The sequence below is a fragment of the Bacillus sp. ISL-35 genome (assembly GCF_018613355.1).
GTDB lineage: Bacteria > Bacillota > Bacilli > Bacillales > Cytobacillaceae > Mesobacillus.
Genome location: NZ_JAGGQK010000027.1, coordinates 1 through 47,311, shown reverse-complemented (window position 1 = coordinate 47,311; position 47,311 = coordinate 1). Strand labels below are relative to the sequence as shown.

The following is a 47,311-nucleotide window of genomic DNA, read 5'->3' as shown; positions in this document are numbered from 1 at the left end:
CACAATTATATGGGCTTAATCAGGAATTCCTGAAAAAGTGTCCATAAGAAGGGCCCTATCGGACAAAAACCTGAGGAATTCTCTGAAAAGTGTCCGTAAGAAGGGCTCTACCAGACAAAAATATCATTAGTAACAGTAATAGGGATAGAAAAAAGGATGGCGGCTTGCCATCCTTTTATTATGGTTAAAATGAGGAAATATAAATTTCACTTCGAGAATGGTCCAGCTCCAGCCCCTAGCCCCTCGAGACGTTTCGGTCCTGCCAATGATGTCAAAGAACGACTTCACTGTCAGGCCCTCCAACGCTTGTCGGGGCTGACCAAGGCGCTTACGCTTTTCGGTTATTCCCCACGATTGCCGCCTGCATATTTGTTGTATGCAAGGTGCGCTGTTGGTCCTACATATTCGTTCAGTCTGAAGCCATGCTTGATTGCTTCTGTGATGAATTTTTTAGCGACTTCCAGTGCTTCTGGGACTGTATGGTCTTTTGCCAGCTGAGCTGTGATCGCAGATGCGAATGTGCAGCCAGCGCCATGTGTGTAGCCTGTTTCTACTTTTTCTGATTCAAACAGGGTGAAGTCTTTTCCATCATATAGAAGGTCGACTGCTTTTTCATGGTTCAGCTTGTTTCCACCCTTGATCATGACGTTCTTCGCGCCAAGGTCATGGATTTTCGCCGCTGCTTCTTTCATATCATCAATCGTGCGGATTGGTCCTGTCTGTGCAAGCTGCCATGCTTCGAAAAGGTTAGGAGTGACTACAGTCGCTCTTGGAAGAAGCAATTCCCTCATAGCGTCTGTGTTCTCAGGCATCAAAACCTCATCTTCTCCCTTGCAGACCATAACAGGGTCAATGACAACCCTGTCCAGATTATACTCATCGATTTTACGGGCAGAAAGCTCGATGATCTCAACGGTTCCCAGCATTCCTGTCTTCATTGCATCGATTCCGACGGAAAGGACAGTTTCAAGCTGTTTTTCGACCAGGTCCACTGGCTGAGTGAATACTTCATGATGCCAGTGATTCTTTGGGTCCATTGTCACAACAGATGTAAGAGCGGTCATTCCATAAACGCCAAGTTCCTGGAACGTTTTTAGGTCAGCCTGGATGCCTGCGCCGCCGCTTGTATCGGATCCTGCGATTGTTAACACCTTTTTCAAACTCATGTAAACTACCTCCATTTATAGAATGGCGGCTGCCTGAATGGACAGGTACGTCGCCTTCAACACTTTCTTATGATTATACCAATTCTGTCAGAATAGACAAAGAATTGGTTTTTGTTAAAGGCTCTGTTAAACAAGGCTGTTGATTATCGTTCCAGGCGCTTCGCTTTCCGCTGGAAGAATTAAGAAAAAGCCCAACTGCCGGCTTTTTCAAAAGGCAATTATTCCTGGCTGGCGCTGAGTCAATATTCGGCGTTAACAGAGCTTAATGAAAAAGAACAAGGTAAAAATTAACTTTTGACAATTCTGTGGCATTAGTGCGTTGACGTGATGAAAGTTACTGAGAGGAAAAATAATTTGATATAGCATGGATAATGTGTAATTTGACCCAGTCCGATCTTTTCGTAAAGCGAAAATATCAATTTAAGCGTTTGTTAAAGAAATAGACAATTTTCATCTATATTTTTGTAACAATTGCAACGGTTACAACCATTCATTTTCCAGTACATTTAAGGCATAGGGGGTATTATTCCCTTTTGCATAGTGAAATGTTTTTTAATGTATGGCAAGGCATCCCTGATTTTCATCCAGGGACAAAGATACTCCTGTCCCAAAGATTTTAAAGCATCTAATGTTACTGAGTGAATTATAGAGATTGCCAGTTTGCAAGATTGGTCACAGTCTTTCATTTCCATTGGACTGGAAGGATGTCGTTTGCTGCACCGGACCCATGGATGACCGAACAGATAAGGGGTGAAGAACATGACAAAGAAAGGCTGTCCTGAAGAATATCCAATCAGCCTGAAACTGAATGGATATGAAATTGCTGTTTTCCAGCTGACAAATCAGGATCTGGAAGATTGGGTTTATGGGTACCTTTTTTCGGAAGGGTTGATCGATGGCCCGGAGGATATTGTCAGCGTTGATTTTAATGAGAAGACTGGCACTTTGAATGTGTCGTTATGCAATTCCTTCGATCCTGAACAGATGTTTTCGAAAAAGAAACACTATACAGCAGGCTGCGGTAGGGGAGTGACCTTCTTTTCGATGACGGATGTCAAAAAGTTCAATAAAGTGAATTCCGATGAAACCTATTCGTTGACCTATTTATTGAAAAAACGGGCGGAATTCGCGCAAAATTCGCCATTGTACCTGGAAACAGGCGGCATGCATGGCGCCTGTATCATCCTTGAGGATGGCAGTATCGAGGTCCGGGAAGATATCGGCAGGCATAATGCCGTCGACAAGATTATCGGACACGTAATCCGTAAGCGCTTGCAGCCCGATCGGCTCGTCCTGTTGACGACCGGCAGGGTTTCATATGAAATGCTCTCAAAAGCAGCAAAATTTGGCTTTGCCGTCATCGGTTCCCGTACTGCCGCCACCAAGCAGGCAGTACAACTGGCAAGATTCCTTAATATTGAGGTCGTCGGCTATCTTCGCGGAAAAATGGCGACGATTTATACATCGGCCGGGAGGATCAATAATGATTTAACCCCGCCCGCTGCTGCGGATGACCTGCTTGAAAGGGGGGAAGCCCAGCAAGTATTGAATTAACACCAACTTTGGGATTAGGGATGTTCAAGCAACTATTGGGAAGGAGAGAGAGAGATGGTTGAAATCAACCTGAATCGCAGGCAGTTCCTGAAGCTGTCAGGTGCCACTGCGGCAACCTTGGCGATTGTCGAGCTCGGCTTCAACGAAAAAGAAGTCCATGCGAAAACAAAAGAATTCAAGATTGCCAAAGCTACTGTTACACCAACCATTTGTCCATACTGCGCTGTGGGCTGCGGGATTTTAGTCCATACAAAAAACAATGATGTGGTATATACGGAAGGGGATCCGGATCATCCCATCAATGAAGGAAGCCTGTGCAGCAAAGGGACAACGATCAGACAATTATTCACCTCAGAGAAGCGCGTCCTGAAGCCTCGTTACCGTGCTCCTGGAAGCGATAAGTGGGAAGAAAAAGATTGGGGATGGATGCTTGATACCATTGCCAAGCGCGTGAAGGAAACACGAGACAAAACATTCGTGGAAAAAACAAACGGAATTTTTGTCAATAAAACAGAAGCGATCGCCAGCCTTGGCGGCGCAGCACTTGATAACGAAGAAACTTATTTGCTCGCGAAAATGATGAGAGGGCTTGGTGTCACCTATTTAGAGCACCAGGCACGAATATGACACAGTTCAACGGTTGCCGGTCTGGCACCTTCATTTGGTCGTGGAGCAATGACAAATCACTGGAATGATCTGCAGCATACCGATTGTGCGCTGATCATTGGCGCGAACCCTGCTGAAAACCATCCGGTCAGCTTTAGATGGCTTTTAAAGGCAAGGGAAAACGGAGGGAAAATACTATCAGTCGACCCGCGTTTCACAAGAACGTCATCACAGGCTGATACGTATGCTCCGCTCCGTTCTGGAACCGATATTCCTTTTATCGGCGGATTGATCAATTATGCGATTGAAAAGAATCTGTTCCACAAAGAGTATGTTGCTAAATATACAAATGCCTCCTTTATCGTCAAGGAAGGCTTCGAATTCAAGGACGGCTTGTTCAGCGGATATGATTCAAAAACCCGTTCCTATGACAAGGCGAGCTGGTCTTTCGAAACACAGGAAGATGGAACTCCGGTCAAGGATGAAACACTGCAGCATCCTCGCAGCGTGTTCCAGCTGATGAAAAAGCATTATTCCCGTTATGATGTTGACACAGTGTCAACAGTGACAGGAACACCTAAGGAAGACTACCTCAAGGTGGCTGACGCATTCTGTTCAACAGGAAAGCCTGGAAAAGCCGGTACCATTCTTTACGCGATGGGTACAACCCAGCATACGGTCGGTACCCAGAATGTCCGCTCATATGCGATGCTGCAGCTGCTTCTTGGCAATATCGGTATGCCTGGCGGCGGAGTAAACGCACTTCGCGGCGAATCAAACGTACAGGGCTCAACAGACTTCGGTCTTTTGTTCGGAGACCTTCCAGGATATCTGGGAGCGCCGAAAGAGCTTCCTGAACACGCGACTCTTAAGGCCTATCTTGAAAAAGAAACGCCTGCTGCGGGTTATTGGAGCAATAAGCCAAAATTCGTCGTCAGCCTTCTCAAGGCATGGTATGGCCCTAACGCGACAAAGGACAATGAGTTCTGCTATCAATACCTTCCAAAAGGAAACAAGAACTACTCCCATATCGCCCTTTTCAACGCGATGTATAAAGGCGAGCTGGATGGCGCATTCCTGTTTGGAACCAACCCTGTAGTCGGCGGTCCGAATGCAGGCAAGGAAAAGGAAGCACTCAGCAAGCTTGACTGGCTGGTTGCGATTGACCTTTGGGAGACAGAAACATCATCTTTCTGGCAAAAAGAAGCTGGCAGCGATCCATCAAAGATCAACACAGAGGTATTCCTGCTTCCTGCTGCGTCCTCCTACGAGAAAGAAGGAACGGTTTCGAACAGCGGACGCTGGATGCAGTACCGCTGGAAGGCAATTGAGCCCAAAGGCGAATCAAAGGCAGACATGGAAATCATCCATATGCTAATGCAAAGAATCAAAGGCATGTACAAAAATGAAAGCTCACCAGCTGCAAAAGCAATCAATGCACTGTACTGGAATTACGGTGAACATGATCATCCTGAATTCGATCTTGTTGCCCGTGAAATCAACGGTTATTACACTAAGACAGGCAAACAGGTGGAGAACTTCGGAATGCTCGCAGATGACGGTTCCACCTGCTCTGGAAACTGGATTTATTCAGGTTTCTATCCGGAAGAAGGCAATCTGTCGAAGCGCCGTGACAACAAGGATAATGGCATGGGCAACTTCCTGAATTGGTCTTATGCTTGGCCAATGAACCGCCGGATTCTTTACAACCGTGCATCCGCAGATCCAGCAGGCAAGCCATGGAACAAGGATAAGGCAGTCATCTGGTGGGATGCTGGTGTGAAAAAATGGACTGGACATGATATTCCTGACTTCAAGCCAGTGGTCGCTCCATCTGACAAGGGAGGCACGAACCCATTCATCATGCTGAAGGATGGCGTCGGCGGCATGTATGCTCCAACGCTTAATGACGGACCATTCCCAGAGCACTATGAGCCGTTTGAAAGTCCGGTGCCGAATGCATTCTCCAGTCAGGAATTCAACCCGACCATCAAGGTCTGGGACGGTGACTTCAACCTTAAAGGCACGAAGAAGCAGTACCCGATCGTGGCAACAACGTATCGGGTAAGTGAACACTGGCAATCCGGATCGATGACAAGGAACCAGCAATGGCTGTCAGAATTGATGGGCCATATGTACATCGAAATGAGTGAAGAGCTAGCGAAGGAAAAAGGCATCAAGAACAAGGACCAGGTTATCGTGACATCAGCACGCGGCGAGGTTAAAGCCTATGCGATGGTGACAAAACGCTTCAAGCCGCACACTGTAAACGGCAAGAAAGTCCACCAGATCGGCATGCCTTGGCACTTCGGATATAAAGGATATGCAACAGGGGATACAGCAAACCGCTTAACACCTCATATCGGGGACGCCAACACGATGATTCCTGAATATAAGGCATTCCTCTGCGACGTAAGGAGGGCTGACTAATGGCGAAGGCTGAATATGTAAAATTTGTTGACGTGACTAAGTGTGACGGCTGCCGCGCATGTATGGTCGCCTGCAAAAACTGGAACGACCTTCCGGCTGAGCCGGAAGAGTTCCAGGGCAGCGTCCAGTCCCATGCAAAAGTAACAGCGAATACCTGGAACGTGCTGTCATTCATTGAACACGAGAACGGAAAAGGCAATCTTGAATACCTTTTCCGCCACTCATCCTGTTTCCATTGTACGGAAGCTGCCTGCGTTAAGGTGTGCCCGGAGGATGCCATGCACTACACAGAATTCGGCACGGTCGATGTGAACACAGATAAATGTGTCGGCTGCGGCTACTGTGTGCAAAACTGCCCATTCGATGTGGTCCAGCTGGCAACATACAAAGACAAGAATGGCAAGGAGTATAAGAAGGCGCAGAAATGCACGATGTGCGTTGACCGCCTTGAGGAAGGCATGCAGCCTGCATGTGTCACTACCTGCCATACAGACGCAATGGAGTTTGGCACAAAGGATGAAATGCTCAAGAAAGCTGAAAAGCGCCTGAGCGAAATCAAGGACCGTTTCCCTAATGCGATGATTTACAACCCGGAAGGAGTCGGCGGAACCCATACGATTTATGTCCTTGCCGAAAAGCCATCCGTTTACGGACTGCCTGAAAAGCCTAAGGTTCCGACATCAGCGGTCGTCTGGAAGGATTACGCACAGCCAATCGGCAAGATGATGCTTGGAGCGACAAGCATGGCACTTGTTGGCGCATTCGTCAGCAACAAGCTTTTCAATAAAGAGGGCAAAGGCCAGGAAGAAGATGGAGGTGGCAGCCATGAGTAAAACGCAATACTCAGGTGTGAAGGTCAAACGGTTTTCCAAAGGCTTTGTCATTGCGCATGCTGTGAACGCCATTTCATTCTTCGCCCTGTATATCACGGCCTTGCCTATGTATACAGAATGGTTTGACTGGCTATACCCTGTGCTTGGCGGACCAGAAGGCGCAAGATTGCTTCACAGGATTTTCGCGGTCGCGTTCGTCACGCCGACTTTCATCTGGATGATCATGGACCCAAAAGGCCTGCTTCGCTGGGGCAAGGAACTTGTTACCTGGAAAAAGAGGGATATCCAGTTTTTCACCGAGTTCGTGAGGGAGCTGTTCGGCTTTAAGTTCAAGCATGTCAAACAGACATTCTTCAACGCGGGTGAAAAAATCAACTCGCTCATCCAGATTTTCACAGCAATCCTGATCATCGGCTCTGGATTCCCGATGTGGTTCCCAGCCTTGTTCCCTAAGGCTATGGTCCAGTGGGCGTATGTCGCCCATAACGTCGGCTTCGGTCTGGCGATCGCAGTCGTGGTCGGCCACATCTACCTGAGTGTCATCCACAAAAATTCACGTCCAGGATATACAGGCGTCATTACAGGTGAGGTTCCGGCAGAGTGGGCAAAAGACCACTATACAGAATGGTATGAAGAAGAAGTCAAGAAAGGCAACTTCCCTGATCTTGACAAAGGCAAGAACAAGAAAAAAGGCGCTTAAAACCTTTGACAGAGGGAATGGGTCCACCAAATGGGCCCATTCCCTCAAAATTTAAATCGCCGCCGCTTAATAAAAACTTATGAAAAGAGGCTACAGCAATGAAAAAGTCCGTTGTCTCAAAAGAGTACCAGAAACTGCAGAAGGATATTATTACGTTGCAGGAACAATGGAAAACATTACTCGACCCTGACCGTATCCAGCCTAAGCTTGATAAAGCGGCCATGGAAACAGGGGTGCCTGTCGCTGCATTGACAGCCATTGACTTTGATATTCCCCTATTCTTACAGTGGATAGAGGATATTGGCGAGCTTTTAGCGAAGTATCAACCAGAGCTTGAAAAATCAATGGAATCAATCAAGAGACTATTAGATGAAGAGACAGCAAAACGCTGGATTGATGAGGCTTTTGCTTTTAACCATATTTATTTTGCCAGCTTTGCAGAAGAGCAGGGTGTCGATGAGTGGATCCCGCAATTCATCGCCGAAACCGTGCTGCGTCCCTATTTGCAGCTGATCGCGGAAAAAGTCCAGGATGAAATCCAGTATGCCGTTCATGGCGCCGGATGTCCTGTCTGCGGTGAACCAGTCCGCCTTGCACAGCTGGAGGACGGTGGCAAAAAGGTATTGCACTGCCCTCGCTGCCTGGCCCACTGGCACGATAAACGCATTACATGCTCACATTGTGGCAACGAAGACCATGAAACAGTCCAGTTCCTGGCCATCGAGGGTGAGTCCGCTGCCCAGATTCAGATTTGCGAGGAATGCAAGGGCTATACGAAAGTGATCGATACAAGACAATATATTGTGAAGCCGACACCGGCAATGCTAGACTTGAATACAATCCACCTCGACTTTGTGGCACAGGAAAATGGCTACAAAGCCGCTGGGGAAACCAAACAGACAAATTAAAAGAAGGTGCTGTGGGATGAAAGCCGGAGCGATTATTTTAGCAGGCGGCAAATCTAGCAGGATGGGAACGAATAAGGCTCTCCTGAAATTTCACGAAAAAACGAATATTGAGAGAATTAAGGATGAGTTACAGCACGTATTTGATGATATAATTCTAGTAACGAATGATCCTGAAACCTATCAGTTTTTAAATATTAAAAGTGTGACCGACCAATATCCGGGTTCTGGTCCGCTCGCGGGAATCCATGCGGGGCTCGAAGCATCAGATTACGAAGAGAATTTCATCGTGGCCTGTGATATGCCATTTGTATCCGCAGAGCTTGCTGAGAGCCTTGTGAAAGCGCTCAAGCACCACGATGCTGTCGTGCCGGTCAGTGATGGCAGGAAGCATCCGCTTTTTGCGGCGTACCAAAAACGCGTTGCCCGCGAAGCGGTGAAATGCATTGAGGACGGAACGTTAAGAATCAGGCATATGTTTGAAAAATTGGATGTCCGCTACCTCGATGAGTCAGATTTGCAGCTGTATTGCGGGAATAATCTTGATCGCGTCTTTTTCAATATGAACCATCCAGAAGAATATGAAAATGCGAAAAAATGGACGGAATCCGGGGAATAGTTTTCAGGTGCTAGAAAGGAAGTTAGGCAGCATGCAATTTTTCAAAGTGAAAACGGTTGAAGAGACCTTTGCATTAATTGATGAAAAAATCAGCAAGATCAACGAAACCGAAGTTCGTGCGCTTGATGAGGCACTGCATTACATCCTGGCTGAGGACATCAGGGCGGAGGAAAATGTGCCGGGCTTTGACCGATCCACCGTTGATGGTTATGCCGTCATCGCCAGGGACACCTATGGCTCCTCTGAATCGATGCCGGGATTCCTGAATGTCTCCGGTGAGGTCCATATGGGCGAAGAAGCTGTAAAACCGGTGGGCAGGGGAGAAGCAATCTATGTCCCGACGGGGGGGATGCTTCCTCCGGGCAGCGACAGCGTCCTGATGATCGAGCATTGCGAGGAAATCGGCGGGCTTTTGAATACGTACAAGCAGATCGCCCCTGGCGAAAACGTCATCCGCTCAGGAGAAGATATCCGCTCAGGCGAGGTGCTGTTGACACAAGGGACAAAATTGCGGCCGCAGGAGCTAGGAGCCCTGGCGGCACTTGGCGTTTCCGAGGTCAAAGTCTACTGCAAGCTGAAAGCTGCTTACCTTTCTTCAGGGGATGAAATCGTTCCTTATGAAACGAAAACACTTGAAACCGGACAAATCCGTGATATCAATTACCTGACTGTCAAGGGCCTGGCCAATGAATGGGACATCGAGGTCATTTATGGCGGCATCACTCCCGATGACTATCAGGAATTCGCCAGCAAGGCCCGTGAATTATATGAACAGGCAGACTGCCTTATTTTATCAGGAGGAAGTTCTGTCGGCACGAAGGACTACACGACCGAGGTCATCCAGTCACTTGGGGATCCAGGCGTGTTTGTCCACGGAATCTCGATCAAGCCAGGCAAACCGACGATTCTCGCGGTGGCGGATGGAAAACCGGTCATTGGACTGCCGGGGCATCCAGCATCGGCGATGATCATCTTCAAGCTGTTTGGCGAACAGGTCTTCAGGAAGCTGAAGGGTGAAAAATACGAACAGAAGCCCGAGCGAATTTTTGCCCGGATTGTTAAAAATATTGCTTCCTCACCTGGGCGCTCCGATTATATCAGAGTGAGGCTTGAGGAAAGAGATGGAGAATGGTGGGCCGAGCCGATCATCGGCAAATCAGGCCTGATCACAACTTTGGTAAAAAGCGATGGAATCGTCGAGATTGTTTCCGAAAAAGAGGGGATTTCTCAAGGCGAATACGTTCCAGTCATTTTGACGAGATAGGGGGAGCCGCATCATGGATAAAATACGTTACAACCGAAAAATTTATCTTGAAGACAAGCCGCGCGTGCAAGCCAGGAATGAAGTGCTGGCCGCTTTCGACCTGCCTCAGGAAAAAGAATGGATTCCGGCTGCCGCTGCCCTTGGCCGAATTACTGCTGAACCTGTTTTCGCCAATGTGTCGATGCCTTTTTACCATGCATCCGCAATGGATGGAGTTGCCGTCAACGCCGAGGATACTTATGAAGCCCATGAGCAGCGCCCGCTCCATTTAAAAAAGGACGTGCAGTTCAAATACGTTGATACCGGGAATGCGATTCCTCAGGAGTTCAATGCAGTCATTATGGTGGAAAATATCCACGTCATTGATGATGAGACTATTGAAATCATCGAGCCGGCAACGCCATGGCAGCATATCCGCCCGATCGGCGAGGATATCGTCCAGGAGGAAATGCTGTTCACACAGGGGCACCAGCTGCGTCCAGCCGACCTTGGCGCACTCCTTGCGGCCCAGGTGACCGAAGTTTGTGTCGTGAAAAAGCCGCTGGTAACGATCATTCCAACAGGAAATGAACTAGTCAGTGCTGATGCTTCGCTGACTTCAGGCAGGATCATTGAGTTCAATGGCACTGTGTTTAGCTCATATGTAGAGGATTGGGGCGGCAAGCCTTATTTGCATCCAATCGTGAAGGATGAGCCGGAAAAAATCAGGGAAGCATTGCTGAACGCGGTTGAAACATCTGATATCGTCGTGATCAACGCGGGTTCTTCCGCAGGTTCAAAAGATTATACCGTTCACATTCTTGAGGAGCTCGGCACTGTTTTTACCCATGGTGTCGCGACAAGGCCGGGTAAGCCAGTCATCCTTGGGAAAATTAAAGATAAAGTGGTCGTAGGCGTGCCGGGATATCCAGTTTCGGCCTACATGGCACTTGAGTGGTTCGTCAGGCCGCTCGTTTGCAAGTATCTCGGGATACCAGAACCCGAAAGGCCAAAGCTTGAAGTGAAGCTTGGCCGCAGGATCGTCTCCACGATGGGGGCGGAGGACTTCGTCCGAATGAATATCGGCTATGTGGATGGACAATTTGTCGCCAATCCGCTGACACGTGCGGCTGGCGTCACGATGTCGCTTGTGCGCGCCGACGGCTTGCTCGTCGTGCCGCCGGAGGAGCTAGGATATGAACAGGGAGATACCGTCATGGTCGAACTATACAGACCAGTCGAAGAGATAAAGAACGCGATCGTTTTCAGCGGCAGCCATGACCTGACGATTGACCTGCTGTCCTCCCAGCTCAAAAATCAGCGCACAGACATGAAAATTGTTTCTTCCCATGTTGGCAGCATGGCCGGTTTGATGGCAATCAGAAAAGGGGAAGCCCATGTAGCGGGCATTCATTTGCTTGACCCGGAGACAAAAGAATATAATGTTACCTACGTAAGGAAATTTCTTGCCGGGCAAGACGCAGTCCTTTATCCTTTCTTGAAAAGAACCCAGGGCTGGATGCTGCCAAAAGGCAATCCGCTCGAAATCGAAAGTGTCAGCGACATCGCCGTGAAGGGTGCGGATTATGCCAACAGGCAAAAAGGCGCCGGCACGCGGATCCTGTTTGATTTATTGTTGAAGGAAGCCGGTCTTAACGCAGACCAGGTCAACGGCTATGACCGTGAAATGTTCTCCCATTTGAGCGTCGCTGCTGAAGTGAAGGGGAACGACAACGCAGCCGGACTCGGCATCTACCCGGCAGCCCGGGCAATGGGGCTCGACTTCATCCCAGTCGCAGACGAAAGCTACGATTTGCTGATGACAAAAGCGTTCTTCGAAAGCGAAAAGGGTATATGGTTAAGGTCAGTGATCCAGTCACAAGCCTTCAAAGCCGAAGTCAACAAAATCGGCGGATACGCAGTTGTTGAGAATCCTGAGCCTGTTTATTTTTAAAAGGGCTCTCTAACGGACAAAACGGAGGCAGAATCCGGGGAAAGTGTCCAATAGAAGGGCTCTAACGGACAAACCGGAGTCAGAATTCCCGAAAATTGTCCGATAGAAGGGCGCTAACGGACAAAACCGAGGCAGTAACCAAGAAAAATGTCCATAAACATATTAAATCCTGAACCGGATCAGTTTATTGAGGTGATTTTGATGAATTATGAAATAGCGAAAGATCCAATTAACGTTCAATCTGTCATTGATAAAGTGGTCCAGCGTGAAGCGGGGGCCATCACGACATTCATTGGCACTGTCCGTGAATTGACGAAGGGAAAGAAAACCCTTTATCTAATATATGAAGCATATGAACCGATGGCGGTCAAAAAGCTTGAGCAGATTGGTACGGAAATCCAGGAACGCTGGAACGGCGCGCAGGTCGCGATCACCCATCGGGTCGGCAAACTCGACATCACGGATATTGCTGTCGTGATCGCCGTTTCTACACCTCACCGCAACGATGCCTATGAAGCCAATCGTTATGCGATCGAACGCATCAAGGAAATCGTCCCAATCTGGAAGAAAGAGCATTGGGAAGATGGAGAAGAATGGATTGGCAACCAACTAGAAACTGTTCCATATCCGACAGGGAAACCGGAGGAGAAGGATCTCAATGAATAAAATATTATTTTTTGCCCACCTGCGGGACGAAGCAGGCTATGAATCAGTCGAAATCGAAGCAGCAGGCAAGACAGTTGCCGAACTGAAGCAAATAGTCGCAGAAAAATACGGTGTCCAAAAGCTTGATACTTCAATGACAGCGATCAACGAAGAATTTTCATCAAATGATGAAGTCATTAAAGAAGGAGACACAATTGCCTTCATCCCGCCTGTTTCCGGCGGTTGATCCATAGCAAATTACGGCGCCCCGTTCCGTTGACAGGATAGTCGATGGAATCAGGGCGTTTGTTTTACAGGAGGGATACTCTTATGTCAGAAAGATATTCACGCCAGACGCTGTTTCCTCCAATAGGCAAGGGCGGTCAGGAGAAAATCCGCAGCAAGCATGTCCTGATGATTGGTGCAGGTGCACTTGGTTCAGGAAATGCCGAGCTGCTGGTGAGAGCAGGTATCGGCCGTCTGACGATTGTCGACCGTGATTATGTCGAAGCAAGCAATCTGCAAAGGCAGCAATTATATACGGAAGAGGATGTTGCTGAGAAGCTTCCAAAGGCTGCAGCGGCTGAAAAAAGATTGAAGGCCATCAACTCTGACGTTGAAATCACCGCATTGATTGCGGATGCCACCCCCGAAAAACTGACTGAGCTTGTCGATGGCGTCGATTTGATCATCGATGCTACGGATAATTTCGAAACAAGGATGGCTATTAATGATATTTCGCAAAAGTACCAGATTCCGTGGATCTATGGTGCCTGCGTTGGCAGCTTTGGCATGAGTTTCTCCATCATTCCCGGAAAAACGCCATGTCTGAACTGTTTGCTGAAGACAGTGCCGCTGCAGGGGATGACCTGCGACACGGGTGGCATCATTGGGCCGGCCGTACAAATGGTCATAGCCCATCAGGGTGCCGAAGCACTGAAAATACTTGTGGAAGACTGGGATGCGGTCAGGACTTCTTTTGTCAGCTTTGATCTGTGGCGGAATCAGTATACAAGCATGAAAATGTCAAAAGCGAAGGACCCTGGATGCCTCTCCTGCGGCGAGAATCCTCAATATCCATATTTGAATGTTGAAAATATGACCAAAACGACTGTCCTGTGCGGACGAGATACAGTACAGATCAGGCCGCCGAAACAGCAGCAGCTCAATCTTCAGGAAACGGCTGAAAAAATGAGAGATTTGGGTTATCAGGTAAAAGGAAACCCTTATCTTGTATCTGTTGAAATGGAAGATAACAGGATGGTTATTTTTCAGGACGGCCGTGCATTGATCCATGGAACGAAGGATCTCACGCAGGCCCGCAGCATCTACCAGCGGTTCTTTGGCTAGATATCATATAACGCGCAAACCCCCTGCCGGCTCCGGCAGGGGGTTTCTATGATAAACGATCACAGCGGATCGGATATTCAATTGCTGATTAATGTTTTTATTTTACTTCATCGGTTGCGACAAGGACTAAACGGCCTTTGTCCAATTCTCTTTCATACTGTTCAGCTTCTTGCTTTGAAAGTCCGAGGGATTCGAATTTGTTGCGCAGTTCGTCTCCGCGGGACTTGAACATATTGCCAATGGAATCAAAGAAGCCCTGTTCCTTGAAGCCTAAACCACCTGTTTCGGTCGCATCTGTCAAGTGCTCACTGCGGTCTTCATCGTGAGCGAATATATAAACGTTTTCTTTTCCAAAACCAGCAGCTTCCAAAGAGCTGATTTTTTCAGTTGCCTGTACGCCATTTTCCACAACTTCTACTTTTAACATAATATCTTCCTCCTTAAGAAATTTTATCCTATACTAGTTTGGGAAGCTTTGATAGCCTTCCGCGTCTACAATACTTATATAACCGATATAGGCTCTTTTAAACATGCTGGCAAATGTTCACATATAGTTCAGGGAATCGGGTAGGTAGATAGAAAAGAAGGGAGCGATCAGGATGCGTTTGATGCAAAACGGCTGGGCACCACTGCTGGCAGAGGAGTTTGAAAAAGCCTATTTTCTTGATTTAAGAGAGTTCTTGATGGAAGAATACCAGACCAAAACAGTTTATCCTGAAAAGGAAGATATCTTTAATGCCTTACGGTATACTGACTATGATAAGGTAAAAGTGGTCATCCTTGGCCAGGATCCATACCATGGACCGGGTCAGGCACACGGCTTGAGTTTTTCGGTTAAACCTGGGGTCGCGATTCCGCCATCACTCCGGAACATGTTCAAGGAGCTGAATGATGACATTGGCTGCGAGATTCCCAATCATGGCTATTTGAAAAAGTGGGCAGACCAAGGTGTCCTGCTGTTGAATACGGTGCTTACAGTCAGGAAGGGTGAAGCGCACTCCCACAAGGGGAAAGGATGGGAAACCTTCACCGATAAAGTCATCACGCTTTTGAATGGCCGTCAGGAACCAGTTATTTTCATCCTTTGGGGCAAACCGGCCCAAAGTAAAATAAAGTTGATTGATGAAAGCAAACATAAGATCATCATGTCTGCACATCCAAGCCCTTTGTCCGCCAGAAGAGGCTTCTTTGGAAGCAAGCCATTCTCAAGAGTAAACGAGATTTTGCGAGAGTGGGGCAAACAGGAAATCGATTGGCAAATCGAAGAGATGAAAGATTCCTAGCTCTGGGAAACCAGAGTTTTTTTCTGGTCAACTTAGTGCTTTTTGTAAAAATCGACATGTTCCACGTGGAACTGACAGTAAATTCTTCTACAGTCGAAAATATATCAGATTTATTGTAGAATGGAACCGTACAACATGAGAGTCAGGAGATCCTACATATCAGGTACCGCCCGTGGAGGTGAGTTAATGAATATTTCACTGCAAAAATTGCTTTTGAAAATGGAAGAAGAATTAAACCGGGCCAAATCGACACAATCCGAAGCTGCTCAACGGGAACGGATCCAGTCGATAAAAACGCTTTGTGAACTTGTTCTTGATGAACCAGAGAAGGGGTCAGGTAAGTCAGCGCAAAGCCATGTCGTCCAGCAGCCAGCACAGCAATATATTCCTGCTCAGCCAGTCTTTCCTCAGCAGCAAATGCCTGTGAGCCAGCCATCAACAATGGTCCCGCAGCCGAAAAAGCTGGAAATGGATGATGATTCAAACGGAGACTCGCTATTCGATTTCTAATTTAAAGATAGAGGTGGAAATGATGAAGGTATTTATCATAATAGGGGCAATCAATGCCTTTCTTGCAGTCGCGCTAGGAGCCTTTGGTGCGCATGGACTCGAAGGCAAAGTTGAGCCAAAATATCTAGAAACCTGGAAAACCGGTGTTACATATCAGATGTTCCACGCAACAGGAATCTTGATCATTGGAGTTCTGCTTGGAAAACTCCCTGCAACTTCACTACTGAACTGGTCAGGCTGGCTGATGCTGATCGGAATCATCCTGTTTTCCGGTAGCCTGTATGCTTTGACCCTTACAAAAATCAGCATCCTCGGGGCCATCACCCCACTAGGCGGAGTATCATTCCTCGCCGCCTGGGTATTGTTGATCATTGCCGCAGTCAAATACTTATAACCACAAAAGAGCATGCCAGCTGGCATGCTCTCAGACTGTAGACAAACTCGATGGAAATCGAGCTTGTCTACAGTTTTTTTGGTTTGTGCAGAAATGGGGCTATTGATTTCCGTACCAGGCGCTTCGCTTTCCTCGGGGCCGGAGCTGAGCCTTCTCGTCGCTTTGCTCCTGCGGAGTCTCACCTGGCCTGCTGCCCCCGCAGGACATTGATTAGCTTCCACGAACCTACCCACGCACGATGGAAATGCGTTAGCATTTTCGGAGGAGTCGACGAGCCTTCTACTACAATCAACAGGTGTAAAAATATTATTGAGCTTTAACAGAGCCATAAACTTAATATTTTCATGGAAAAAGAGAGCACGCCTGAATCGGCGTGCTCGTTTGGCGGTTAAACCCCAATATTTAGATTCTGTTCTTTCCTGCTGGCCATATAGTTCAGGCTTAGTATCGCAGCTACGATGACCACACCTGCGATATCGGTAAAGGTTTCAGGGATGATCATCATCAGTGCCCCGATGCCGAGCAGCAATCTGAATACTACATTCATATTTGTTTTGAAGTACCCTTCGATCGCCGCGCTCAATGCGATGATTCCAATTACGGCTGTCGCGGTGATCATCAGGATTTCCGGAAGTGGAGCCATAGGGAATTCCTTCGCATTCACGGCTGCGTTGGCAGTATCGATCATCAGCATTGCCGGGTTATAGACGAATAAATACGGAATCAGGAATCCTGCTGCCGCAAGCTTCAATGCGGTAAAACCTGTCCTCATAGGGTCTCCTCCTGAAATGCCGGCTCCAGCAAAGGCGGCCAGGGCAACTGGAGGAGTAATGTTCGCGAATATGCCGAAATAGAAGACGAACATATGTGCAATCAGAATAGGGATATCAAATTCAGCCAGTGCCGGTGCTGCCATCGTTGCTGTAATAATATAGGCCGGAATCGACGGCAGTCCCATACCCAGGATCATCGACGCAATCATGGTGAAGAACAATGTAAGGAATAAGGAACCAGCGCCAAGGCTTGCGATAGATGATGTCATCACATTTCCGAAGCTTGTCAAGCTCACAACACCAATGATGATTCCGACTACCGCACAGGCCACCATTACGGATAACGATTGTCTAGCGCCGTTGTCCAGCGCGGATAATATATCTTTTACAGACATCCGGGTGTTTTTCCGGAAGGCCGCTACCACCACTGTGGAAATTATCGTATAAAAGGCTGCATGCCCGATCGGAACGTTCTGATAGAGCATGAAGATAAGGAATACGATAGGCAGAAGCAAATGCCCGCGTTCTTTCATGATTTCTTTTACACGCGGAAGATCTGATTTAGGGATGCCTTTTAGATTCTCCCTGCCAGCGCGGAAGTGCACCTGCATGATGACGGCCAGGAAATATAGGACCGCTGGGATTAAAGCGGCAAGAGCGATGGTCCCGTAGGCTACTCCTGTCGTCTCGGCCATGATAAAAGCACTTGCACCCATAATCGGCGGCAGGATTTGGCCGCCAATCGATGCACTTGCTTCCACGGCACCTGCAAAGTTCTTGGAATATCCGATTTTTTTCATCAAAGGAATGGTAAAAGCCCCGGTGCCAACAACATTCGCAACAGCGGCACCATTAATACTTCCCATGAATCCGCTGGAGATTACCGCTACCTTTGCCGGACCTCCTTGTTTATGTCCGGCGAGCGCCAATGCAATATCGTTAAAGAATTGGCCCATTCCCGATTTTGCCAAAAAGGCCCCAAACAAGATGAACAAGAAGATAAAGTTTACTGATGCTCCGATGGCTGAAGAATAAATCCCTTCAGTTTTTAAATATAACTGGCCAAAAATATCACCAAGGTCATATGGGCGAGTCATCATCTTGATTGGCATGAAGTCCATATGGCTGATGAATGGATATGTCAGAAAAATCAATGCCAGGATTGGCAAAATCCATCCTGTCACACGGCGGGCTGCCTCGAGGACAAGTATGACAGTCAGGATCGCTATGGCGATATCGGTTGAATTCGGGATCCCTCCGCGGGTGGTGACGATAGCTGTGTATTCAGCTATCAGATAACCAGCAGTCAGGAGGGCGAGAATAAATAAAATCCAATCATACCAGGCGATCTTGCTTCGGTCCTGCCTGGATGTCAAAGGATACAACAAGAAAATGAGTGCTATTCCCACAGCTACGTGGATGGCCCTTTGCTGAAGCGTGGGCATGGGGTTGAACGTAATATATAAATGGAAAAGAGAGTAGAGGATGGCAATTGCAGAAACAACAACGACTGTCTTTTTGCTGGCAAACTTCCTGACTTTCGATTCAGAGTCGAATTTTTCAAGGATTTCTGCTTGCTTTTCCTCATTGAAAATTTCTGTATCGGATACTACATTCTTTTTAACTCCGTCATCGTTCATTTATAATCACCTCTAATAATCTGCCATACAGGGAGTTCCTTGTTTTTAATAACAACCGTCTCATGGTCTGGTGCGATTTTATATAATGGAATGGAACGGTTTTTCGTGTAAAGTGTTGTCTTTACATTTTTTGAAACGACCAGATTGATTTCATCCATTTTATTATTCAGTTCCATATGGACAAATCCATCGGAGGAAGGGAGGACCTTTCCTGTGGAGGGAGTGCCTGCACCAAAAGTTTTGAATCTCGTCTCAATTAAGTATAGACTGTGACCTTTTAAGGTGTATGTTTCGAACCAGGGTTCTTTCTCGACTGAATGGATCCAGCCGATTTCGAATTGATCATCCTTCAGGAAGAACCGGCTGTCATTATATGAAACTTCTATAACAGGAATCTTGATAAAAAGGATAATAAGGAGCACCGCGAAAAAAGTGCTCCCCAAAATCTTCAACCTTTTATTTTTCATCGTAATATTTTTGTGCTCCTGGGTGGACCGGAGCCACCATGCCTTCCTGGGCCGCCTCTAAAGATACCTCAGTTGCTGCCTGATGGGCATTGCCGAGTTTATCCAGGCTGTCAAAAAATGTCTTCGTCAATTTGTAAACATCATCGTCGCTCAGGTCACTTCTGACTGCAAGGGCATTCATGATGGCTGCTGTTGGTACTGGCTCTGAATTTCCATACGTATCGGCAGGGATTTCCAAAGCAACAAAGTATGGCTGGTCCTTTGCGATTTCCTTGATTTTGTCCGGATTGACAGAGACTAATTTAATGTCCAGTGTTTTGGCAAGTTCTAATACAGAAGCGTTCGGAAGGCCGCTTGTTAAAAATGCAGCATCGATCGAGCCGGATTTTAAGCCGTCGGCTGCTTCAGCATAGCCTAAGTAGTCTACTTCAATATCATCATATGTAATACCATGTCCATTAAGCAGGTTACGGGCATTTACCTCTACACCTGAGTTTTGGTCACCGACGGCAACGCGCTTTCCAACCAGGTCTTCAATTGTTTCAATGCCAGACTTTTTAGTCGTAACAATTTGCACATAGTTAGGGTACAAAGTCGCCATTTGTTTTACTTCCTTCACCGGCTCCTTGAAGTTGCCTGTCCCTTCAACAGCTTCAGTTAAAACATCACTCATGACAAAAGCCATATCGACTTTGCCTTCTTTTATCAGATTGATATTTTCTACCGATGCTCCTGTGGATTGTGATTTGGAGTTTACTCCATAAACTTCAGAATACTCGTTTGCCAGTGCCGTCCCTATGATGTTATAAGGCCCTGAAGATCCACCAGTCGCGATGGTCACTATTTTTGTTTCCAGCCCGTCGCTGCTTTCGCCTTTGCCGGAAGATTTTTCATCACTGCCGCAGCCTGAAAGCAGCAACCCCGTCATAAAAGCGCTTACAGCAATGGTTCCAATCTTTTTAAATTTCATTTTATGACCCTCCCCTTTAACGGTTTAATGTTCAAAATTAGTTTAGCAAAATAGTAGTGCGAATACAAACAATGTTAAGTAAATTACGAAAATTATAATAAACAAAAAAACGGCCGAAGCCGCTTTGAATAATTTTTTAAAAATTAACGTGGTGGGTAGGCAGTCAGTCCTGCTCCGCCGCCGAATGGATAATCGTATTCGATTTCTTCATCGAAAGTGACATAATCAAGGTAAATCATTGGCAATAGAATCCGTTTTCCTGTTTGCGGATCACTTAGGATGAGGTGGTCACGTCCAGCTGCTTCAATGATTCCCTGGAAAATTTTCGCGTTCCATTCGGTGTTGTTTTCAAAAGTCGCATACACAGTTGCGAGTTTTCCCTTGTTCAGGCGAAGGATATTCTCGATATAGGATGCTTCAATCGGAAGCATTCCTGGTACCTGGACGCCTCCAACTGCACCCCCGCCTCCACCTACACCTGGCATGGCACCGCCGGACTGGGTAGGGAAGGGAGTAGCCTGTGGGAATCCTGCCTGGCCCATCTGCCCCATCTGCCCCATCTGTCCCATTTGTCCCATCTGTCCCATTAGTCCCATCTGCGGCACCTGCCCTTGTGCAGCCGATTTTTCTTCTGTGCCGCTATAAGGCTGATACATCTGTGGATAGGTTCTGTAGTTATAGTATGGATTATTGTATTGAGTCATTGTGTAGCCTCCTTAAAGATTATTTTCTTTTTCATTCATTTCACCTTATTTATGTAAATGGTGAAATTAAACTTTACTAGGATAGGGTACAAGTAAAATGAATCCTCACTATTTCATTCATATGAGGGAAGCTTCATTTTATGACTCAAATATTTTGGATGGGGGACGTAAGAAAGGGGCATGAAAATCTGCTTCATATTCATGGGAAAGGACAAAAAAATCCCCGGACATCAGCCCGGGGATTGATTAATTAAACATTCAGGAATGAAACAACGCGGTCTTCTTCCAGCAGGTTTCCTACGAAGAATGAACCGAATTCACCATAGCGTGCGCTGACTTCGTCAAAACGCATTTCATATACAAGCTTCTTGAATTGAAGGACATCGTCCGCGAATAATGTAACGCCCCACTCATAGTCGTCGAAACCTACTGAACCTGTGATGATCTGCTTTACTTTTCCTGCATACTGGCGGCCGATCATGCCGTGGCTGCGCATCATATTGCGACGGTCTTCCATCGGCAGCATGTACCAGTTGTCTTCGCCCTGGCGGCGCTTGTCCATTGGATAGAAACAAACATATTTCGCCTTTGGAAGTTCAGGGTAAAGGCGGGCAAGGATTTGCGGATTCTTGTATGGATCTTCGCCAGCTGGCAGATAGTTGCTGAGCTCGACAACAGAAACATAAGAATGAGCAGGAATCGTGTATTCAGCAAGTCTGGACTTGTTGAATTCTGTCTCGATTTCGTTCAATTCTTCCATTGTAGGGCGCAGGATCATCATCATGAAATCTGCTTTTTGACCAACGATTGTATACAGGGCATGGCTTCCCTGTTTTTCAGCCTGCGTTTTATTCCATTTTTCCACAAGGCCAAGGAATTCCTGGACAATTTCCTGGCGCTCTTCAGCCGGGAGCATCTTCCAGGTTGTCCAATCAACCGTGCGGAAATCATGAAGGGAATACCAGCCATCTAAAGTCTGTGCTGCTTCAGTCATTTTATATCACTCCTATAAATCAACAATATACCAATATCATATCATAGTTTCTCCATTCGTCATGTTAATAAAACCCCGTTTGTTTATACTGAAGGGAAAAAGGATATTTTGTTAAAGATTGCAAATAGTAAAAGGGGCAGGAAAACATGCTTGAAAATTTTCAATAAAAAGACTTCAAGGCTGTAAACGGTAACATTCTTGAATTTTAAGGTTGGTAAAGTATGCTATAAGTATAGATTAAAGGAGGAGTCAGCATGAGTGATTTATTTGAAGGCTTGAAAGCCAAATTAAGCGGACAAAATTTACGGATCGTGTTTCCGGAAGGCCTCGACGAACGGATTCTTGCAGCAGCTGGAAGACTGGCAGCAGACGGAGTACTAACTCCCATTTTAGTAGGGAATATTGAACAGATCCAGGCGAAGGCAGCTGACATGGATGTATCGCTGGATGCGGCAGAAATTTATGATCCTGCCAACTTCGCGATGATGGATGAGCTTGTCGCTGCATTCGTTGAGAGACGAAAGGGTAAAGCAACGGAAGAGCAGGCGCGCAAAGTCCTTCTCGATGAAAACTACTTTGGTACGATGCTCGTGTATTCCAACAAAGCAGATGGTCTTGTAAGCGGTGCTGCACACTCGACTGCGGACACAGTTAGACCGGCATTGCAGATCATCAAGACGAAGGAAGGCGTACGCAAGACATCCGGTGTCTTCATTATGGTACGTGAAGATGAGAAGTATGTATTTGCAGACTGTGCGATCAATATCGCTCCCGACAGCCAGGACCTTGCTGAAATCGCGGTTGAAAGTGCAAAGACAGCAAGAATGTTCGATGTCGAGCCGCGCGTGGCAATGCTAAGCTTCTCTACAAAAGGCTCAGCTGTTTCCCCAGAGACGGAAAGAGTATCGAAAGCAGTTGAAGAAGCTAAGCTTCGCGATCCGTTGTTGATTGTTGACGGAGAGTTCCAATTCGACGCAGCCTTCGTTCCATCTGTTGCTGAAAAGAAAGCTCCGGATTCAGTCATCATGGGCAATGCGAATGTTTTCGTTTTCCCAAGCCTTGAAGCAGGCAATATCGGCTATAAAATTGCTCAGCGCTTAGGCGGATTTGAAGCAGTTGGCCCGATTTTGCAGGGCTTGAACCGTCCGGTAAATGACCTGTCACGCGGCTGCAGCGAAGAAGACGTGTACAAGCTTGCGCTGATTACGGCAGCACAGGCGTTAACTAAGTAAGAATAATGAATTTCTCAGCCGGTCGGAATTTTCGATCGGCTTTTTTCAATCGGCTCTCGTATTGGCTGCAGGGCTACATATGCTATAATATCAACGAAAAAGCTAGAGAAAGAAAAGAGGAAACCACGATGGATGAGGCGCTTAATTTACTGCGTCAGGATAAATGGAGATTGATCGACCAGTCGGCGCTAGGGACGCAATTTCATGCCCTGCAGTCATTCGGGACGGACGATACATTATGCGAATCGGTCGGTAAAGGACAGTCACCGGCAACCGCGAGGGCATGGGTCCATCATGACACAGTTGTCCTCGGAATCCAGGATACCAGGCTTCCTTATCTCCAGGACGGCCTCGATTATCTCGAGGAGCAGGGCTATCAGTATATTGTCCGCAATTCAGGCGGACTTGCCGTCGTGCTGGACGAAGGTGTCCTGAACCTTTCGCTCATTTTGCCTGAAAAGGAAAAAGGGATCGACATCAATCGCGGCTATGATGCCATGTGGTTATTGATCAAGGAAATGTTCGCTGACTTTAATACAAAGATCGAGGCAAAGGAAATTTCTGCTTCCTATTGTCCTGGAAGCTATGATTTGAGCATCGACGGTAAAAAATTCGCCGGAATCTCGCAGCGCCGCCTGAAAAAAGGGGTCGCTGTGCAAATCTATCTTTGCGTCACGGGGAGCGGCAGCCAGAGGGCCGAATTGATCCGTGGATTTTATGACCGCGCCAAAAAAGGAGAAATCACGAAATTCACCTATCCGGAAGTCCAGCCAGAGGTCATGGCTTCCTTGTCCGAATTATTTGGGATCGAGCTGACCATTCAGGATGTCATGCTGCGGTTTTTGACATTCCTGCATGCCAACAGTAACGAGCTCACCTCAGGATATTTGAACGGAGCCGAGATTGAGCTTTTTGACCATTATTATAATCGTGTCATCGAACGGAATGAGAAATTCTTGGACTAGGATAACACAAATAATGAAAGCCGGAAATCAATGATTTCCGGCTTTTTTAAAACATAAGAGGGGGGCTGCTGCCAAAGTCTCCTTCTCCAACTATTATCTATTTAATTAATAACTAGATATCTATTCGGCTACTTTTTCGAGATTGCCATTGCGGTCCATCTTGAACTTGGTTGCCGGACGTTCTTCTTCTTCAAACAGGGCGAGCTTGCGGGCACGGTTCATGATTTTCATGAGTGTTTCGTAATCTTCCTGCATGGTGTTCGTATTTTCCTCAAGCCTGTTGATTTTTTGCTGCAGCTCTTCATTCTGCTTTCTTAAACTATGGATTTCACGCTTCAATCTTTCATTCTCGCTCTTATAAATGTCAACCTGGAGCGATGAGCCGTTCAGGCTTTGCAGATAGGCGATAACATGTCCCATTGTCAGTCCGGTTGGCGGAACAGTGTGACGGACAGGTGCCGTATGTGATACTTGTGTTGGTGCAGCCTGGGCTGGCATTTCGGCCATTTCCTCAGCAGATTCCACTGAATAATCCTTCTGGGCCTTTTCCTTGTTCACTAAATCTTGCAAATCAGCCATGAGTGCAGCGTCAATTTGCTTGTCATCCTGTTCCAGAAGCGATAGGTCGAAGGTTGGCTGGCCTTCATCGCTTAATTCTGCTGCTGGCAACGATCCTGTCAAACTTTCATCCAGTGTTGGAACCGGCGGATTGTAGAGCAGTTTCTTCTTGCCGCCCTGATCTTTTCCTAGGATTCTCTGTCTCTGTTTCCGCTGCTTTTTAGCAAGCTGCAAGGCTTTTTCATAGTTATGCCTCACGACGGCGTTCCAGCGGAATCCGCAGGCGGCGGAAGTGCGGTCGAGCTTGTCGCCCACCTCTTCAAAAGCGTTCAATTGGGTGCTGCCTTCCCTTACATGGCGGAGCACGGTTTCAGCCAGCAATAAATCATTTTCATCTGTCCAGGCATCCTGGCGTGTTTTCATTCTTCTTCAACTCCCTTTTACTTTGGTTAACTATTTGAAACTTATATTTCAATCATGTCCTGAAATTGGAAACCTTATACATCGTATAATTGAAGGATAGTAGATTTTTTGCGTGAAATACGTGTTTTCCATATAGATAGATAAGCAAGTGAACCTGTTCAACAGCTTGCAATCAAGTCCAATAAGAGGTAAAATACCCTTTAGTCTAAAAGAAAAGCGCAACCGCCTTGTTCTGCTATGAAGCAAACCTGGATCGGGACAAATCCGATTCCTGCTTAGGCTCTTGGAGGGGCGGCGCAGCTGGACAGTTTTTAAAGAAAGGGTTGTCCTAAATGGCAAACGAATTCCGTGTTTGCGACGATTGTCAGGCCGTAAACCTTAAAACATTGATTCCGAAGCTCAAGCAGCTTGATCCTGAAGCAACAGTTGACATCGGCTGCCAGTCCTATTGCGGACCAGGCAGGAAGAAGACCTTCGCTTTCGTCAACAACCGGCCAGTCGCTGCACTGTCTGAAGAAGAGCTCATGGAAAAAGTACAGAAGAAGCTTAAATAAACTTTTTCCTTATATAAAATAGATAAATCACCTTTAAACCACCGTTTAGAGGTGATTTTTTTTCCGGCACAAACTTGCAAACTAGTTTATATACCGCGGAAAATTGGAATGAAAGGAATAGTCTTTAAAAAACAGTATGCAATTTTTGTAAAAATTTGCAGAAAATCGAGATGATTTGACGAATGAAACAGGCTATAATAAAAACAAGCTAATCAGGAAGAAGGAGAACGATGGAATATTCGGAAGAAAAATTACTTGAAGAAAAAGTATTCAAAGATCCAGTACACCGGTATGTCCATGTCCGTGACCGGGTGATCTGGGATTTGATCGGGACGAAGGAATTCCAGCGCCTGAGAAGGATCAAGCAGCTCGGCACAACGTACCTGACCTTCCACGGAGCTGAACATAGCCGCTTCAACCATTCACTGGGAGTCTATGAAATCACGAGGCGAATCGTTGATAATGCGTTCGCATCCCGTCCTGAATGGAATGAAGGAGAGCGCCTGCTATCGTTATGCGCAGCCCTGCTTCATGACCTTGGCCATGGACCTTTCTCGCACTCGTTCGAGAAGGTATTTGACCTGGATCATGAGGATTTTACGAGGGAAATCATTCTTGGCGATACCGAAGTGAATCAGGTTCTGACAAGAGTGGCGCCTGACTTTCCGAAAAAGGTCGCTGAGGTTATTGAAAAAACGTATGAAAACAAGCTTGTCATCAGCCTGATTTCGAGCCAGATTGACGCTGACCGGATGGATTACCTGCAAAGGGATGCCTATTTTACCGGAGTCAGCTACGGACATTTTGATATGGAACGGATTTTGCGAGTCATGCGCCCGCGCGAGGACCAGGTTGTCATTAAACAGAGCGGGATGCATGCGGTCGAGGACTACATAATGAGCCGGTACCAGATGTACTGGCAAGTTTATTTCCACCCAGTGACAAGGAGTGCCGAGGTCATCCTGACGAAAATCCTGCACCGTGCCAAACACCTGCATGAGCAAAACTACAAGTTTAAACATAAACCGCACCATTTTTACTCAATCTTTGAGGATCGCATGACTTTGCAAGACTATTTAAAATTGGATGAAGCCGTGTTCCTCTATTATTTCCAGATTTGGGAGGAAGAGGAGGACCAGATCCTGAGCGATTTGTGCACCCGCTTCAATAACCGCAATCTATTTAAATATGTCGAGTTCGACCCTGCCAAAGAATACAAAAAGCTGGCCAAGCTTTCCGTGTTATTCGAACAGGCAGGGCTTGATCCGGAATATTATCTTGTGGTCGACTCATCATCAGACCTGCCATACGACTTCTACCGCCCGGGCGAGGAAGAAGAACGCCTGCCGATCCACCTGCTGAAGAAAAACGGTGAAATCCGCGAACTGTCACGCGAGTCAGAGATTGTCGACGCCATTTCCGGAAAAAGAAGGACCGACCACAAACTTTATTATCCTGCCGATTTCCTCGAAAAAGAAAAAGCACGACCTGAAATCAGGCAGATTGCACAGATTCTTGAACTGAACTTAGACAATGGGACCATTTGATACAGGAGTTGACTCATTTTGTTAAAAGACCACGCTAAAATCATACATGCCATTTCAGTTTCTGGAGAAGTCATCGGCAGGAAAAAGCTTCAGAAAATGATCTATATCGCCAAAAAGATGGAATTCCCGTTCCAGGAACGATTCCAGTTCCATTTTTACGGACCTTATTCCGAAGAGCTGACACTGAGAGTGGAAGAGCTTTGCAATATGGGCTTCCTCGACGAAGTGAAGGAAAAGAAAGGCGGCTACTATCAATACCGCTACACCCTGACAGAAGCAGGCCAGGAATTCCTCGGTGAAAACAGCATCGAGATGCCGTGCCTCGGAGACTGCCTGACCGATATCAACGACCAGAATGCCAGATTCCTTGAACTCGTTTCAACGGTTTTATATTTTGATAACTTGCCAGAAGCCGAAGTCCGCGAGAAAATCCAGACCGTGAAAAAGAGCCAGAAATACACAGACGAAGAAATTGATGAAGCTTATGCTTATATCGCAAGCTTGAAAACAAAATCAAAGCAATTGGCTTAATAGCTATTCATTATGGATCGAGCATGGAACCTTTTTGGGGTTTAGTGCTCGGTTTTTTTGTGGAGTGGAAGAAGGTTTACAGTAATATGTGCCTGTGAAAAGAGAAAATCGCGGATCACGGTCACAAAAAAGGGAAACATGTGCCCGTGAAAAGAGAAAATCGTGGATCACGGTCACAAGAAAGGGAAACATGTGCCCGTGAAAAGAGAAAATCGCGAATCACGGTCACAAGAAAGGGAAACATGTGCCCGTGAAAAGGGAAAATCGTGGATCACGGTCACAAGAAAGGGAAACATGTGCCCGTGAAAAGGAAAAATCGCGGATCACGGTCACGAGAAAGGGAAACATGTGCCCGTGAAAATCGCAAATCGGAAATCACGGTCACAAGAAAGGGAAACATGTGCCCGTGAAAAGAGAAAATGGCGGATCACGGTCAAAAAAAGAAAAAAGCCCAGATTTCTCTGAGCTTTTACCAGTCCTACTCGTCACTCAACCTCTTGCCAGCTACCGCATAGTGATTCTTAGACATTTCCTCGATGAACACAACGACTTTCTCCTTAGGTGCGCCTGTTGTTTCGCTGACAGCGTCTGTTACCTTTTCAACTAGTGCTTTCTTTTGGTCCTCTGTGCGGCCTTCAATCATTTTTACTGTTACGTATGGCATTTGTTTTGCCTCCTTAAAATGATAGATATGTAATTCTAAATTGAGTTTTTCACAATTCTCGGAAATTCGCAAGTCCGGTGAAAGATTGTCTTTTTCACATTCCAACGAGAATGGGTTATACTTTATGGAAAAGACAATAAAAGGGGAATGGGTTGTGTTTTTCTACTATTCATTGGAAGAAATTCCGTATGTCGCTGTGGCGTTGATGGTTGCGTTTGCCGTGCATGAATTTGCGCACGCGTGGGTCGCTTATAAGTTCGGGGATCCGACTGCCCAGAGACAGGGACGGTTGACGCTGAATCCGATTCAGCACCTTGATCCGCTGGGGACCATTCTGATTTTTATTGCCGGTTTCGGCTGGGCAAGACCGGTTCCGGTCAATCGCTTCATGTTCAAGAATCCAAGGCTTGCCGGTGTGCTTGTATCAGTTGCCGGTCCAATCAGTAATTTGATTCTGGTGTTCCTGGCATTCGCGATTTGGTACCTATTTGTCACGCTTGGTTTGGCCCAGGGAATTCCACAATTCTTTTTGGATTTTCTCAATATTTTCATCGGGCTGAATACGATGCTGTTCGTTTTCAACCTGTTGCCGTTCCCGCCGCTTGATGGCTATCGGATCATCGAGGATCTGGCACCTGCGGACATCCGGGCAAAAATGACCCAATACGAAGCGTACGGTTCAATCATTTTCTTGATCCTGGTGATTACGCCCCTTGACCAATATACAATCCAGCCGATTTTCAGCTATTTGATCCCGGCTGTGACTAATGGAATATCCAATCTGTTTTTCTAGGAGGTATTTTTCATGGAAGAAAAAAAGGGAAAGAATATAGGTTTCAACATCATTAAAAATGACCCGATGGACGGCCATAAGGGTTTTGGTAAAGGCGTCCTGACACTTGATAATGTGTCACCGGTCATCATTGACGTGGATGCAGGCGAGGCAGCTGTTGAGGTCGGTGCGATGCACGCCCGCAGTGCAGTAGAAAAAGGCATCAAGTTCCTGCCTGACCGCAATGAAGTGCCTGATGCCAAGCTATACTGGGTTGTCTGGGTGACGATTGATAGGAAGGAAGAGGGCCCTTATTACGCGGGCGTCACTGCCTGTGAAATGACCGTCAACCGTGAGATCCGCCGCGGCTATAAATCGCTTCCAGAGCATGTGAACCGTCTCGACAAATCGATCAAGCGCCACATCATCGTTGACCATATGGATGAGAAATCCAAGAATATCCTCGCAGACTTCCTGAAGAACCATGACCCTGGCATGTGGGAGCGTTCTGAAGAGAAGCTGAAGACCGATTTATCACCACGGTAACGATTGGATAACTATCCCAATAATTTGTCTAAATTGTGACATTTAATAGCCAGTGACAATATCTGGCTTGCTCAATTTAAATAAAAAAAGTAAACTGATAACAGCGTAAAACACATTTTATGCTAGGACGAGAAAAACCCCGGAGCCATGCTTCCGGGGTTTTTCTTTTGATATATGTGGTTCTACAACCCGAACCATCGCTTGTACCAAGGCTGCTTTTCTTTTTTCATCTGAGGTTTTTCTTCTTTATGCTCTTCGTGTGCAAGGTGGTCTGTGCAATATTCGGTAGGCTCGGTTCCGGCGGCGAACCATGTCAGTCTTTTTACTGGGCAGCCATCGGATGCGAGGTTTCCGTTTGCAGGGTCCACATAGACGGCGACCGTGCCTTTGGCTGCCTTGAATTTTTTAGCTGGTTCATTGTCGAGCGCTTTTTCCATAAACTCCATCCAGATGTTTTTAGCGTATGATTTTTCCACGGTCAGCTCAATCGGCTTGCCTTTGTCATACCCTGTCCACACGGCCGACACGAGCTGCGGGGTATAGCCAATCATCCAGCTGTCCGTTTCGGTTGTTCCTGATTTTGCTGCATATGGCCGGGTCATCTTTTTGATCAGTGTGCTTCCTGTTACAGAAGAATAGCCATTCAATTTTTTATCGAAGATGCCTGTCAGCATGTGGGTCATCACCGACGCGAGTTCGGGCTTCAAGACTTCTTTCTTTTCACCCTCATATTCATAGATGACTTCGCCTTTATGGTTTTCGACTTTTGTGATCAGGACTGGTTCTACTTTTTTTCCGCCATTGGCTAAAATGCTGTAGGCATTGGCCATCTCTATGACTCTGACGCCTGAGGTGCCCAGCGCGAGCGAGGGAACCTTCTCCATCTCTGTCTTGATTCCAAAGCGCTTCGCTGTCTCGATCAGCGTATCCTCGCCAAGGAACAGATGGGTTTTTACGGCATAGACGTTATCCGACAATGCCAGGGCCTGTGCCATTGTTATGTCCTCTTCAGCATATTTATTGTTGAAATTATGCGGTGTATACTCCGAACGCCCGTCATCGAACATGAAGGTCGTCAGCTGGCTTTTCATCGTTGTCGACGGCGTGAAACCATTCTCGAGAGCAGCATAGTACAGGATTGGCTTCATCGTCGAACCGGGCTGCCTGACAGCCTGGACTGCCCGGTTAAAAGGGCTCTCCTTATAATCCCTGCCGCCGACGAGTGCCTTCACATAACCATTTTTCGGATTCATCGCCACCAGGCCTGCCTGGATTTCTGAATCGGCCGCAATCATTTTGCTGATCGATTTTTCGGCCACTTCCTGCTCTTCAAGGTCCAGCGTTGTATAAACCCGCAAACCACCGAGAGAAATCGTCCGGTCATCAAAATTCAACGAGTTCCGGAGAGCATTTTGGACAGCGTCCTGGAAATAGGGAGCCGTGCCTATCCGGTTATGCTGGTGTTCACCGACAAGCTTCAGCTTTTCAATGCCTGCTTTTTGCGCGGCAAGCTCGGTGATATAACCATTCGATTTCATTGTATTTAAAATCGTCTGCTGGCGCTGCTTTGCTTTTTCCATGGAAGCTAAAGGCGAGTAAATGCTTGGGCCTTTCGGAATCCCTGCAAGCATGGAAGCTTCAGCCAGGGATAAATCCTTCGCATCCTTGCCAAAATAATAAAGGCTCGCTGCCTGGACGCCGTATGCTCCGTGGCCGTAATAAATCGTATTCAGATAGCCTTCGAGGATCTCATCCTTGGAATAGTTCATCTCTAGGCGCAAGGTGTAGAGCGCTTCGGTCGCTTTCCGTGACCATGTCTTATCGTGCTCGAGGAAAAGATTCCGTGCATACTGCTGTGTGATCGTGCTCGCGCCCTGGACTTTGGACATTGCCTTCATATCCGCAATCGCGGCACCGGCAATCCGCTTATAATCAAACCCGTTATGGGTAAAAAAGGTCTTATCTTCTATTGAAACCGTCGCATTGATCAAGTGGGGCGAGATATCCTTGAGTGCCACCCAATAGCGCTTCTGTCCCGAATGGCTTTCGCCGATTACCGTCCCATCGTTTGAAAATAACAAGGTCGATTGCGGCACGGCGAGAGGGGGCGGACCCTGGATTTTCGCATAGCCGATCAGCGAAAAATAGACGATCATCGTCAATGCAAGCCCCGCAAGCCCGAAAAAGATCAAAGCACGCAAATATTTGATTGTTTTGCGAAACCGCTGGTCGGTCATCAGCTCCATACTGCTTCCCCCTAAAAAGATAGATAGTATCAGTATGAAAAAAAACAGCTGTTTTTAAACATAGAATCAAATTTTACTTGCATTTTTGCTAGATTCAACTATACTTTTTCTGATGTTTGTATTCGTGATGTTGGGGAAGTATAAAAAAGAAATGCGGAGGCGACTGTTCAACTCCGACAAGCGCTGGAGGGCCTGACAGTGAAGTCGTTCTTTGACTTCATTGGCAGGACCGAAACCGAAATGTATAGCCGACTGTTCAGAAACGCAGAAACTGGAGGCTCCGACAAAGAAGCGCTTTTTGCTTCTGCCGGCGGAGTTGAAGTTTCGGAGTTTCTAGGAGGCGACACTGGACAAGCGTCTCGAGGAGTTAGGAGCCGCAGCTGGACATATATAATCTTTTGGACAAGACATTTAGGAGTCCAATACATGAAAAATTCGCCGCAACATAACGGAAAATTTTTTGCCGAAAGGAAGGAAGAAAAATGGGTCTTTGGTTTACAGAAAAGCAGACAGAAAACTTTGGTATCACTATGAAAGTGAACAAGACGTTACATACAGAACAGACAGAATTCCAGAAGCTTGACATAGTTGAAACAGAAGAGTGGGGCAATATGCTTCTGCTTGACGACATGGTCATGACTTCTGTAAAAGATGAGTTCGTTTACCACGAGATGGTTGCGCATATTCCGTTGTTCACTCACCCGAACCCTGAACAGGTATTGGTAGTAGGCGGCGGCGACGGCGGTGTCATCCGTGAAGTGCTTAAGCACCCAAGCGTGAAAAAGGCGACTCTTGTCGATATCGATGGAAAGGTCATCGAGTACTCAAAGAAATACCTGCCTGAAATCGCAGGCAAGCTTGATGATCCGCGCGTTGACGTCCAGGTTGGCGACGGCTTCATGCATATCGCCGAAAGCGACAACCAGTATGATGTCATCATGGTTGACTCGACTGAACCGGTTGGCCCTGCGGTGAATCTGTTCACAAAAGGCTTTTACGCTGGAATTTCAAAAGCATTGAAAGACGACGGTATCTTTGTTGCCCAGTCTGACAACCCATGGTTCAAGGCTGACCTGATCCGCAATGTACAGAAGGATGTTAAGGAAATCTTCCCGATCACTCGCCTCTATGTGGCGAACATCCCGACATACCCAAGCGGAATGTGGGCGTTCACACTTGGATCAAAGAAATTCGATCCGCTTGAAGTGAGCGAGGACCGTTTCCACGAAATCGAAACGAAATACTACACAAAAGAACTTCACAAAGCCGCTTTCGTCTTGCCTAAATTCGTTGGCGACCTTGTGAAATAATCGAGATTTAAAATCGGCCTCTCGGTCTTCCGGGGGCCGTTTTACTGTAAAAACACTTTTAAAAAAGAGGTGCTTGAAATGCGTTTTGATGAAGCCTATTCTGGCAATGTGTTTATCGGCAGCCATTCAAACTTTGGAGAAAGCAAGGCTGTCCTTTACGGGATGCCAATGGACTGGACTGTCAGCTACCGTCCGGGTTCACGTTTCGGCCCGACCCGCATCCGCGAGGTGTCGATCGGCCTTGAAGAATACAGCCCGTATCTTGACCGCGAGATGGCGGACATTAATTACTTCGATGCAGGGGATATACCGCTGCCATTCGGCAATGCACAAAAAAGCCTTGATTTGATCGAGGAGTACGTGGACAAGCTTTTGGCTGAGGAAAAATTCCCGCTTGGAATGGGCGGAGAGCACCTCGTGTCATGGCCGGTCATGAAGGCCTTCGCGAAAAAGTACGAAGACCTTGCCATCATCCACTTCGATGCGCATACTGATCTTCGCGAACACTACGAGGGCGAGCCATTGTCGCACTCAACGCCGATCCGCAAGATTGCCGAGCACATCGGACCTAAAAATGTCTACTCATTCGGAATCCGTTCAGGGATGAAGGAAGAATTCGAGTGGGCAAAGGAAGTAGGTATGCATATTTCGAAGTTTGAGGTTCTTGAACCGCTGAAGGAAGTATTGCCAAAGCTTGCCGGCCGCCCGGTTTATGTGACCATCGACATCGATGTGCTTGATCCAGCCCACGCGCCTGGTACAGGAACTGTTGACGCTGGGGGAATCACTTCCAAAGAATTGCTGGCTTCCATCCATGCCATTGCAAATTCCGAAGTCAATGTAGTAGGTGCCGATCTTGTAGAAGTAGCGCCAATTTACGATACATCCGAAATGACCGCAAACACAGCAAGCAAAATCATCCGTGAAATGCTGCTTGGATTTGTAAAATAAGAAAGTTATGCAATGCTCCCTTGATTGAGGGAGCATTTTTTGTGTGTTTTTGGCTCTGTTAAAAGCTGAAAGTTGATTTTTAAACCCTGTTGATTGTAGTGGAAGGCGCGTAGACTCCTCCGAAAATGCTAACGCATTTCCATCGTGCGTGGGCTGATTCAGGAAGCTAATCAATGGCCTGCGGGCGCAGCTGGTCAGGTGAGACCCCGCAGGAGCAAAGCGACGAGGAGGCTCAGCGCCAGCCAGGAAGAATTGCCTTTTGAAAAAGCCGGCAGTTGGGCTTTTTCATTATTCTTCCAGCGGAAAGCAAAGCGCCTGGAACGAAAATCAACAGCCTTGTTTAAGGCTGTTGTAAAAACCAGCTACTAATAGTTGATATTAAAGAAGGAATATTCTGAAACATATAGAAAATATACTAATTATGAAAGTAACTACTAAAAAGGAGGTAATAAGGATGAAAATGTTGGTTTCATTTTTCAACCGCCTGATGCAGCGCTATTTGCCTGATCCGTTTCTATTTGTCATTATCCTAACTTTTGTTGTATTTGGATTGGGCCTTATTTTTACAGACAGCGGTCCTTATCAGATGGCCCAGCATTGGGGCGGCGGCTTCTGGAGCTTGCTGACATTCTCGATGCAGATGGTACTCGTGCTTGTGACAGGGCATGTCCTCGCGAGCAGCAACATCTTTAAAAAAGGACTGGGTGCACTGGCATCGCTGGCGAAATCACCAGGGCAGGCGATTGTGATTGTCACGGTCGTTTCGATGATCGCCAGCTTGATCAACTGGGGATTCGGCCTGGTCATTGGCGCTCTGTTCGCAAAAGAGCTGGCGAAAAAGGTTCAAAATGTTGATTACCGGCTGTTAATTGCAAGCGCTTACGGAGGGTTCATCGTTTGGCATGGCGGTATCTCCGGTTCGATTCCACTTACGATTGCGACGGAAGGCCATTTCTCCCAGGACCTGATTGGTATCATCCCGACTGAGCAAACAATTTTTGCAGGCTTCAATCTTTTAATTATCTTAATCTTGCTTATCGTCTTGCCGGTAGTTAACCGAATGATGATGCCGTCGAAGGATCAAACAGTGACGGTCGACCCTGTTTTACTTGAAGCGGATGTTCAGGCAGCGGCAATCGAGCAGGGAGCAATGACACCTGCAGAAAAGCTGGAGAACAGCAGAATCATTTCTTTATTGATTGGGATTATGGGCCTTGTTTTCCTGTTTTACTATTTTGCAACAAACGGATTCAAGCTGAATCTCGATATAGTCAACTTCTTATTCCTGTTCCTCGGAATCCTATTCCATGGAACGCCAAAGCGGTTCCTTGATGCGGTCGTGAATGCGGTAAAAGGTGCGAGCGGTATCATCATCCAGTTCCCTTTCTACGCGGGAATCATGGGTATGATGACAGCTTCTGGCCTGGCAGCGGTCATGTCGGAAGGCTTCGTGTCGATCTCAAATGAATTCACATTCCCGTTCTTCACCTTCCTGAGTGCGGGACTCGTCAACTTCTTCGTACCTTCTGGTGGAGGACAGTGGGCGGTTCAGGCGCCAGTCATGCTTGACGCAGCGCAGACACTCGGTGTTTCGATTCCAAAAACGGCAATGGCTGTTGCCTGGGGTGATGCATGGACCAACCTGATCCAGCCGTTCTGGGCACTGCCAGCACTGGCAATTGCCGGTCTTAAGGCAAAGGATATCATGGGATACTGCGTCCTGATGCTTGTCGTTTCAGGGGTTGTCATTTCAGCGGGGATGCTATTCTTCTAAAATGTTTTACTGGAAAAAATCACGTGTTTTTTCCAGTTCGCGGAATCAGGGTTGTTTTTCGCGGAATTATGGGAGACTTTCGCGGAATACATGAGGAATTTCGCGGAATTTCCCAATCATGACAAAACCGGCAGGCATATAGCCAGCCGGTTTTTCGTATTATTACATCTTTTCGAATGTATCACAAATGGTTTCGCGTTCATTTAGTGCTTGTTTTCCTGAATTCGCAACGACAAGGATTGAATCAGCAACACATTTGTCGCCTTCAGCCCAGTATTTACAGTTTTCTACTTCGCATTTAACTTCAATTTTCATGAAGGCCACCTCCTTAAAAGGTTTTGATAATCAATACCCGCTTTTCAGTAGATTTAATCCTCTCAGGGTATTCCACCTATCATTCAAATCCGCGAGAGCCTTGCACTTTCAAAGGAGAATATTTATACTTATAAAGTTATAATAGAGTTTGAAAAGGATGTGTTATCGGTGTCAACAGGACCCGCTGAACAGACTCCTGTAAAGGTGACGGTGAAAACAGCAATTTATAGTGGCAGTGAGAAGGATACTTTTGAATTGACCACTTTTGGCCGATACTATAAAAAGGCGAACAGCTCGTACCTCCAATATGATGAAGTGATGGAGGAAGGGGATGTTCATACGACAGTGAAAATTTCAGGGAATGAAGTGCTGATCCTGCGCAGCGGCGCAATTAAGATGAGGCTTCATTTTCTGCTGAATAAAAAAACTCCGGGCAATTACAAGACGCCATACGGACTGCTCGAGACATCTGCGCTGACGAAGCGTCTTGATTTGGGTTTTAACGAGAAAAAGCAGGAGGGCCATGTGGACTTGCTGTATGAAATGGCTATCCAGGGCGCGAGTGCAGGTACATACCATATGACGATCAATTATAAGGAGGAAGGCAAATGAATATAGTTGAACTGGTTCAATTGAAGCTGAAGGAAGAAATCAAGCAGGCGATCATTAAGGCCAATCTTGCTGAAGAAGCGCAGATTCCGGCTGTGATCCTTGAAACGCCAAAGGAAAAAGCGCACGGTGATTACTCGACGAATATGGCGATGCAGCTTGCCCGCGTGGCGAAAAAAGCTCCGCGTCAGATCGCTGAACAGCTGATCGAGAACTTTGATAAAAACAAGGCTTCCATTGAGAAAATTGAAATTGCCGGACCGGGCTTCATCAATTTTTACATGGACAATAGCTATCTGACGGACCTGATTCCGGCAATCCTTGAAGCAGGCGATAACTACGGGGAATCGAAGGTAGGCAACGGACAGAAAATCCAGATTGAGTTCGTGTCGGCTAACCCGACTGGAGACCTTCACCTTGGACATGCGCGCGGTGCGGCTGTCGGCGATTCTTTATGCAATGTGCTCGCTAAAGCGGGTTACGATGTTTCCCGTGAGTACTATATCAATGATGCCGGCAACCAGATCAATAACCTGGCGCTCTCTGTTGAGGCTCGTTACTTCCAGGCGCTTGGCATGGATAAACCGATGCCCGAGGATGGCTACCATGGCGCTGACATCATCGGCATTGGACAGACCCTGGCTGAAGAGTACGGCGATAAGTATGTAAAAGTTTCTGACCAGGAGCGTTTCGATGCTTTCCGTGAATATGGCCTGAAATATGAAATGGAAAAACTGAAGCAGGACCTTGAGAACTTCCGTGTTAAGTTCGATGTTTGGTACTCTGAAACTTCTCTATATCAAAACGGCAAAATTGACGTGGCACTTGATGCATTGCGTGAAAATGGCCATATTTATGAGGAGGACGGCGCAACATGGTTCCGTTCATCAGAGCTCGGCGATGACAAAGATCGCGTGCTGATCAAGCAGGATGGCTCTTATACGTACCTGCTGCCTGATATTGCTTACCATAAGGACAAGCTTGAGCGCGGTTTTGAAAAGCTGATCAACATCTGGGGTGCGGACCACCACGGGTACATCCCACGGATGAAGGCGGCGATCCAGGCACTAGGCTATGACCGTGATGCGCTTGAAGTTGAAATCATCCAGCTCGTCCACCTGTACAAGAACGGCGAAAAGATGAAGATGAGTAAGCGTACGGGTAAAGCCGTGACAATGCGCGATTTGATTGACGAAGTAGGCCTGGATGCAGTGCGTTACTTCTTCGCGATGAGAAGCGCTGATACTCACATGGACTTCGACCTGGATCTGGCTGTATCCCAATCCAACGAAAACCCAGTGTTTTACGCACAATATGCTCATGCCCGCATTAACAGCATTCTGCGTTCGGCAGCAGAGCAAGGTTTGATTTTTGACATTGAAGCAGATTTCAAGCATATCCAATCCGAAAAGGAAACCGACCTGCTGAAAAAGCTTGGCGAATTCCCATTGGCTGTTGCCGAAGCTGCCCAGAAGCGCATGCCTCATCGAATCTCTAACTACATTTTCGAACTCGCATCCGTATTCCACAGCTTCTACAACGCTGAAAAGGTACTGGATCTCGAAAATAAAGAAAGAACAGTAGCCCGCCTGTCACTGATCAAGTCAGCGCAGATCACTTTGAAGAATGCACTTGAATTGATCGGGGTATCTGCTCCGGAGAAGATGTAATATACCTTTTAAGAGACCCAGCCGTTTGACTGGGTCTCTCTTAGTTACTGAACTTTCCAATTATAATTAAGTATTATCGGTTTTATTGAATTGATTTACTATAAGGTTTATAATTTAAGCATAAAGTCCATATAGTAAAAAAAGAGATCTCGGCTGCAACCGAGATCTCAATACACAGCAAGCTGCTTGAATTACAGCGGCCAGTTCCGAATAGAAGTAATCTACTCACATTTGGCGATGTGCAGGGTAGGTTACTTCTTTTTATTAGAAGAAATACCTATGGCGATTACGGCAACGATAAGCGTGGCGAAACTCATTAAATATACTATTATAGTAAGAGGATAATATGTTTAGAATATAAACATCTGTCCTCTTTTTTAATACATAATATTCTAGTTAACTTAACTAAATTCGGATTGTAAATTATGTATAATATGTACAATTAAATTAACACTTATGTAATGCTTGTTTCTTTCGAACTTACAAAATATTATAGGAGATGATGTTTTGAGGGTACAAGAAGTTATTTTAGAGGGAAAAGTTAAAAGGTATATATTAGTTAATAATGATGGATACCCTGAAGTTGCTGTAATTAGATACCTTAAATTCCTAGATGCCACCAAGAAAGCACCCAATACACAAAAGAGTTATTGCTACGCGTTAAAACACTATTTCACTTTCCTGTACGAAAAAAAATTACATTATAAAAGTGTCAGATTAGAAGATTTAAGGGATTTTATCTCCTGGCTGAGAAGTCCCTATATTAGTCCCCATGTTACCTCACTTAAACCAACCATACCAAAGAGAAAAGAAAGGTCAATTAATCACACAATAACTGTTGTTACAGGATTTTATGACTACCTCTATCGAAACGAAGAAATTGAAAATAACATGATTGAAAAACTGCTAAAGCAAGTCTATTTAGGAGGGAAAAAAAGATATAAAGATTTCTTTCATCACGTAAACAAAGCTAAACCATCTCCCAGAAATATATTAATTCTTAAGGAACCGAAGAAAAAGATAAAAATCTTGTCTAAGGAGGATGTTAAGAACTTATTAGCAGCAACCACTAATATTAGAGATAAGCTTTTAATCCAAGTCCTTTTTGAAACAGGGTTACGTATTGGAGAGGCTCTTTCATTATTTATAGAGGATTTTATTTTCGATCATAAGAATGGCCATAGATTACGTTTAGTAGATCGAGGAGAACTTGAAAATGGGGGTAAGTTGAAAACAGGTGAAAGAGAGATTTATATATCTCAGGAATTAATGGATACATATGATGATTATTTATATGAAGTTTTAGATGAAATTGATATTGATTCGAACTTTTTATTTGTTAAGTTACGAGGTAGGAACACAGGAGAGGCTATGAATTATCAGGATGTTTCTTCTCTATTTAGGCGTCTTAACAAAAAAACTGGGTTACAAGTAAATCCACATATGTTTCGCCATACACACGCTACATTATTTTACCTTAAAACCAGGGACATTAAACAGGTCCAAGAACGGTTAGGTCATTCACAAATTCAAACTACTAGTAATTTTTACCTTCATCCATCAGATGAGGAAATAAGGAAGTCATGGGAACAGGCACAATCAGCTTTTAAAATTAATTGAATATGAAAGGCGGTAAAGAGTTGAGCAGAAAAAATATAGATAATTATTTTCAGCATAGTTTACATGACCAAATTCGAAAAGAATTATCAACATATATGGAAAGAACGATAGAAATAGATGGGTCTGTAACTTATAAGGTTGTAAATGATCCGTATTTTTTAGTTAATGACCATTGGGATATAAGGTTTATCGGAAATATCAATAACTTTAAGGACCAATTAGAGAACTACTACTATCGGAAAAATATTATAAGGTTTGAAATTGAAAATCCACGAGTCAATTTAGAGCTTAAATACCTCTGGTATAAAAGATTGTTTAAAGATGAATGGTCTCTATCTACTATATATGGAGTTGGTGCGACAAAGTTATATAAACTAACTTCATTCTTAAATGAAAAATTCCCTCATATTGATTCAATCTTGAATATTGACTTTAATAAAGCAAATTTGATGTGGCTAAGTTGGTTAAATGATAATGGCTCCATATTAACTAGGCAAGCCTCAAATAAAAATGGCGGATATACTAGTCAAACTCCTATAGCAGGTTTTTTTGGACTAATTTATAAGTATCTTTGTAAGTATTCAGATTTAAGAGCTGAATGGGAAAAAGACAGGTGGGATATAAGAAAATTAAATGATCTTTATGGTATTAATTATGTTAAAAGTACATCAGCTCACTATATAGATTTTTCTAAGATTATGTCAAATCAGCTTACAAAGATTGTAAAACAGAACATAAAAAGAAGATTGTATGATAATTATGCTTGGGCTAGTGCAATAGGCTATGTAAGACAAGTAACGAAGTTTATCAATTATATATTAGCTGCAGAACCTTCCTGGACAAGTTTTAAATATCTAGAGAGAAAGCATATTGAAAAATATTTAGATTGGTTAAAAAACGAGACCAGAAAAGATAAGAAAATTACTCACTTTGAACATCATATAAATACTAATTTACATTATATTACTCAATTTCTTGAGGATATTTCCACTTATAATCAAGCAGATTGTCCATTAAAACCAGTTAGTCTTCTCGTTTTTCCGGAGGATAGACCCTCACTTAAAAAGAAGCCGATTGATCAAGTAGACTACATTCCTGACTACGTTTTAGAACAGTTATTCAGACACATTAATTTGCTTAACAAAGATGCACAACCTGTAGTATGGGTGGCTTTTAAAACAGGGCTTAGAATCTCAGATGTATTAGGTTTAACACAGGACTGTTTAATAAAGCTAAACGGAAAATATTATATCGAGACTGATATTGAAAAAACCAATGTAATAGGTCATCGTATTCCAATAGATGATGAATTAGCTGACATACTTGCAGTTATAATAAATAACTCCATTTTACATAGTAATAAAGATAACAATCCCGAAAAATTACTATTTGTTCGCTATCGAGGCACTAGAAAGGGGCGTCCTTATGAACAACAATGGATTGGTGTTAAATTAAATGAGTTGGCTAAATTAAAAAATATTACTGATGAAAATGGGGATTTGTTTCACTTTAAAACACATCAATTCAGACATACATACGCAGTTAAGATGATAAATAATGGTGTAGATATTATTACTTTACAGGATTTATTAGCTCATGCTTCCCCTGAAATGACGATGCGTTATGCGAAGTTGTTGGATAATACTAAGAGAAAGGTTTTTGAGGAAGCATTGAGACAAGGTGTATTTAGTTTTGACCTAAATGGTGAGGTTCAAGAAATAAAGTCTAACCAAGATATCCCAACTGGTATTTTCGAAACATTATGGCGCGATCATAAGCTGAATGCAATTGATAATCCATATGGTACATGTCATGCACGAATAAATGGAAATTGTCCGTATGCTGAAGAGCCACCATGTCTAACTTGTAACTCAGGAAGTCCATGTAAAGACTTGGCCATCGGCTTTTCAGACTTAGATACTCAAAAATATGAGTTGTTAATAAAAGCTACAGCAAAAACAATAGCAGCATTAGAACACCGTGGAAGGAATGATATTGTTGAAAAAAACAGAAAGAATTTACAGCGTTACCAAGGTATATTAGAAACTATTAAAGATGGTAATATAATCTTTGGTCGAGTGGATAGATTTAAACGAAAGCATGGTGCTAATAATGAATAATTACGACCGAAGGAAACATTTAAAGACTATTCATGAATCTAGGAAGGCTCTCACTGAAAAGAAGGCTAATGACGCTCTAAAACGACTTGTTAAGATTAATGGAAATATAAATTTCAATAGCGTAGCAAACGAAGCAGGGGTATCTAAAGCCACATTATATAATCATCCAGAGATTCGAGATAGAATTGAGACCTTACGGCAGCAACAAAGTTGTGCCCCAACCCTTAAACAAACAAAACGAGAAATGGATGAAAACAATAAAGATGCAATGATCAATTCACTTAAACGGAAGATTAACAAGCTAGAAAATGAAAATAAGCAATTAAGGGAACAACTAAAAGTATCTTACGCGGAGGTATATAAAAAAATCTAGAATAAAGAAACTTCAATAAAGCCAAGGGGTTAAGAGTTGCCTCTTAATTTTTTCTTATCCTGAACAATGAATTACCTTTATTGCAAGTATAGTAAAGAACACTGCAAACATTGCTTTCGGTAATTGTTTGCAGTGTTTAAAATTTTTTTAGATAAGAGAAGACTATTTCTAACCTTTGTTACTGGTTAAAAACCAATGTTTATACCAAGTTTAGGACATTACTATAAGTTTTTGCTTTATGGTTAAACGACTGTTCTCCCCCCTCTAGTATAGTGAGGATATGTCTAATAATAACACGATCACCCGGATATCCTTTTTTAACTAACCACCCATTTGTGTTATTTGATTCTAAAATAATTACCTGTTCAGCATCTGCATTTGTAACTATAGTAGAACTATGAGTAGAAATTATCACCTGTCGAGAGTTCTTAACCTTCTTTAAACTTTCTACTAAGTTTTTGTAAATATATTGATTATCTAAATTATCCTCAGGTTGATCAATGACAAGTGGAGTACTATCTAGTGACTGCTCTCCAAAGTTGAATAAGAAGGTTAGAATAGCAACTACTTTTTGTCCTAATGACAAAGTTTCAACTTCTCTCATTTGAACACTCGTTGATTGAATTGATTCTTTCGAGTTTATATTAAATAGTAACGTATAGTCATCCTGTAAGTTTAGAAATTTAAATAAACTCGCTGTCACGTTCTCAGTGTTATTAAATAATTTTGATTCAATACTGTTATATACCTTTTTTAAATTCTGTTTATTAATTTCCTCATAGCCGCCAATAGTTCTACTTGAAATAAATTTTTCTATATTTTCAACCTCTTCTAACACATCATGCTTCTTATTAATTAGTAATTCTATGAACTGTAAAAAATTCATTTTCTTTACAATGGTGTAAATATATTTTTCTACATCATCCCATGTTAAATAAGTATTAGCGACATGAGATTTTCCATTTATACTTAAGACATTAATATATTCAGCTGGATCAAGGCTTTTAGGTGAACTAGTTACCTGTATCAATCTAGTATTTAACTCATTAAATTCTTTAATGACTGTATAAACCTGTCTATTCCTTTCAGCTAAATCATCAACAATATTTTTTAATTCTATCCTTAAGGTCTTTCTATAATTGTTTTTATTGCATTGTTGCAAAGTAGAAATGTATCTATTAATAGAATTGAACTTACTTCCGTTTAGGATTATTTCCCTAATAAAATCACTCACTTTTCCCGAATTAATCTGTTCAATAATATTATTTATTGAAAAGCTTTTTTTATAGACTTCACTAAGCAACTTAATTGTTTTCTCCTGCTCAACCTTAGTAAATACTAATTCTTTCTTTTCCCCTTTAGTCACTTTAAATAACTCTACCCAATGTGGAGCTAAACTAAAGCCTTTATCTGTAACCACTCCTTCTTTGAATGCCTTTTCTAGGAAAAATGACTCTGTATACCCAGTCGAGCCCACCTGTGGTATAAATTGTAAAACGTAGTCATCTCCTTTATAGTAAAAAACTACATAAATAATTTTGTTCCTACTTATAAATTTAAGTTTATTTTTATCTTTTATTTCTAATGTAAAAACGGTTTCTAATATATCTAAAATGGTACTTTTCCCGACACCACGACCTCCAATTATACAATTTAAATCTCTTGAAAAGTCAACGATAAATGGAGACTTAGGGTCTTCTTTACCAGTGAGAAATCCCCCCTCTTCACCTGGGATTATATAAATACCTTTGATAAACCTGTCATTATAAATAGGTTTATCTCTATAGACGCATATTTTATGATCAGAAAAAGCCTTTTTTAAGGATTGAAAATTAATTGTATTGAACTTTATCCATGAATTCCTAACACCAATTTGACTTAATTCATGTGAATCTCCTTCATTTATACAACAGAACTTTATTCTAGCATTTGGGCAAAACTGTTCTATTCTTTTTATTGTCTTTTCATTACTATCAGAATTAGTCAAACCCACTATAAACAGGTCATCCGCACCAAATAAAGACCTTTTGTATAGTTCTGTCCCTAACATTTGATTTGAGTTAATATGTGCAATGTATGGAATACCACTATGATCTCTTACTTTTTTGACCATATCTAAGCAAGAGATATATGTTCCTTCTTCCTCAGAGTGAATAAATTTATCAACAAATTGCTGAACATTTGTGTAGTCGTCTTCATTAAATATTCCTATCAAGTGGTATCTATCAGAACAACTAATTTCTATTCCAAGAAATAATCTTACAAACTTTCTTTTTGTAAAATATCTAGAATCGTATAGTCTTATAATTGCTTCTCTTAGGTTTTTATAACCCTTAATCGTATTGTGATCGGAAATTACTGCTATTTCTATCTCACTCCGATATAATTTATTCGCAATTAATTCATATCCAAGCAATTCCTTAAAATTTCTATACGTTGTGCCCGACTTTTCATTTAACTCTTTTACTAAGGATTCGTTTTCTTCAGAAGTTTTTTGTTTTAATTCTAAAATGTATTCTGAAGTTAAATACTCCTCATCCTCAGCAACTTTTAAAACATCATCCAGTGTCATTTCTTTGAATAAACTATAACTAGTTAATCGATAATCATGAGATGCTGGTGTGTGAATGTGAAATTCACACTTATGTAACCTTCCATATGACTCTTTTAAAAACTCTATAGAAGTATATACCTGTTCTAAGCCTGTAACTGTTTTCATTTTTCCACCTTACCTAAACTATTGATTAGTATAATATTAACAAATTCACCAATAAGAAGTATGCTAATTCTGAAAAAGAAGAGTTCGATGTCTTAAAAATTCAGAACAATGGAAGAGCATATTACTAGCCTAAGGCAGCACAACAAAAACATAGATAAAGCGCTGGCAATTTTTGATCTTTAAAAATATCGGAGGGGAATTAAAAAAGTCTGAATTAAAAACATATGAAAACGAAGAGGCAAAGGATTGTTTAGACAACAAATGAACTTTTTTAATTATGTGGGCAATGTTCCAGGAAGGATTATAGGCCTTTTTGTTGAATTCCATATTGAACAAACGATGCAGGTTAGTTGAATACAAAGGGAATCTTTTTCAAAGGGTATTCGTATTAATAAAGAGGTGATAAATGATGTTGAAAAAATTCAAAATCAGCTTCTTTATTGTTGTTGGCAGCTACGCCTTACTATTGCTTGCCTCTTATCTTTTTAATGGTGAGTTTGACACAAGCATTATTGGAATGTGGGGATTAATATTAGGTTTATTAATGTTAATTGCAGCTTTACCCTTACACAAAATAGTTTTCTTTGGAGGGAGAGGGATAATGGGGGTTCAATCCCCAGAAATTCCGGGTGATGAACATCTCCACAACAAGATTCACAAAAGTTACGAGAAAGAACACAAAGAAGAGATTTCTAAAAACAGACCATTGCAGGATGTTCTCTCCTTAGCTGGAATTGTTATTATATTGTTCTCTCTTTTTATGGTTTAATTTTAATTTTCACTTGGAAATCATCAAGGCCATATTATTAAAGGTGAAAACGGCACTGTATAATTAACTAGTGCATTGATTCTGAGGGATTAATGCACTTTTTGTTGTAGTTCTTATTGAACTATCGATGCAGTTTAGTGAAAGAAGGAGAAGGTTCTAATTTAGCGAATTTATAGGTCATTGATGAAAAACGTCAGGGGAGAAACTATGAATAGGGATAAAGATAGGTATTATTCAGAGCTTGCACTTAAAGAAGCCGAACAAGCATTGAAAGAGAACACATATCCAATAGGAGCAATTATTGTTGATGAAAATTATAATTTAATTGCTAAGGGGAGAAACAGAGTTCATCCAAATCAAGATGCAACAGCTCACGCAGAAATAGATGCTATTAGAAATGCTGGGCATACAATTATAGATGCGAAAGTTAAAAGAAAGAAATTTACAATATATACTTCCTTGGAGCCCTGTCCAATGTGCACAGGTGGAATATTGTTCGCTAACATAAAAAAAGTAGTATGGTTATTAAACGATGATTTAGGTTTTGGTGGATACAGAAAAATAAAAGCTACAAACGCTTTTGAGCGAAGATTTAATGAAGTCGAGTTAATTGAGGAACCGTATGAGGATTTAAAAAAGAGACAAATGGAACTAATGGAAAAATGGTCAATAAACCCGAATAACGTTGCTAATTTACGTTCACACAGTAAAGGGTCATAAGCACAACAAGGAGAAATGGCTTTAAATCCCCTTCTTGTTCCCCTAACGATGCAGGATAGTTTTGAAGATGTATATCGAAATTAAAGTGAAAATATGGGGGTTGGAGTTATGGATGCGAACTTAAAGGAACATATAAAAGAATTGGAAGAAAGACACACGGGACTTGAAGTTCGTAAAAGTCGTGAAGAACTAGATAAAATACTTGCAGATGATTTCTTTGAAATAGGTAATTCTGGTTATATGTTTGATAAAAATGAATGTCTTGAATCTGGAGTTGTGCTAACTGAAATGTCACTGCATAATCACGAGATATATCCCTTATCTTCAGAAATAGTTTTATCTACTTATTTTGTAGTTGATAAAACTAGAAATCGGAATACACTTCGAAGCTCCATTTGGAAACTTATAGATGGTAGATGGCAATTATATTTTCACCAAGGTACAATATCTTCATTACAATTAAACGATGTTCTTAAAGGTAGCAATTAAAAATAATGATAGTGTGTTAAAGGGTGCGTTAATCCAAAAGGATTAAACACCCTTTTTGTTGAATTCCTTATTAAGCTCCCTCAGTTAAATAAGA

45 protein-coding genes and 1 pseudogene are annotated in these 47,311 nt (G+C 44.0%); 34 read left to right on the top strand and 12 right to left on the bottom strand.

Annotated features, from left to right (window positions below):
* Positions 1-341 precede the first annotated feature (341 nt).
* A complete protein-coding gene (pdxK, locus tag J7E38_RS23070; RefSeq protein ID WP_214710328.1) occupies positions 342-1,166 on the bottom strand; it encodes a pyridoxine/pyridoxal/pyridoxamine kinase in 825 nt (274 codons plus the stop codon).
* 759 nt (positions 1,167-1,925) lie between these two features.
* Here pdxK and fdhD point away from each other — a divergent pair.
* The 12 genes and pseudogenes from fdhD (at position 1,926) to J7E38_RS23015 (ending at position 14,005) form a co-directional block, all read left to right on the top strand.
* Complete coding sequence (gene fdhD, locus J7E38_RS23065) at positions 1,926-2,720, top strand: formate dehydrogenase accessory sulfurtransferase FdhD (RefSeq protein ID WP_214710327.1); 795 nt, start codon at positions 1,926-1,928, stop codon at positions 2,718-2,720.
* 54 nt (positions 2,721-2,774) lie between these two features.
* A complete protein-coding gene (locus J7E38_RS24520) occupies positions 2,775-3,347 on the top strand; it encodes a twin-arginine translocation signal domain-containing protein (RefSeq protein ID WP_214710332.1) in 573 nt (190 codons plus the stop codon).
* Between the two features lie 12 nt (positions 3,348-3,359).
* Positions 3,360-5,756, top strand: a pseudogene (gene fdnG / locus J7E38_RS23060) (formate dehydrogenase-N subunit alpha); the annotation flags it as partial.
* Positions 5,756-6,589 carry a 4Fe-4S dicluster domain-containing protein gene (locus J7E38_RS23055; RefSeq protein ID WP_214710326.1) on the top strand — a complete coding sequence of 278 codons (834 nt, stop codon included), beginning with the start codon at positions 5,756-5,758 and terminating at the stop codon, positions 6,587-6,589. The pseudogene fdnG and the gene J7E38_RS23055, both read left to right, overlap by 1 nt.
* Positions 6,582-7,289 carry a formate dehydrogenase subunit gamma gene (locus J7E38_RS23050; RefSeq protein WP_214710325.1) on the top strand — a complete coding sequence of 236 codons (708 nt, stop codon included), beginning with the start codon at positions 6,582-6,584 and terminating at the stop codon, positions 7,287-7,289. Before J7E38_RS23055 ends, J7E38_RS23050 begins: the two co-directional genes overlap by 8 nt.
* A 98-nt stretch (positions 7,290-7,387) precedes the next feature.
* Entirely contained in the window at positions 7,388-8,197 is an 810-nt protein-coding gene (locus J7E38_RS23045) for a formate dehydrogenase accessory protein FdhE (RefSeq protein WP_214710324.1), read from the top strand.
* Between the two features lie 16 nt (positions 8,198-8,213).
* Positions 8,214-8,813 (top strand): molybdenum cofactor guanylyltransferase, encoded by a 600-nt coding sequence (gene mobA / locus J7E38_RS23040; protein ID WP_214710323.1) that lies wholly within the window; start codon positions 8,214-8,216, stop codon positions 8,811-8,813.
* Positions 8,814-8,844: 31 nt separating this feature from the next.
* The gene (locus J7E38_RS23035; RefSeq protein ID WP_214710322.1) at positions 8,845-10,077 is read left to right on the top strand and encodes a molybdopterin molybdotransferase MoeA; all 1,233 of its coding nucleotides are present in this window, start codon (positions 8,845-8,847) and stop codon (positions 10,075-10,077) included.
* Positions 10,078-10,090: 13 nt separating this feature from the next.
* The gene (locus tag J7E38_RS23030) at positions 10,091-12,010 is read left to right on the top strand and encodes a molybdopterin biosynthesis protein (RefSeq protein ID WP_214710321.1); all 1,920 of its coding nucleotides are present in this window, start codon (positions 10,091-10,093) and stop codon (positions 12,008-12,010) included.
* Between the two features lie 201 nt (positions 12,011-12,211).
* Positions 12,212-12,676: a molybdenum cofactor biosynthesis protein MoaE gene (locus J7E38_RS23025; protein ID WP_167831055.1), complete on the top strand. Its 465-nt coding sequence runs from the start codon at positions 12,212-12,214 to the stop codon at positions 12,674-12,676.
* Positions 12,669-12,902, top strand: a complete 234-nt coding sequence (gene moaD / locus J7E38_RS23020) for a molybdopterin converting factor subunit 1 (RefSeq protein WP_214710320.1) — start codon at positions 12,669-12,671, stop codon at positions 12,900-12,902. Before J7E38_RS23025 ends, moaD begins: the two co-directional genes overlap by 8 nt.
* Positions 12,903-12,985: 83 nt before the next feature.
* Positions 12,986-14,005 carry a thiazole biosynthesis adenylyltransferase ThiF gene (locus J7E38_RS23015; RefSeq protein ID WP_214710319.1) on the top strand — a complete coding sequence of 340 codons (1,020 nt, stop codon included), beginning with the start codon at positions 12,986-12,988 and terminating at the stop codon, positions 14,003-14,005.
* A gap of 97 nt (positions 14,006-14,102) precedes the next feature.
* Here J7E38_RS23015 and J7E38_RS23010 read toward each other — a convergent pair whose 3' ends face one another.
* Positions 14,103-14,432: a YflT domain-containing protein gene (locus J7E38_RS23010; protein WP_214710318.1), complete on the bottom strand. Its 330-nt coding sequence runs from the start codon at positions 14,430-14,432 to the stop codon at positions 14,103-14,105.
* Between the two features lie 172 nt (positions 14,433-14,604).
* Here J7E38_RS23010 and J7E38_RS23005 point away from each other — a divergent pair, with 172 nt between their 5' ends.
* From J7E38_RS23005 to J7E38_RS22995, 3 genes are all read left to right on the top strand, one after another.
* Positions 14,605-15,288 carry a uracil-DNA glycosylase gene (locus tag J7E38_RS23005; protein WP_214710317.1) on the top strand — a complete coding sequence of 228 codons (684 nt, stop codon included), beginning with the start codon at positions 14,605-14,607 and terminating at the stop codon, positions 15,286-15,288.
* Between the two features lie 186 nt (positions 15,289-15,474).
* The gene (locus tag J7E38_RS23000) at positions 15,475-15,798 is read left to right on the top strand and encodes a YwdI family protein (protein WP_214710316.1); all 324 of its coding nucleotides are present in this window, start codon (positions 15,475-15,477) and stop codon (positions 15,796-15,798) included.
* 22 nt (positions 15,799-15,820) lie between these two features.
* Complete coding sequence (locus J7E38_RS22995; RefSeq protein WP_215038987.1) at positions 15,821-16,192, top strand: DUF423 domain-containing protein; 372 nt, start codon at positions 15,821-15,823, stop codon at positions 16,190-16,192.
* 388 nt (positions 16,193-16,580) lie between these two features.
* Here J7E38_RS22995 and J7E38_RS22990 read toward each other — a convergent pair whose 3' ends face one another.
* The 5 genes from J7E38_RS22990 to hemQ form a co-directional block, all read right to left on the bottom strand.
* Complete coding sequence (locus J7E38_RS22990; RefSeq protein ID WP_214710315.1) at positions 16,581-18,605, bottom strand: TRAP transporter permease; 2,025 nt, start codon at positions 18,603-18,605, stop codon at positions 16,581-16,583.
* Entirely contained in the window at positions 18,602-19,072 is a 471-nt protein-coding gene (locus tag J7E38_RS22985; protein ID WP_215038986.1) for a DUF1850 domain-containing protein, read from the bottom strand. Before J7E38_RS22985 ends, J7E38_RS22990 begins: the two co-directional genes overlap by 4 nt.
* The gene (locus tag J7E38_RS22980; protein WP_214710313.1) at positions 19,062-20,042 is read right to left on the bottom strand and encodes a TAXI family TRAP transporter solute-binding subunit; all 981 of its coding nucleotides are present in this window, start codon (positions 20,040-20,042) and stop codon (positions 19,062-19,064) included. Before J7E38_RS22980 ends, J7E38_RS22985 begins: the two co-directional genes overlap by 11 nt.
* 143 nt (positions 20,043-20,185) lie before the next feature.
* Positions 20,186-20,746, bottom strand: a complete 561-nt coding sequence (gerQ, locus tag J7E38_RS22975) for a spore coat protein GerQ (RefSeq protein ID WP_215038984.1) — start codon at positions 20,744-20,746, stop codon at positions 20,186-20,188.
* 250 nt (positions 20,747-20,996) lie between these two features.
* Positions 20,997-21,740, bottom strand: a complete 744-nt coding sequence (gene hemQ, locus J7E38_RS22970) for a hydrogen peroxide-dependent heme synthase (protein WP_214710312.1) — start codon at positions 21,738-21,740, stop codon at positions 20,997-20,999.
* A gap of 254 nt (positions 21,741-21,994) precedes the next feature.
* Here hemQ and pta point away from each other — a divergent pair, with 254 nt between their 5' ends.
* Both pta and lipL read left to right on the top strand, forming a co-directional pair.
* On the top strand, positions 21,995-22,972 hold the full coding sequence (gene pta, locus J7E38_RS22965; protein ID WP_214710311.1) for a phosphate acetyltransferase: 978 nt from the start codon (positions 21,995-21,997) through the stop codon (positions 22,970-22,972).
* A 128-nt stretch (positions 22,973-23,100) separates the two neighbouring features.
* Positions 23,101-23,937 (top strand): octanoyl-[GcvH]:protein N-octanoyltransferase, encoded by an 837-nt coding sequence (gene lipL / locus J7E38_RS22960; RefSeq protein WP_214710309.1) that lies wholly within the window; start codon positions 23,101-23,103, stop codon positions 23,935-23,937.
* 120 nt (positions 23,938-24,057) lie between these two features.
* Here the strand turns inward: lipL and J7E38_RS22955 are convergent, their stop codons facing one another.
* A complete protein-coding gene (locus tag J7E38_RS22955; RefSeq protein WP_214710307.1) occupies positions 24,058-24,918 on the bottom strand; it encodes an RsfA family transcriptional regulator in 861 nt (286 codons plus the stop codon).
* 332 nt (positions 24,919-25,250) lie between these two features.
* Here J7E38_RS22955 and J7E38_RS22950 point away from each other — a divergent pair, with 332 nt between their 5' ends.
* The 3 genes from J7E38_RS22950 (at position 25,251) to J7E38_RS22940 (ending at position 27,550) form a co-directional block, all read left to right on the top strand.
* A complete protein-coding gene (locus J7E38_RS22950; protein WP_079506214.1) occupies positions 25,251-25,472 on the top strand; it encodes a YuzB family protein in 222 nt (73 codons plus the stop codon).
* Between the two features lie 230 nt (positions 25,473-25,702).
* The gene (locus J7E38_RS22945) at positions 25,703-27,019 is read left to right on the top strand and encodes an HD domain-containing protein (protein ID WP_214710306.1); all 1,317 of its coding nucleotides are present in this window, start codon (positions 25,703-25,705) and stop codon (positions 27,017-27,019) included.
* An 18-nt stretch (positions 27,020-27,037) separates the two neighbouring features.
* Positions 27,038-27,550, top strand: coding sequence for a YwgA family protein (locus J7E38_RS22940; protein ID WP_214710304.1), 513 nt, complete (start codon positions 27,038-27,040; stop codon positions 27,548-27,550).
* A 478-nt stretch (positions 27,551-28,028) separates the two neighbouring features.
* Here the strand turns inward: J7E38_RS22940 and J7E38_RS22935 are convergent, their stop codons facing one another.
* Entirely contained in the window at positions 28,029-28,214 is a 186-nt protein-coding gene (locus J7E38_RS22935) for a 2-hydroxymuconate tautomerase (RefSeq protein WP_044392785.1), read from the bottom strand.
* Positions 28,215-28,338: 124 nt separating this feature from the next.
* On the opposite strand from J7E38_RS22935, the gene J7E38_RS22930 reads away from it, so the two are divergent.
* The gene (locus J7E38_RS22930; RefSeq protein ID WP_214704323.1) at positions 28,339-29,007 is read left to right on the top strand and encodes a site-2 protease family protein; all 669 of its coding nucleotides are present in this window, start codon (positions 28,339-28,341) and stop codon (positions 29,005-29,007) included.
* A 12-nt stretch (positions 29,008-29,019) separates the two neighbouring features.
* The gene (locus J7E38_RS22925) at positions 29,020-29,532 is read left to right on the top strand and encodes a YwhD family protein (protein WP_214704321.1); all 513 of its coding nucleotides are present in this window, start codon (positions 29,020-29,022) and stop codon (positions 29,530-29,532) included.
* A 182-nt stretch (positions 29,533-29,714) separates the two neighbouring features.
* On the opposite strand, the gene J7E38_RS22920 is transcribed toward J7E38_RS22925, so the two are convergent.
* The gene (locus J7E38_RS22920) at positions 29,715-31,778 is read right to left on the bottom strand and encodes a PBP1A family penicillin-binding protein (RefSeq protein ID WP_214704319.1); all 2,064 of its coding nucleotides are present in this window, start codon (positions 31,776-31,778) and stop codon (positions 29,715-29,717) included.
* A 482-nt stretch (positions 31,779-32,260) separates the two neighbouring features.
* On the opposite strand from J7E38_RS22920, the gene speE reads away from it, so the two are divergent.
* The 4 genes from speE (at position 32,261) to J7E38_RS22900 (ending at position 35,813) form a co-directional block, all read left to right on the top strand.
* Positions 32,261-33,088, top strand: a complete 828-nt coding sequence (speE, locus tag J7E38_RS22915; RefSeq protein WP_214704317.1) for a spermidine synthase — start codon at positions 32,261-32,263, stop codon at positions 33,086-33,088.
* 78 nt (positions 33,089-33,166) lie between these two features.
* Positions 33,167-34,039, top strand: a complete 873-nt coding sequence (speB, locus tag J7E38_RS22910) for an agmatinase (protein WP_214704315.1) — start codon at positions 33,167-33,169, stop codon at positions 34,037-34,039.
* Between the two features lie 144 nt (positions 34,040-34,183).
* The gene (locus J7E38_RS22905) at positions 34,184-34,408 is read left to right on the top strand and encodes a hypothetical protein (protein ID WP_214704313.1); all 225 of its coding nucleotides are present in this window, start codon (positions 34,184-34,186) and stop codon (positions 34,406-34,408) included.
* Positions 34,409-34,493: 85 nt separating this feature from the next.
* Positions 34,494-35,813, top strand: a complete 1,320-nt coding sequence (locus J7E38_RS22900; RefSeq protein ID WP_214704312.1) for a short-chain fatty acid transporter — start codon at positions 34,494-34,496, stop codon at positions 35,811-35,813.
* A 162-nt stretch (positions 35,814-35,975) separates the two neighbouring features.
* Here the strand turns inward: J7E38_RS22900 and J7E38_RS22895 are convergent, their stop codons facing one another.
* Positions 35,976-36,128 carry a DUF1540 domain-containing protein gene (locus J7E38_RS22895; protein ID WP_102264619.1) on the bottom strand — a complete coding sequence of 51 codons (153 nt, stop codon included), beginning with the start codon at positions 36,126-36,128 and terminating at the stop codon, positions 35,976-35,978.
* Positions 36,129-36,296: 168 nt separating this feature from the next.
* Here J7E38_RS22895 and J7E38_RS22890 point away from each other — a divergent pair, with 168 nt between their 5' ends.
* From J7E38_RS22890 to J7E38_RS22870, 5 genes are all read left to right on the top strand, one after another.
* Positions 36,297-36,740: a YwiB family protein gene (locus tag J7E38_RS22890; protein WP_214704310.1), complete on the top strand. Its 444-nt coding sequence runs from the start codon at positions 36,297-36,299 to the stop codon at positions 36,738-36,740.
* Positions 36,737-38,407, top strand: a complete 1,671-nt coding sequence (argS, locus tag J7E38_RS22885; RefSeq protein ID WP_214704308.1) for an arginine--tRNA ligase — start codon at positions 36,737-36,739, stop codon at positions 38,405-38,407. Before J7E38_RS22890 ends, argS begins: the two co-directional genes overlap by 4 nt.
* A gap of 507 nt (positions 38,408-38,914) precedes the next feature.
* Positions 38,915-40,027 (top strand): tyrosine-type recombinase/integrase, encoded by a 1,113-nt coding sequence (locus J7E38_RS22880; RefSeq protein WP_214704307.1) that lies wholly within the window; start codon positions 38,915-38,917, stop codon positions 40,025-40,027.
* Positions 40,028-40,029: 2 nt separating this feature from the next.
* Positions 40,030-42,147 carry a tyrosine-type recombinase/integrase gene (locus J7E38_RS22875; protein ID WP_215038982.1) on the top strand — a complete coding sequence of 706 codons (2,118 nt, stop codon included), beginning with the start codon at positions 40,030-40,032 and terminating at the stop codon, positions 42,145-42,147.
* Positions 42,140-42,520 carry a DUF6262 family protein gene (locus J7E38_RS22870; RefSeq protein ID WP_214704305.1) on the top strand — a complete coding sequence of 127 codons (381 nt, stop codon included), beginning with the start codon at positions 42,140-42,142 and terminating at the stop codon, positions 42,518-42,520. Before J7E38_RS22875 ends, J7E38_RS22870 begins: the two co-directional genes overlap by 8 nt.
* 199 nt (positions 42,521-42,719) lie before the next feature.
* On the opposite strand, the gene J7E38_RS22865 is transcribed toward J7E38_RS22870, so the two are convergent.
* Positions 42,720-45,239 carry a Spaf_1101 family AAA-like ATPase gene (locus J7E38_RS22865; protein WP_214704304.1) on the bottom strand — a complete coding sequence of 840 codons (2,520 nt, stop codon included), beginning with the start codon at positions 45,237-45,239 and terminating at the stop codon, positions 42,720-42,722.
* Positions 45,240-45,645: 406 nt separating this feature from the next.
* Here J7E38_RS22865 and J7E38_RS22860 point away from each other — a divergent pair, with 406 nt between their 5' ends.
* From J7E38_RS22860 to J7E38_RS22850, 3 genes are all read left to right on the top strand, one after another.
* Positions 45,646-46,008, top strand: coding sequence for a hypothetical protein (locus J7E38_RS22860; protein WP_214704303.1), 363 nt, complete (start codon positions 45,646-45,648; stop codon positions 46,006-46,008).
* Between the two features lie 207 nt (positions 46,009-46,215).
* Positions 46,216-46,728 (top strand): nucleoside deaminase, encoded by a 513-nt coding sequence (locus J7E38_RS22855; RefSeq protein WP_214704301.1) that lies wholly within the window; start codon positions 46,216-46,218, stop codon positions 46,726-46,728.
* A gap of 108 nt (positions 46,729-46,836) precedes the next feature.
* A complete protein-coding gene (locus tag J7E38_RS22850) occupies positions 46,837-47,217 on the top strand; it encodes a nuclear transport factor 2 family protein (RefSeq protein ID WP_214704299.1) in 381 nt (126 codons plus the stop codon).
* Positions 47,218-47,311 lie beyond the last annotated feature (94 nt).

What these genes read in the sequence shown, in the direction of transcription:
- pdxK (WP_214710328.1), bottom strand. Translation starts at nt 1,166, where the DNA reads ATGAGTTTGAAAAAGGTGTTAACAATCGCAGGATCCGATACAAGCGGC.
- fdhD (WP_214710327.1), top strand. Translation starts at nt 1,926, where the DNA reads ATGACAAAGAAAGGCTGTCCTGAAGAATATCCAATCAGCCTGAAACTG.
- J7E38_RS24520 (WP_214710332.1), top strand. Translation starts at nt 2,775, where the DNA reads ATGGTTGAAATCAACCTGAATCGCAGGCAGTTCCTGAAGCTGTCAGGT.
- J7E38_RS23055 (WP_214710326.1), top strand. Translation starts at nt 5,756, where the DNA reads ATGGCGAAGGCTGAATATGTAAAATTTGTTGACGTGACTAAGTGTGAC.
- J7E38_RS23050 (WP_214710325.1), top strand. Translation starts at nt 6,582, where the DNA reads ATGAGTAAAACGCAATACTCAGGTGTGAAGGTCAAACGGTTTTCCAAA.
- J7E38_RS23045 (WP_214710324.1), top strand. Translation starts at nt 7,388, where the DNA reads ATGAAAAAGTCCGTTGTCTCAAAAGAGTACCAGAAACTGCAGAAGGAT.
- mobA (WP_214710323.1), top strand. Translation starts at nt 8,214, where the DNA reads ATGAAAGCCGGAGCGATTATTTTAGCAGGCGGCAAATCTAGCAGGATG.
- J7E38_RS23035 (WP_214710322.1), top strand. Translation starts at nt 8,845, where the DNA reads ATGCAATTTTTCAAAGTGAAAACGGTTGAAGAGACCTTTGCATTAATT.
- J7E38_RS23030 (WP_214710321.1), top strand. Translation starts at nt 10,091, where the DNA reads ATGGATAAAATACGTTACAACCGAAAAATTTATCTTGAAGACAAGCCG.
- J7E38_RS23025 (WP_167831055.1), top strand. Translation starts at nt 12,212, where the DNA reads ATGAATTATGAAATAGCGAAAGATCCAATTAACGTTCAATCTGTCATT.
- moaD (WP_214710320.1), top strand. Translation starts at nt 12,669, where the DNA reads ATGAATAAAATATTATTTTTTGCCCACCTGCGGGACGAAGCAGGCTAT.
- J7E38_RS23015 (WP_214710319.1), top strand. Translation starts at nt 12,986, where the DNA reads ATGTCAGAAAGATATTCACGCCAGACGCTGTTTCCTCCAATAGGCAAG.
- J7E38_RS23010 (WP_214710318.1), bottom strand. Translation starts at nt 14,432, where the DNA reads ATGTTAAAAGTAGAAGTTGTGGAAAATGGCGTACAGGCAACTGAAAAA.
- J7E38_RS23005 (WP_214710317.1), top strand. Translation starts at nt 14,605, where the DNA reads ATGCGTTTGATGCAAAACGGCTGGGCACCACTGCTGGCAGAGGAGTTT.
- J7E38_RS23000 (WP_214710316.1), top strand. Translation starts at nt 15,475, where the DNA reads ATGAATATTTCACTGCAAAAATTGCTTTTGAAAATGGAAGAAGAATTA.
- J7E38_RS22995 (WP_215038987.1), top strand. Translation starts at nt 15,821, where the DNA reads ATGAAGGTATTTATCATAATAGGGGCAATCAATGCCTTTCTTGCAGTC.
- J7E38_RS22990 (WP_214710315.1), bottom strand. Translation starts at nt 18,605, where the DNA reads ATGAACGATGACGGAGTTAAAAAGAATGTAGTATCCGATACAGAAATT.
- J7E38_RS22985 (WP_215038986.1), bottom strand. Translation starts at nt 19,072, where the DNA reads ATGAAAAATAAAAGGTTGAAGATTTTGGGGAGCACTTTTTTCGCGGTG.
- J7E38_RS22980 (WP_214710313.1), bottom strand. Translation starts at nt 20,042, where the DNA reads ATGAAATTTAAAAAGATTGGAACCATTGCTGTAAGCGCTTTTATGACG.
- gerQ (WP_215038984.1), bottom strand. Translation starts at nt 20,746, where the DNA reads ATGACTCAATACAATAATCCATACTATAACTACAGAACCTATCCACAG.
- hemQ (WP_214710312.1), bottom strand. Translation starts at nt 21,740, where the DNA reads ATGACTGAAGCAGCACAGACTTTAGATGGCTGGTATTCCCTTCATGAT.
- pta (WP_214710311.1), top strand. Translation starts at nt 21,995, where the DNA reads ATGAGTGATTTATTTGAAGGCTTGAAAGCCAAATTAAGCGGACAAAAT.
- lipL (WP_214710309.1), top strand. Translation starts at nt 23,101, where the DNA reads ATGGATGAGGCGCTTAATTTACTGCGTCAGGATAAATGGAGATTGATC.
- J7E38_RS22955 (WP_214710307.1), bottom strand. Translation starts at nt 24,918, where the DNA reads ATGAAAACACGCCAGGATGCCTGGACAGATGAAAATGATTTATTGCTG.
- J7E38_RS22950 (WP_079506214.1), top strand. Translation starts at nt 25,251, where the DNA reads ATGGCAAACGAATTCCGTGTTTGCGACGATTGTCAGGCCGTAAACCTT.
- J7E38_RS22945 (WP_214710306.1), top strand. Translation starts at nt 25,703, where the DNA reads ATGGAATATTCGGAAGAAAAATTACTTGAAGAAAAAGTATTCAAAGAT.
- J7E38_RS22935 (WP_044392785.1), bottom strand. Translation starts at nt 28,214, where the DNA reads ATGCCATACGTAACAGTAAAAATGATTGAAGGCCGCACAGAGGACCAA.
- J7E38_RS22930 (WP_214704323.1), top strand. Translation starts at nt 28,339, where the DNA reads ATGGAAAAGACAATAAAAGGGGAATGGGTTGTGTTTTTCTACTATTCA.
- J7E38_RS22925 (WP_214704321.1), top strand. Translation starts at nt 29,020, where the DNA reads ATGGAAGAAAAAAAGGGAAAGAATATAGGTTTCAACATCATTAAAAAT.
- J7E38_RS22920 (WP_214704319.1), bottom strand. Translation starts at nt 31,778, where the DNA reads ATGGAGCTGATGACCGACCAGCGGTTTCGCAAAACAATCAAATATTTG.
- speE (WP_214704317.1), top strand. Translation starts at nt 32,261, where the DNA reads ATGGGTCTTTGGTTTACAGAAAAGCAGACAGAAAACTTTGGTATCACT.
- speB (WP_214704315.1), top strand. Translation starts at nt 33,167, where the DNA reads ATGCGTTTTGATGAAGCCTATTCTGGCAATGTGTTTATCGGCAGCCAT.
- J7E38_RS22900 (WP_214704312.1), top strand. Translation starts at nt 34,494, where the DNA reads ATGAAAATGTTGGTTTCATTTTTCAACCGCCTGATGCAGCGCTATTTG.
- J7E38_RS22895 (WP_102264619.1), bottom strand. Translation starts at nt 36,128, where the DNA reads ATGAAAATTGAAGTTAAATGCGAAGTAGAAAACTGTAAATACTGGGCT.
- argS (WP_214704308.1), top strand. Translation starts at nt 36,737, where the DNA reads ATGAATATAGTTGAACTGGTTCAATTGAAGCTGAAGGAAGAAATCAAG.
- J7E38_RS22875 (WP_215038982.1), top strand. Translation starts at nt 40,030, where the DNA reads ATGAAAGGCGGTAAAGAGTTGAGCAGAAAAAATATAGATAATTATTTT.
- J7E38_RS22870 (WP_214704305.1), top strand. Translation starts at nt 42,140, where the DNA reads ATGAATAATTACGACCGAAGGAAACATTTAAAGACTATTCATGAATCT.
- J7E38_RS22865 (WP_214704304.1), bottom strand. Translation starts at nt 45,239, where the DNA reads ATGAAAACAGTTACAGGCTTAGAACAGGTATATACTTCTATAGAGTTT.
- J7E38_RS22860 (WP_214704303.1), top strand. Translation starts at nt 45,646, where the DNA reads ATGATGTTGAAAAAATTCAAAATCAGCTTCTTTATTGTTGTTGGCAGC.
- J7E38_RS22855 (WP_214704301.1), top strand. Translation starts at nt 46,216, where the DNA reads ATGAATAGGGATAAAGATAGGTATTATTCAGAGCTTGCACTTAAAGAA.
- J7E38_RS22850 (WP_214704299.1), top strand. Translation starts at nt 46,837, where the DNA reads ATGGATGCGAACTTAAAGGAACATATAAAAGAATTGGAAGAAAGACAC.